Origin of the sequence: Thiocapsa marina 5811, assembly GCF_000223985.1 — a bacterium.
Taxonomy (GTDB): domain Bacteria; phylum Pseudomonadota; class Gammaproteobacteria; order Chromatiales; family Chromatiaceae; genus Thiocapsa; species Thiocapsa marina.
Map to the genome: position 1 here is coordinate 57,043 of NZ_AFWV01000011.1, position 55,763 is coordinate 112,805.

55 protein-coding genes, 2 tRNA genes and 1 pseudogene (2 of these 58 only partly in view) are annotated in these 55,763 nt (G+C 66.0%); 21 read left to right on the top strand and 37 right to left on the bottom strand.

What is annotated here, in order from left to right; genetic code table 11:
- The 12 genes from clpB to THIMADRAFT_RS16360 all read right to left on the bottom strand — a co-directional run.
- Nucleotides 1-1,094, bottom strand: the 5' end (the start) of a protein-coding gene (clpB, locus tag THIMADRAFT_RS16305; RefSeq protein WP_007194178.1) for an ATP-dependent chaperone ClpB. It extends 1,501 nt beyond the left edge of the window; only the first 1,094 of its 2,595 coding nucleotides appear in the window; the start codon lies at nt 1,092-1,094; its stop codon lies beyond the left edge, outside the window.
- A gap of 86 nt (nt 1,095-1,180) precedes the next feature.
- Nucleotides 1,181-1,381, bottom strand: a complete 201-nt coding sequence (locus tag THIMADRAFT_RS27495) for a hypothetical protein (protein WP_040731923.1) — start codon at nt 1,379-1,381, stop codon at nt 1,181-1,183.
- 91 nt (nt 1,382-1,472) lie between these two features.
- Nucleotides 1,473-1,549 (bottom strand) — tRNA-Pro (locus THIMADRAFT_RS16315).
- A 37-nt stretch (nt 1,550-1,586) separates the two neighbouring features.
- Nucleotides 1,587-1,961, bottom strand: coding sequence for a MerR family transcriptional regulator (locus THIMADRAFT_RS16320; RefSeq protein ID WP_007194179.1), 375 nt, complete (start codon nt 1,959-1,961; stop codon nt 1,587-1,589).
- Complete coding sequence (ihfA, locus tag THIMADRAFT_RS16325; protein WP_007194180.1) at nt 1,942-2,241, bottom strand: integration host factor subunit alpha; 300 nt, start codon at nt 2,239-2,241, stop codon at nt 1,942-1,944. The genes THIMADRAFT_RS16320 and ihfA overlap by 20 nt, the downstream gene beginning before the upstream one ends.
- A 4-nt stretch (nt 2,242-2,245) precedes the next feature.
- Nucleotides 2,246-4,624 (bottom strand): phenylalanine--tRNA ligase subunit beta, encoded by a 2,379-nt coding sequence (gene pheT / locus THIMADRAFT_RS16330; protein WP_007194181.1) that lies wholly within the window; start codon nt 4,622-4,624, stop codon nt 2,246-2,248.
- A 172-nt stretch (nt 4,625-4,796) separates the two neighbouring features.
- Nucleotides 4,797-5,828, bottom strand: a complete 1,032-nt coding sequence (gene pheS / locus THIMADRAFT_RS16335) for a phenylalanine--tRNA ligase subunit alpha (RefSeq protein ID WP_007194182.1) — start codon at nt 5,826-5,828, stop codon at nt 4,797-4,799.
- Nucleotides 5,829-5,945: 117 nt separating this feature from the next.
- A complete protein-coding gene (gene rplT, locus THIMADRAFT_RS16340) occupies nt 5,946-6,302 on the bottom strand; it encodes a 50S ribosomal protein L20 (RefSeq protein ID WP_007194183.1) in 357 nt (118 codons plus the stop codon).
- Between the two features lie 36 nt (nt 6,303-6,338).
- Nucleotides 6,339-6,536 (bottom strand): 50S ribosomal protein L35, encoded by a 198-nt coding sequence (rpmI, locus tag THIMADRAFT_RS16345; protein WP_007194184.1) that lies wholly within the window; start codon nt 6,534-6,536, stop codon nt 6,339-6,341.
- Nucleotides 6,537-6,686: 150 nt separating this feature from the next.
- Nucleotides 6,687-7,220: a translation initiation factor IF-3 gene (gene infC / locus THIMADRAFT_RS16350; protein ID WP_040731927.1), complete on the bottom strand. Its 534-nt coding sequence runs from the start codon at nt 7,218-7,220 to the stop codon at nt 6,687-6,689.
- Between the two features lie 58 nt (nt 7,221-7,278).
- On the bottom strand, nt 7,279-9,198 hold the full coding sequence (gene thrS / locus THIMADRAFT_RS16355; RefSeq protein WP_007194186.1) for a threonine--tRNA ligase: 1,920 nt from the start codon (nt 9,196-9,198) through the stop codon (nt 7,279-7,281).
- Nucleotides 9,199-9,321: 123 nt separating this feature from the next.
- Nucleotides 9,322-9,398 (bottom strand) — tRNA-Val (locus THIMADRAFT_RS16360).
- A 229-nt stretch (nt 9,399-9,627) separates the two neighbouring features.
- Between THIMADRAFT_RS16360 and THIMADRAFT_RS16365 the strand changes: the two genes are divergently transcribed.
- The 3 genes from THIMADRAFT_RS16365 (at nt 9,628) to THIMADRAFT_RS16375 (ending at nt 12,557) form a co-directional block, all read left to right on the top strand.
- On the top strand, nt 9,628-9,810 hold the full coding sequence (locus tag THIMADRAFT_RS16365) for a DUF29 family protein (RefSeq protein WP_007194187.1): 183 nt from the start codon (nt 9,628-9,630) through the stop codon (nt 9,808-9,810).
- A 115-nt stretch (nt 9,811-9,925) separates the two neighbouring features.
- Complete coding sequence (locus tag THIMADRAFT_RS16370; protein WP_007194188.1) at nt 9,926-11,449, top strand: fumarate hydratase; 1,524 nt, start codon at nt 9,926-9,928, stop codon at nt 11,447-11,449.
- 97 nt (nt 11,450-11,546) lie between these two features.
- Nucleotides 11,547-12,557: a YhdH/YhfP family quinone oxidoreductase gene (locus THIMADRAFT_RS16375; RefSeq protein ID WP_007194189.1), complete on the top strand. Its 1,011-nt coding sequence runs from the start codon at nt 11,547-11,549 to the stop codon at nt 12,555-12,557.
- 300 nt (nt 12,558-12,857) lie between these two features.
- Here the strand turns inward: THIMADRAFT_RS16375 and THIMADRAFT_RS16380 are convergent, their stop codons facing one another.
- The 4 genes from THIMADRAFT_RS16380 to THIMADRAFT_RS16395 all read right to left on the bottom strand — a co-directional run bounded on the left by THIMADRAFT_RS16380 (nt 12,858) and on the right by THIMADRAFT_RS16395 (nt 18,616).
- Nucleotides 12,858-13,097 (bottom strand): hypothetical protein, encoded by a 240-nt coding sequence (locus tag THIMADRAFT_RS16380; RefSeq protein ID WP_007194190.1) that lies wholly within the window; start codon nt 13,095-13,097, stop codon nt 12,858-12,860.
- 106 nt (nt 13,098-13,203) lie between these two features.
- Nucleotides 13,204-13,446 (bottom strand): BolA family protein, encoded by a 243-nt coding sequence (locus THIMADRAFT_RS16385; RefSeq protein WP_007194191.1) that lies wholly within the window; start codon nt 13,444-13,446, stop codon nt 13,204-13,206.
- A 353-nt stretch (nt 13,447-13,799) separates the two neighbouring features.
- Complete coding sequence (locus tag THIMADRAFT_RS16390; RefSeq protein ID WP_007194192.1) at nt 13,800-17,342, bottom strand: YhaN family protein; 3,543 nt, start codon at nt 17,340-17,342, stop codon at nt 13,800-13,802.
- Nucleotides 17,339-18,616, bottom strand: a complete 1,278-nt coding sequence (locus tag THIMADRAFT_RS16395) for a metallophosphoesterase family protein (protein WP_007194193.1) — start codon at nt 18,614-18,616, stop codon at nt 17,339-17,341. Before THIMADRAFT_RS16395 ends, THIMADRAFT_RS16390 begins: the two co-directional genes overlap by 4 nt.
- A gap of 161 nt (nt 18,617-18,777) precedes the next feature.
- Here THIMADRAFT_RS16395 and THIMADRAFT_RS16400 point away from each other — a divergent pair, with 161 nt between their 5' ends.
- A complete protein-coding gene (locus THIMADRAFT_RS16400; protein ID WP_007194194.1) occupies nt 18,778-19,848 on the top strand; it encodes a RibD family protein in 1,071 nt (356 codons plus the stop codon).
- Between the two features lie 186 nt (nt 19,849-20,034).
- Here the strand turns inward: THIMADRAFT_RS16400 and THIMADRAFT_RS16405 are convergent, their stop codons facing one another.
- From THIMADRAFT_RS16405 to mdoH, 6 genes are all read right to left on the bottom strand, one after another.
- Nucleotides 20,035-20,910: a class I SAM-dependent methyltransferase gene (locus THIMADRAFT_RS16405; RefSeq protein ID WP_007194195.1), complete on the bottom strand. Its 876-nt coding sequence runs from the start codon at nt 20,908-20,910 to the stop codon at nt 20,035-20,037.
- Nucleotides 20,903-21,967 carry a glycosyltransferase family 4 protein gene (locus THIMADRAFT_RS16410; RefSeq protein WP_007194196.1) on the bottom strand — a complete coding sequence of 355 codons (1,065 nt, stop codon included), beginning with the start codon at nt 21,965-21,967 and terminating at the stop codon, nt 20,903-20,905. Before THIMADRAFT_RS16410 ends, THIMADRAFT_RS16405 begins: the two co-directional genes overlap by 8 nt.
- A complete protein-coding gene (locus tag THIMADRAFT_RS16415; protein WP_007194197.1) occupies nt 21,964-22,380 on the bottom strand; it encodes a 6-pyruvoyl trahydropterin synthase family protein in 417 nt (138 codons plus the stop codon). The genes THIMADRAFT_RS16410 and THIMADRAFT_RS16415 overlap by 4 nt, the downstream gene beginning before the upstream one ends.
- Before the next feature lie 150 nt (nt 22,381-22,530).
- Entirely contained in the window at nt 22,531-23,544 is a 1,014-nt protein-coding gene (locus THIMADRAFT_RS16420; protein ID WP_007194198.1) for a zinc-dependent alcohol dehydrogenase, read from the bottom strand.
- A complete protein-coding gene (locus THIMADRAFT_RS16425) occupies nt 23,534-24,304 on the bottom strand; it encodes an FkbM family methyltransferase (RefSeq protein ID WP_007194199.1) in 771 nt (256 codons plus the stop codon). The genes THIMADRAFT_RS16420 and THIMADRAFT_RS16425 overlap by 11 nt, the downstream gene beginning before the upstream one ends.
- On the bottom strand, nt 24,285-26,129 hold the full coding sequence (gene mdoH / locus THIMADRAFT_RS16430) for a glucans biosynthesis glucosyltransferase MdoH (protein WP_007194200.1): 1,845 nt from the start codon (nt 26,127-26,129) through the stop codon (nt 24,285-24,287). Before mdoH ends, THIMADRAFT_RS16425 begins: the two co-directional genes overlap by 20 nt.
- 258 nt (nt 26,130-26,387) lie before the next feature.
- On the opposite strand from mdoH, the gene THIMADRAFT_RS24895 reads away from it, so the two are divergent.
- Entirely contained in the window at nt 26,388-27,809 is a 1,422-nt protein-coding gene (locus THIMADRAFT_RS24895) for a L,D-transpeptidase family protein (RefSeq protein WP_007194201.1), read from the top strand.
- Nucleotides 27,806-28,939 (top strand): aminotransferase class V-fold PLP-dependent enzyme, encoded by a 1,134-nt coding sequence (locus THIMADRAFT_RS16440; protein ID WP_007194202.1) that lies wholly within the window; start codon nt 27,806-27,808, stop codon nt 28,937-28,939. The genes THIMADRAFT_RS24895 and THIMADRAFT_RS16440 overlap by 4 nt, the downstream gene beginning before the upstream one ends.
- On the opposite strand, the gene THIMADRAFT_RS16445 is transcribed toward THIMADRAFT_RS16440, so the two are convergent.
- From THIMADRAFT_RS16445 to THIMADRAFT_RS16455, 3 genes are all read right to left on the bottom strand, one after another.
- Entirely contained in the window at nt 28,936-29,121 is a 186-nt protein-coding gene (locus THIMADRAFT_RS16445; RefSeq protein ID WP_007194203.1) for a hypothetical protein, read from the bottom strand. The two genes, THIMADRAFT_RS16440 and THIMADRAFT_RS16445, sit on opposite strands and share 4 nt — an antisense overlap.
- A 96-nt stretch (nt 29,122-29,217) precedes the next feature.
- On the bottom strand, nt 29,218-29,964 hold the full coding sequence (ubiG, locus tag THIMADRAFT_RS16450) for a bifunctional 2-polyprenyl-6-hydroxyphenol methylase/3-demethylubiquinol 3-O-methyltransferase UbiG (RefSeq protein WP_007194204.1): 747 nt from the start codon (nt 29,962-29,964) through the stop codon (nt 29,218-29,220).
- 233 nt (nt 29,965-30,197) lie between these two features.
- Nucleotides 30,198-31,448, bottom strand: a complete 1,251-nt coding sequence (locus tag THIMADRAFT_RS16455) for a multifunctional CCA addition/repair protein (RefSeq protein WP_007194205.1) — start codon at nt 31,446-31,448, stop codon at nt 30,198-30,200.
- 194 nt (nt 31,449-31,642) lie between these two features.
- Here THIMADRAFT_RS16455 and THIMADRAFT_RS16460 point away from each other — a divergent pair, with 194 nt between their 5' ends.
- Nucleotides 31,643-32,125: a DUF2939 domain-containing protein gene (locus tag THIMADRAFT_RS16460; protein WP_007194206.1), complete on the top strand. Its 483-nt coding sequence runs from the start codon at nt 31,643-31,645 to the stop codon at nt 32,123-32,125.
- A 49-nt stretch (nt 32,126-32,174) separates the two neighbouring features.
- On the opposite strand, the gene THIMADRAFT_RS16465 is transcribed toward THIMADRAFT_RS16460, so the two are convergent.
- On the bottom strand, nt 32,175-32,561 hold the full coding sequence (locus THIMADRAFT_RS16465) for a PF20097 family protein (protein WP_007194207.1): 387 nt from the start codon (nt 32,559-32,561) through the stop codon (nt 32,175-32,177).
- A 184-nt stretch (nt 32,562-32,745) separates the two neighbouring features.
- Entirely contained in the window at nt 32,746-33,387 is a 642-nt protein-coding gene (locus THIMADRAFT_RS16470; protein WP_007194208.1) for a TetR/AcrR family transcriptional regulator, read from the bottom strand.
- Between the two features lie 320 nt (nt 33,388-33,707).
- Between THIMADRAFT_RS16470 and THIMADRAFT_RS16475 the strand changes: the two genes are divergently transcribed.
- The 4 genes and pseudogenes from THIMADRAFT_RS16475 to THIMADRAFT_RS16485 all read left to right on the top strand — a co-directional run bounded on the left by THIMADRAFT_RS16475 (nt 33,708) and on the right by THIMADRAFT_RS16485 (nt 37,787).
- Nucleotides 33,708-35,819: a VIT and vWA domain-containing protein gene (locus THIMADRAFT_RS16475; protein WP_007194209.1), complete on the top strand. Its 2,112-nt coding sequence runs from the start codon at nt 33,708-33,710 to the stop codon at nt 35,817-35,819.
- A gap of 144 nt (nt 35,820-35,963) precedes the next feature.
- Nucleotides 35,964-36,467, top strand: a pseudogene (gene rrtA / locus THIMADRAFT_RS28000) (rhombosortase); the annotation flags it as partial.
- A gap of 69 nt (nt 36,468-36,536) precedes the next feature.
- On the top strand, nt 36,537-36,953 hold the full coding sequence (locus THIMADRAFT_RS28005) for a YajD family HNH nuclease (protein WP_050799604.1): 417 nt from the start codon (nt 36,537-36,539) through the stop codon (nt 36,951-36,953).
- A 363-nt stretch (nt 36,954-37,316) separates the two neighbouring features.
- Complete coding sequence (locus tag THIMADRAFT_RS16485; protein ID WP_007194211.1) at nt 37,317-37,787, top strand: universal stress protein; 471 nt, start codon at nt 37,317-37,319, stop codon at nt 37,785-37,787.
- A gap of 202 nt (nt 37,788-37,989) precedes the next feature.
- On the opposite strand, the gene THIMADRAFT_RS16490 is transcribed toward THIMADRAFT_RS16485, so the two are convergent.
- The 9 genes from THIMADRAFT_RS16490 to glyA form a co-directional block, all read right to left on the bottom strand.
- Nucleotides 37,990-38,478, bottom strand: a complete 489-nt coding sequence (locus THIMADRAFT_RS16490; protein ID WP_007194212.1) for a phosphatidylglycerophosphatase A family protein — start codon at nt 38,476-38,478, stop codon at nt 37,990-37,992.
- A 4-nt stretch (nt 38,479-38,482) separates the two neighbouring features.
- The gene (thiL, locus tag THIMADRAFT_RS16495) at nt 38,483-39,457 is read right to left on the bottom strand and encodes a thiamine-phosphate kinase (RefSeq protein WP_007194213.1); all 975 of its coding nucleotides are present in this window, start codon (nt 39,455-39,457) and stop codon (nt 38,483-38,485) included.
- Between the two features lie 114 nt (nt 39,458-39,571).
- Nucleotides 39,572-40,069: a transcription antitermination factor NusB gene (gene nusB, locus THIMADRAFT_RS16500; RefSeq protein WP_007194214.1), complete on the bottom strand. Its 498-nt coding sequence runs from the start codon at nt 40,067-40,069 to the stop codon at nt 39,572-39,574.
- On the bottom strand, nt 40,069-40,539 hold the full coding sequence (gene ribH / locus THIMADRAFT_RS16505) for a 6,7-dimethyl-8-ribityllumazine synthase (RefSeq protein ID WP_007194215.1): 471 nt from the start codon (nt 40,537-40,539) through the stop codon (nt 40,069-40,071). The genes nusB and ribH overlap by 1 nt, the downstream gene beginning before the upstream one ends.
- Nucleotides 40,540-40,572: 33 nt before the next feature.
- A complete protein-coding gene (gene ribBA / locus THIMADRAFT_RS16510; protein WP_007194216.1) occupies nt 40,573-41,718 on the bottom strand; it encodes a bifunctional 3,4-dihydroxy-2-butanone-4-phosphate synthase/GTP cyclohydrolase II in 1,146 nt (381 codons plus the stop codon).
- Between the two features lie 198 nt (nt 41,719-41,916).
- Nucleotides 41,917-42,594, bottom strand: coding sequence for a riboflavin synthase (locus THIMADRAFT_RS16515; protein ID WP_007194218.1), 678 nt, complete (start codon nt 42,592-42,594; stop codon nt 41,917-41,919).
- A gap of 170 nt (nt 42,595-42,764) precedes the next feature.
- The gene (ribD, locus tag THIMADRAFT_RS16520) at nt 42,765-43,967 is read right to left on the bottom strand and encodes a bifunctional diaminohydroxyphosphoribosylaminopyrimidine deaminase/5-amino-6-(5-phosphoribosylamino)uracil reductase RibD (protein ID WP_007194219.1); all 1,203 of its coding nucleotides are present in this window, start codon (nt 43,965-43,967) and stop codon (nt 42,765-42,767) included.
- On the bottom strand, nt 43,964-44,476 hold the full coding sequence (nrdR, locus tag THIMADRAFT_RS16525) for a transcriptional regulator NrdR (protein WP_007194220.1): 513 nt from the start codon (nt 44,474-44,476) through the stop codon (nt 43,964-43,966). Before nrdR ends, ribD begins: the two co-directional genes overlap by 4 nt.
- Nucleotides 44,477-45,733, bottom strand: a complete 1,257-nt coding sequence (gene glyA / locus THIMADRAFT_RS16530) for a serine hydroxymethyltransferase (protein WP_007194221.1) — start codon at nt 45,731-45,733, stop codon at nt 44,477-44,479. It abuts the gene before it with no gap.
- A 341-nt stretch (nt 45,734-46,074) separates the two neighbouring features.
- Between glyA and THIMADRAFT_RS16535 the strand changes: the two genes are divergently transcribed.
- The 10 genes from THIMADRAFT_RS16535 to THIMADRAFT_RS16590 all read left to right on the top strand — a co-directional run bounded on the left by THIMADRAFT_RS16535 (nt 46,075) and on the right by THIMADRAFT_RS16590 (nt 55,516).
- The gene (locus THIMADRAFT_RS16535; RefSeq protein WP_007194222.1) at nt 46,075-46,524 is read left to right on the top strand and encodes a DUF29 domain-containing protein; all 450 of its coding nucleotides are present in this window, start codon (nt 46,075-46,077) and stop codon (nt 46,522-46,524) included.
- A gap of 96 nt (nt 46,525-46,620) precedes the next feature.
- A complete protein-coding gene (ubiG, locus tag THIMADRAFT_RS16540) occupies nt 46,621-47,340 on the top strand; it encodes a bifunctional 2-polyprenyl-6-hydroxyphenol methylase/3-demethylubiquinol 3-O-methyltransferase UbiG (protein WP_007194223.1) in 720 nt (239 codons plus the stop codon).
- A complete protein-coding gene (locus THIMADRAFT_RS24900) occupies nt 47,340-48,206 on the top strand; it encodes a squalene/phytoene synthase family protein (protein WP_007194224.1) in 867 nt (288 codons plus the stop codon). Before ubiG (THIMADRAFT_RS16540) ends, THIMADRAFT_RS24900 begins: the two co-directional genes overlap by 1 nt.
- Before the next feature lie 231 nt (nt 48,207-48,437).
- Nucleotides 48,438-49,187 (top strand): SDR family NAD(P)-dependent oxidoreductase, encoded by a 750-nt coding sequence (locus THIMADRAFT_RS16555; protein WP_007194225.1) that lies wholly within the window; start codon nt 48,438-48,440, stop codon nt 49,185-49,187.
- A gap of 35 nt (nt 49,188-49,222) precedes the next feature.
- A complete protein-coding gene (gene bioF, locus THIMADRAFT_RS16560) occupies nt 49,223-50,392 on the top strand; it encodes an 8-amino-7-oxononanoate synthase (RefSeq protein ID WP_007194226.1) in 1,170 nt (389 codons plus the stop codon).
- Nucleotides 50,393-50,591: 199 nt separating this feature from the next.
- The gene (bioH, locus tag THIMADRAFT_RS16570; RefSeq protein ID WP_050799599.1) at nt 50,592-51,404 is read left to right on the top strand and encodes a pimeloyl-ACP methyl ester esterase BioH; all 813 of its coding nucleotides are present in this window, start codon (nt 50,592-50,594) and stop codon (nt 51,402-51,404) included.
- Nucleotides 51,401-52,306: a malonyl-ACP O-methyltransferase BioC gene (bioC, locus tag THIMADRAFT_RS16575; RefSeq protein ID WP_007194228.1), complete on the top strand. Its 906-nt coding sequence runs from the start codon at nt 51,401-51,403 to the stop codon at nt 52,304-52,306. Before bioH ends, bioC begins: the two co-directional genes overlap by 4 nt.
- Nucleotides 52,307-52,523: 217 nt before the next feature.
- Nucleotides 52,524-53,291 carry a dethiobiotin synthase gene (gene bioD / locus THIMADRAFT_RS16580; RefSeq protein WP_007194229.1) on the top strand — a complete coding sequence of 256 codons (768 nt, stop codon included), beginning with the start codon at nt 52,524-52,526 and terminating at the stop codon, nt 53,289-53,291.
- 66 nt (nt 53,292-53,357) lie between these two features.
- Nucleotides 53,358-54,605: a D-alanyl-D-alanine carboxypeptidase/D-alanyl-D-alanine-endopeptidase gene (locus THIMADRAFT_RS16585; RefSeq protein ID WP_007194230.1), complete on the top strand. Its 1,248-nt coding sequence runs from the start codon at nt 53,358-53,360 to the stop codon at nt 54,603-54,605.
- A gap of 47 nt (nt 54,606-54,652) precedes the next feature.
- Nucleotides 54,653-55,516: a trypsin-like peptidase domain-containing protein gene (locus tag THIMADRAFT_RS16590; RefSeq protein ID WP_007194231.1), complete on the top strand. Its 864-nt coding sequence runs from the start codon at nt 54,653-54,655 to the stop codon at nt 55,514-55,516.
- Nucleotides 55,517-55,646: 130 nt separating this feature from the next.
- Here the strand turns inward: THIMADRAFT_RS16590 and dnaB are convergent, their stop codons facing one another.
- Nucleotides 55,647-55,763, bottom strand: the 3' end of a protein-coding gene (gene dnaB, locus THIMADRAFT_RS16595) for a replicative DNA helicase (protein WP_007194232.1). It continues 1,278 nt past the right edge of the window; the window shows 117 of its 1,395 coding nt (coding positions 1,279-1,395); the start codon falls outside the window, past its right edge; its stop codon occupies nt 55,647-55,649.

Genomic DNA, 55,763 nt, shown 5'->3' on the forward strand with positions numbered 1-55,763 from the left:
ATCTCGACCGCATGATGGACCTCGTAGCGTTCCTTGAGTCCGCGCAGGATGGCGATGGTGTCCTCGACGTTGGGCTCGTCGACGAGAACCTTCTGGAAACGCCGCTCCAGCGCCGCGTCCTTCTCGACGTACTTGCGGTACTCGTCCAGCGTCGTCGCACCCACGCAATGCAGCTCGCCGCGCGCCAACGCCGGCTTGAGCATGTTGCCCGCGTCCATCGAGCCCTCGGCCTTGCCGGCACCGACCATGGTATGAAGCTCGTCGATGAAGAGGATGATGTTGCCTTCCTGCCGACCGATGTCGTTCAGGACCGCCTTGAGACGCTCCTCGAACTCGCCGCGGAACTTGGCCCCGGCGATCAAGGCGGCCATGTCGAGCGAGAGCAGGCGCCGGCCCTTGAGCCCCTCGGGGACCTCGCCGTTGACGATGCGCTGCGCGAGCCCCTCGACGATGGCGGTCTTGCCCACGCCCGGCTCGCCGATCAGCACCGGGTTGTTCTTGGTGCGGCGCTGCAGGACCTGGATGGTCCGCCGGATCTCGTCGTCGCGCCCGATGACCGGATCGAGCTTGCCCTGCTCGGCACGCTCGGTCATGTCGATCGTGAACTTCTCGAGCGCCTGACGCTGCTCTTCGGCGTTGGGGTCGTTCACGCTCTGGCCGCCGCGCACCCCCTCGATCGCTTTTTCGATCGCGCCCTTGCTCGCGCCCGCCTCGCGCATGGCGGAGCCCAGGGCGCCGCGGTCCTCCAGTGCAGCCAACACGAAGAGCTCGGAGGAGATGTACTGATCGCTGCGCTGCTGCGCCAGCTTGTCGGTTTGGTTCAGGAGCCGATTCAGATCATTGCCGACGTGGACATCGCCACCCGCACCCTCCACGGTCGGCAGTCGGTCGAGCTGCTCACCCAACGCCGAGCGCAACCGATTCACGTTGACGTCGGCGCGCGTCAGCAAATGACGCACCGAGCCGCCCTCCTGATCCAACAGCGCAATCATCAGGTGAAGCGGCTCGATGAACTGGTGATCACGTCCCACGGCCAGACTCTGCGCATCCGCCAAGGCCATCTGAAACTTCGCGGTCAGCTTGTCCATTCTCACGGTGAATGACTCCTGAGTTTTTATAAGGTCATTACGGAGGTGGGGAATCGGCCGGGGGCAATCAAGCAAGTTGCTGCCTCGTGCCGTCAGCCTGAGGATGCCGGCATTTGCTCGATTCGATCAAGCCCTGAAACAGGCCATGGTCCTGCATGGATTTGTCGATGTAGAGATCGATGCGATGCGTCGAAGCCGGTCAGGAGCTTGTCCAGCAGCAAGAGCTTCATGTTGGCCGGCTCTTTGACGAACAGCGTCTTGGCCCGCAGCTCGTCGGTCTCGGTCTTGACCATACCCGGCTTGGTGACAATGTCCTTCAGTGACTTTACGGTGGCCCAAACGAAAACGGCTCAGGTCGTCGATGACCTAAGCCGTTATTTTCATTGGTCGGGGCGAGAGGATTTGAACCTCCGACCACCTGAACCCCATTCAGGTGCGCTACCAGGCTGCGCTACGCCCCGATAAGACGAGTAATAGTAGGTTGAAGCCCTTGTGCTGTCAACGTCGCAGCAACTGAAGGACGTCTTCAAGCTCCGCACGCATCTGGCGCAGGATCTGGTGGGTCTGGCTCAGATCGTTCTTGGCGCCTTCGCCGCTGAGCTGCAGGCGGGCGCCACCGATCGTGAAGCCCTGCTCGTAGAGCAGGTTGCGGATCTGGCGCACCATCAGCACGTCGTGACGCTGGTAATAGCGACGGTTGCCGCGCCGCTTGACCGGTTTGAGCTGAGGGAATTCTTGCTCCCAATAGCGCAGAACGTGGGGCTTGACGCCGCAGAGCTCGCTCACCTCGCCGATGGTGAAGTATCGCTTTCCCGGGATCGGCGGAAGATCGCCGGGGCCGTTGTCCTCGCCCTTATCGGTCGGTTCCAGCATAGGCCTCCACTCGCTGTTTTAGCTTTTGCCCCGGACGAAAGGTGACCACGCGCCGCGCCGTGATCGGGATCTCTTCTCCCGTCTTGGGGTTGCGGCCGGGACGTTCCTTCTTTTCGCGCAGATCGAAGTTGCCGAACCCGGAGAGCTTGACCTGCTCGCCGCGCTCCAACGCCGCGCGAATCTCCTCGAAGAACATCTCGACGATGTCTTTGGCCTCACGCTTGTTCAGGCCGAGCTCATCGAACAGGTGTTCGGCCATATCGGCCTTGGTCAATGCCATGGGGTCAATCCCTCAATCTTGCGCCAAATTCCGAAGCGAGGCGGGCTAGGATCCGCCTCACGGTGTCTTCGATGACACCATCTGTAAGTGTCTGAGAAGAAGCCTGTAAAATCAATCCAAGAGCGAGACTTTTTCTGCCCGATTCAATGTTTTTGCCGGTGTAAAGGTCGAACAGGACCAAATCGCGCAGCAGCTCCGTCTCCGTGGCGCGAATACAGTCCGCAATCGACGCATACGTGACAGCCTCGTCGACGCTGATCGCGATGTCGCGGCGAATGCTCGGGAAACGCGAGATGGATGCGTGCTTGGGCAGGGCGCCGACGCTCAGGGGCGCGATATCCAGCTCGAACAAATAGGCATCGCCCGTGATGTCGAGCTGTGCGGCCAGGCTGGGATGAAGCATTCCGATCAGACCGATGGCTCGACCATCACATTCCACGCTCGCGGTTTGACCGGGGTGCAGCGCCGGATGCGCACCCGGCACGAAGCTGAAACGTCCCGGCGCGCCGGTGAGCGCCAGCAGGGCCTCGACATCGGCCTTCAGATCGAAGAAGTCCGCCGCACGGCTCGTCAGGCCCCACTGCTCCGGATCCGGGCTCCCGACGACGAGTCCCGCGAGACCCTGCGTTTGGCTCAGGCCGTCCGCGCCGATCCGAAAGCGCAGACCGGACTCGAAGATCCGCACCCGGTCCTGTTGTCGCGCCTGGTTGTAGCGCGCGGTTTGGATCAAGCCCGGCCAGAGGCTGGTGCGCATGGTGGAGAGCTCGGCGCTCAGCGGGTTCGCCAGCCGCAGCACTTGCTGCTCGGGGTCGACCAATGCCTGAATCTCGGGGCTCACGAAGCTGTAGGTGATGACCTCGTGGAAACCGCGATCGACCAGCGCGAGACGGGCGCGATCCAGGTCGAAATCCGCCTCCGGGGTCGATCCGGTCACCGAAGCCGAGCTCGCGTGACTGACCGGGATTCGATCGTAACCGTAGATACGACCGATATCGGCGATCAAGTCGACCTCTTGAACCAGGTCGAAGCGGGCACTCGGCGGCGTGACCAGCCATTCTTCGGCGGCCGGCTCGGTGTGCATGCCCAGACGCGTGAGGATGTCGAGGATGGTCTCCTGCGGCAGCGCGAGTCCGAGCACTTGGGCGACACGCGCGGGACGCAGCGTCAATGTCCGAGGCTGGGGTAGATCGGCCTCCGAGACCGCCTCGACCACCGGACCGGGCTCGCCCCCGACGATCGCGGTCAAGAGTCGGGTCGCACGCTCGATCGCGCGGCTCTGGAGGCCGGGATCGACACCGCGCTCGAAACGATGCGACGAATCCGTGTGCAGGCCGTAGGAGCGCGCCTTGCCGCTGACGGCGAGCGGCGCGAAGAAGGCGCTTTCGAGCAGCACGTCGCGGGTCTGAGGACCGACCGCGGTCTCGGACCCGCCCATGATCCCGGCCAGCGCGACGACGCGTCCTGCATCTGCGATCACCAGGGTGTCCGCGCGCAGCGTCGCCTCTTCGCCGTTGAGCAGGGCAATGCACTCGCCCTCCTCCGCCATGCGCACGCGGATCTCGCCGTCGAGCTTGGCGAGATCGAACCCGTGCATCGGCTGGCCGAACTCGAGCAGGACATAGTTGGTCACGTCGACCACCGGGCTGATGGCGCGGATCCCGCCGCGGCGCAGGCGCTCCTGCATCCACCAGGGCGTGGTCGCGCTCGGATCGATGTTGCGGATGACGCGGCACAGGTAGCGCGGGCAGGCCGTCGGGGCCTGGAGCTGGACCGGCATGGACTGCTCGTGCACGGGTGCGACCGGCTGGATCGCGGGCGTCGCGAGCGCCGCGCGGTTGATCACCGCGATCTCTCGGGCAAGACCGGACAGGCTCAGACAATCGCCGCGATCCGGGGTCAGATCCACCTCGATGCAATGATCCTCGAGCGCCATCCAGTCGCGGATGTCCTCGCCCACGGGCGCATCCGCCGGCAACGCCAGGATGCCCTCGGAGGACTCGGCCAGACCCAGCTCCTTGGCCGAGCAGATCATGCCGAAGGACTCGACACCCCGCAGCTTGGCCTTCTTGATCTTAAAGTCGCCGGGGAGCACCGCGCCGACCGTCGCGACCGGAACCTTCATGCCGTCGGCGACGTTGGCGGCGCCGCAGATGATCTGGAGAAGCGCATCCTCGCCGAGATCGACCCGGCAGATCCGCAGCTTCTCGGCATCCGGGTGCGGCGCGACGGACTGCACCCAGCCGATCCGAACGCCGCTGAAGAGCGGAGCTGCGGGCTCGACCGCGTCGACCTCGAGACCCGCCATGCTGAGCTGGTCGGCCAATTGTCGGGTGTCGACCGGGGGGTTCACCCACTCCCGCAACCACGCCTCGCTGAATCGCATCTGCTGCTGCCCTGTACTCTATTAGTGGTTAGTGGTTAGTGGTTAGTGGTTAGTGGTTCGAAACGAGTTCGCGAACAGTTACCTAGAGCGGAAAGTCGAAAAACGGTGTGCATCGGGTAGGGTTCTTGAATCGACGACAATCGGTTCGATTAGAAGAGGTTGGAGCCGAATCTTATGAGAACTGGCGCAGATATCTCAGATCGTTCTCGAAATTCAAACGGATGTCGTCGATCCCGTAACGCAGCATCGCCAAACGCTCCACCCCCATGCCGAAGGCGTATCCCAGGTAGCGATCGGGGTCGATCCCGACATGCCGAAACACCTCCGGATAAACCATGCCGCAGCCGAGCACCTCGAGCCATCCGGTCTGCTTGCAGACCCGACAGCCGCTGCCGCCGCAGATGACACACTGGATGTCGACCTCGGCCGAAGGCTCTGTAAAGGGGAAGTAAGACGGCCGGAAACGCAGCTCCAGATCGCGCTCGAAGAAGTTCCGCAAGAAGTCGTAGAGGACGCCCTTCAGATCGGCGAAGCTCACCTGCTCGTCGACCAGCAGACCCTCGACCTGGTGAAACATGGGCGTATGGGTCAGGTCCGAATCGCAACGATAGACGCGACCGGGCGCGATGATCTTGAGCGGCGGCGCCTGCTCCTCCATGACCCGGATCTGAACCGGGGAGGTGTGGGTGCGCAGCAGAAGCTCGGCATCGAAGTAAAAGGTGTCGTGCATTGCCCGGGCGGGGTGATGCTCGGGGATGTTGAGCGCCTCGAAGTTGTGATAGGCGTCCTCGACCTCCGGCCCCTCCGCCACGGCGAATCCCGCGTTGGCGAACAGACGCTCGATGCGCCGCATGGCGCGCGTCACGGGATGCAGTCCTCCGGGCCGACGCCCGCGTCCGGGCAGACTCACGTCGATACGCTCCGCGGCGAGTCGCGCCGTGAGCACGGCATCGTCCAAAACAACCTTGCGCCGGTCGATGGCGACCTGTACCGCCGCCTTGGCCTGATTGATCTCCTGACCTGCCGCCGGGCGCTCGTCGGCCGGCAGCGTGCCGAGCTGCTTGAGCAGCGCGGTCAGCTCCCCGCTCTTGCCGAGATAGCGCACGCGCACCTGGTCGAGGCTGGCAAGATCGGCCGCGGCCGCGATCGCCTCGAGCGCGGCGGCTTGCAGCGCCGCGAGACCGAGTCCGGTGTGTTCAGCCATAGTCGGGTCTTCCGGCTGGGGTGTCTGGAGCGCCGCGAGGTCGTGAAACGAAAAAGGGAAAGACCGGGGCCTTTCCCTCTTGTATCGCCGTCAAACCCGGGCGAGAAAGGAAACGGCTTAGGCCAGTGCGGTCTTCGCTTGCTCGGCCAGCGCGGCAAAGGCGACGCTGTCGTGGTAAGCGATGTCGGCAAGTACCTTGCGATCGACCTCGACCCCGACCTTCTTCAGCCCGTCGATGAAGCGGCTGTAGGAGAGACCGTTCTCGCGAGCGGCTGCATTGATGCGCGCGATCCAGAGCGCACGGAATTGGCGCTTTTTCTGGCGGCGGTCACGGTAGGCATATTGACCGGCCTTGATGACGGCCTGCTTGGCGACCCGATAGACCTTGCTGCGGGCACCGTAGTAACCCTTGGCCTGATCGAGGACCTTCTTATGACGAGCGTGGGCGGTTACACCCCGTTTAACGCGTGGCATTCTTTGACTCCTGGGATTCGTTCAAGCGCAATGCGATCAGCAGTATGGGATCATCCGCAGCGCGGCCCGCACATCCGCCTTATGGAGCCGCTTGGGCGCACGTAATTGGCGCTTCCGCTTGGTGCTCTTCTTGGTCAGGATATGACGCCGATGAGATGAATTGCACTTGACCGAACCGGAGGCAGTGCGCTTGAAGCGCTTCGCCGCCCCGCGATTTGTTTTCAGCTTGGGCATGGGTTTTGTACTCCGCGATTTGCCGAATGATTGTATTGCGACGCACGTCGAGCCGAGGTTTTTTCGAAGACGACATCGGCCGTATCGACCGATGACCGCCCTCTCGAGACACTCAGTGTGATTCGCCCGCTGGCTTGACGATGCGCGTCGCTATTTCTTTTTGGGGCCCAGCACCATGACCATTTGGCGTCCTTCCATCTGGGGTTGTTGTTCCACGACACTGAGGGCTGCAAGGTCGTTTTCGATCCGCTTCAAAAGCTCTAGACCGAGCTCCCGGTGCGCATGCTCGCGCCCGCGAAACCGCATGGTGACCTTGCCCTTATCCCCTTCGTTGAGGAAACGCGTCAGGCTGCGTAGTTTGACCTGATAGTCTCCTTCGTCCGTTCCCGGACGAAACTTCACTTCCTTGATCTGAACCTGCTTCTGCTTTTTCTTGGCTTCGTTCTTCTTCTTCTTCTGGTCGAAGAGAAATCTGCCGAAGTCCATGAGACGACACACCGGGGGCTCCGACGTCGGAACGATCTCGACGAGATCGAGGCCCGCTTCCGTGGCCATCTCCAATGCCTCGCGCGTATTGACGACTCCGACCTGGTTTCCGTCCGCGCCGATCAGACGTACTTCCGGTACGTTGATCTCCTTGTTGACGCGGTTTCTCTTTGGTGCAGCGATAGCGGGTTCCTCCAAAAGCACTGATAGACACGACACGCACGACGCGCTCGCGGCCCCTTGGTCGGGCCGGGCGTCAGTGGGTCCGGTTCGCGATCTCTTCGCTCAGACGGTCGATAAAGGCATCGAGCTGAAGGATTCCGAGATCCTGGCCCGCACGGTCGCGGACGGCAACGGAGCGGGATTCGACCTCCCGATCACCGACGACGAGCAGGTAAGGTACTCGTTGCAGGGTGTGCTCGCGGATTTTAAAGCCGATCTTCTCGTTTCTCAAGTCCGTCTCGACCCGGAAGCCCTTCCCGCGCAAGGTCTTAGAGACCTCTTTGACATATTCCGCTTGCCGGTCCGTGATATTCATCACGATCGCTTGGGTCGGCGACAGCCAAACCGGCAACTGACCCGCATAGTGTTCGAGCAGAATACCGATAAACCGCTCCACCGAGCCCAGGATCGCACGATGGATCATCACCGGGACCTGCTTGCTGTTGTCCTCGGCGATGTAGTGCGCACCCAAGCGCCCGGGCATCGAGAAGTCCACCTGGATGGTGCCGCACTGCCAGGCGCGACCGATGCTGTCGTGCAGGGTGAATTCGATCTTGGGGCCATAGAAGGCGCCCTCGCCCGGCTGCACCCTGTACTCGAGCCCCTTCGCCTGGAGCGCCTGATCGAGCGCCGCCTCGGCCTTGTCCCAGAGATCGTCGCTGCCGACGCGCTTCTCCGGCCGCAACGACAGGGCCAGCTCGATCTCGGTGAAGCCGAAGTCGCGATAGGTCTCGAAGACCATGTCGATCAGGGTCGCGACCTCGTCCTGAAGCTGCGCCTCGGTGCAGAAGACGTGCGCGTCGTCCTGGGTGAAGCGACGGGCCCGCATCAGACCGTGCAGGGTGCCGGACGGCTCGTTGCGATGCACAACGCCGAATTCCGCAATGCGCAGCGGCAGGTCACGATGACTCTTGAGCCCTTGGTTGAAGAGCTGGATGTGACCGGGACAATTCATCGGCTTGATCGCGTAGTCGCGATCGTCCAGATGGGTCGTAAACATGCCGCCGGCGAACTTATCCCAGTGTCCGGAGCGCTCCCAGAGCGAGCGGTCCAGTACCTGCGGGGTCTCGACCTCTTGATAGCCATACTCGTCGAGCTTCTCGCGCATGTAGCCTTCGGCCAGACGGTAGATCACCCGCCCTTTGGCATGCCAAAAGGCCATGCCCGGCGCTTCGTCCTGGAAGTGGAACAGATCGAGCTGCTTGCCGAGCTTGCGATGATCGCGCTTCTCCGCCTCTTCCAGACGATGCAGATAGGCCGCCAACTCCTTCTTGTCGCGCCACGCGGTGCCGTAGATGCGCTGGAGCATGGGGTTCTTCGAATCGCCGCGCCAGTAGGCGCCCGCGAGCTTCGTCAACTTGAATCCGTTGCCCAGCTTGCCGGTGCTCGGCAGATGCGGCCCACGACAGACATCGAACCAATCGCCCTGACGATAGACGGAGACCGCCTCGCCCTCGGGGATGATGTCCTCGATGATCTCGACCTTGTAGTGCTCGCCGAGCTCCGCGAACACCTGTTTGGCCTGCTCGCGACCCCAAACCTCCCTCACGATCGGCAGATCCCGCTTCACGATCTCGTGCATGCGCGCCTCGATCGCCTCGAGATCCTCGGGCGTGAAGGGCTCGTCGCGAGCGAAGTCGTAATAGAAGCCGTTCTCGATGGCGGGGCCGATGGTCACCTGCGTGCTGGGATAGAGCTCCTGCACCGCTTGCGCCATCACATGCGCAGCGTCGTGACGCAGCAGCTCGAGCGCGGTCTCCTCGTCCTTGTTGGTGACGATCGCCAACGCGGCATCCTGCTCGAGGATGAACGACGTATCGACCAAGACGCCGTCGACCCGACCGGCGAGAGCGGCCTTGGCCAGACCTGCGCCGATCGAGGCCGCGACATCCCGAACGGAGACAGGGGCATCGAATTGACGCTTGGATCCATCGGGAAGGGTGACGAGAGGCATAGCGAAACCTTAAAGCGTCAGTGGTGATCGATACGAGGGATCACATGAAAAAACCGCCAGCCCCAGCACGGTGCCGCCCGACGGAGATCGGGCGGCTGACGGCCGGAGCTGGCGGCTGATGTTTGGTAGGCGCGATTGGACTCGAACCAACGACCCCCACCATGTCAAGGTGGTGCTCTAACCAACTGAGCTACGCGCCTGTCGTTGCGAGCCCGGAATAATACAGGCCCCTACGATCTTTGCCAAGTCCTTTTTCTATCGACCCTGGACTGCCTGTACGGAGGATCGCGGCTATGCTTGACTCGACCAAACCACGAGGCGGTGCCCGAGAGCACTCCGACATGACACGCGCGGCAAAGATCGACGCACCCGCCACCTCGCCCGACACCGATTTTCATGCTTGGGCGCTCCACACGGCCGAGGCCATTCGTGCACGCCGGTCAGAACCCGAGCCTACGTCCACGTCTTCCCGAGATCGTGGCGGACGTCTACGGCAGCGCCCGTGCCATGGCCGAGCGCGACACCGGGATCGACGAATCGACCTTCCCGGTTTCCTGCCCGTGGAGCCCTGGCGAGATCCTGTCGGAATCCTTCTTGCCGGAGCACGACTGAATCATCGGGCGCCTTCTCGTCGCCCCCCCTTTGCCGCCTACCCGACGGCGCTCCGAATCGATCGCGAGTGGCTTGTTATACTGCACGGATGTCCGCAACGAGACGCCGCCGATCCATGACCACCATCCGCGAAACCGATTTTGTCCAAAGCATCGCCGACGCGCTGCAATTCATCTCCTACTATCACCCGCGCGACTACATCCTGGCCCTGACTGCCGCTTACGACATCGAGGAATCGCCGGCCGCAAAGGATGCGATGGCGCAGATCCTGGTCAATTCCCGGATGTGCGCGGAGGGTCACCGCCCGATCTGTCAGGACACCGGCATGGTCGTGGTCTTTCTGAAGATCGGCATGGAGGTGCGCTGGGACGCGACCTCGGGGATTCAGGAGATGGTCGACGCGGGTGTGCGCCGGGCTTACGGCCATCCCGACAATGTGCTGCGCGCATCCATGGTCTCGCCCCCCATCGGTGAGCGCAAGAATACCGGGGACAACACGCCGGCCGTCGTGCATGTCGAGCTGGTTCCCGGCGACCGCGTCGAGGTGCGTCTGGCGGCGAAGGGCGGCGGCTCCGAGAACAAGGCGAAGTTTGCGGTCTTGAACCCGAGCGAAAGCCTGGTCGACTGGGTGCTCAAAACGGTGCCGACCATGGGTGCCGGCTGGTGTCCGCCCGGGATGCTCGCCATCGGCATCGGCGGATCCGCGGAGAAGGCAATGCTGCTCGCCAAGGAATCCCTGATGGAGCACATCGACATCCACGAGATCAAGGCGCGCGGACCTGCGAACCCCATCGAAGCCCTGCGCCTGGAGCTGCACGAGAAGGTCAACGGGCTCGGCATCGGCGCGCAGGGCCTCGGCGGGCTCACCACGGTGCTGGATGTGAAAATCCTGACCTATCCGACCCATGCCGCCTCGCTCCCGGTCGCCATGATCCCGAACTGCGCGGCAACGCGACATCTGGAATTCACGCTCGACGGCACCGGCCCGGTTGCGCTCACGCCGCCGAGCCTGGACGATTGGCCCCCGATCACTTGGGACGCGGCCGCCGGGGCGCGTCGCGTCCATCTCGACGGCCTGACCCGCGAGGACATCGCGACCTGGCAGCCGGGCGAGCGCCTTCTGCTCTCGGGCAAGCTGCTGACCGGCCGGGACGCCGCGCACAAACGCATCGCCGATCTCCTGGACCGCGGCGAGCAACTGCCCGAAGGCGTGGATCTCACCAACCGCTTCATCTATTACGTCGGCCCTGTCGACCCCGTGCGCGACGAGGTCGTGGGTCCGGCCGGGCCGACCACGGCCACACGGATGGACAAATTCACCGACCAACTGCTCGAGCGTACCGGCCTGATCGGGATGATCGGCAAGGCCGAGCGCGGTCCCGCGGCGATCGACGCCATCAAGAGGCACGGAGCGGTCTACTTGATGGCCGTCGGCGGCGCGGCCTTCTTGGTGGCCAAGGCGATCAAGTCGTCTCGACTCATCGCCTTCGAGGATCTTGGAATGGAGGCGATCCGCGAATTCGAGGTCGAGGACATGCCGGTGACCGTCGCCGTCGACAGCCGCGGCGATTCCGTCCATCAAACCGGGCCGGCCAAATGGCGCAGCAGAATCGGGCTGATCCCGGTGGAAGTCATCTAATCCGCGCCAGCTCCGACAGTCGTCGGAGCTGGCGTGTTCAATCCACTTCAATACGTAACGCATACCGCGCAGGGCGCGGTTTAGCGGAGGTGATCGAATGGAAACCTATCGTGCATTCCGGATTCATCAAGACGCGCAGGGCCACCGCGCCGGTTTCGAGGCGCTCCCCAAGCAGGCCCCCGAGACGGGCGAGGTCCTGGTTCGAATCACCCATTCGAGCGTCAATTACAAGGATGCACTCGCCGGCACCGGACGCGGCAAGATCCTGCGCACCTTCCCTCTGGTCGGCGGAGTGGATGCGGCCGGCATCGTCGAGCAGTCCAACGATCCGGCCTACCGTGCAGGCGATGCGGTCCTCGCCACGGGCTGGGGCCTGAGCTTCGACCACGACGGCGGCTATGCCGAATATCTGCGCGTCCCCGCGACCTGGCTGACTCCGATTCCGACCGGGATGGACCCGCGCTCGGCCATGATCCTGGGCACCGCAGGATTCACCGCGGCGCTCGCGATGCACCGAATGCAGGTCAACGGCCAGCAACCCGAGATGGGGCCGATCCTGGTGACGGGCGCAAGCGGCGGGGTCGGCTCCATGGCGATCGCCATCCTGGCCCGACTCGGCTACGAGGCGGTCGCACTCTCGGGCAAACCGGAGCTCGAGGACTGGCTGAAGTCCATCGGCGCCGCGCGCATTATCGGACGCGATGCACTGGCCGAGGCGAAGCGTCCGCTGGAAAAGGCCCTCTGGGGCGGTGCCATCGATAATGTCGGCGGCGAGACCCTGGCGCAGATCACGCGCACCACGGTCCCGAACGGAAACATCGCCAGCATCGGGCTGGCCGGTGGCCATCTGCTCGAGACCACCGTGATGCCCTTTATCCTGCGCGGGGTGAGTCTGCTCGGCTGCAACTCGGTGGACGTCCCGCAGGCGTTGCGCACCGAGCTGTGGCGGCATCTGGCGAGCGACTGGCGACCTGCCGACTTGGACCTGTTGCTCGGGGAGACCGTCGATCTGGATGGACTGCCCGGGATCTTCGAGGCGATGCTCGCAGGGAAGACGCATGGGCGGATCCTGGTGGAGATCGCGCCAACGTCCCGGCGAAAAACGTAGGGTGGACGAGCGAGAGCGAAGTCCACCGAACTCCGCGCCGGCGCTGGTGGACTGCGCTGCGCTTGTCCACCCTACAACGCTTGTCCCTACAACGCGTGTCCAGCCCACAACGCCTGTTCACCCGACGGCGCGGAGTTTTCGACGTGGCCGGCGTGATGAGCACGGTTCAACAGACGGCGCAACTTGCGCCTGCTGTCCTCAGCACAACCTCCGGACTGGATTCGGGAACCGGCAACGCAAAGACGCGAAGGGCTCAACTAAAACGGCCCGAGCATGCGACTCGGGCCGGTCTGCGCCCGATCAGGACGCTTTCTTGTAATAGTGGTGAATCTCGTCGTCGCGATAATGGCTGTCGGTCCAGCAGCGCGGCAGCAACTCGTCCGAGATGAACATCAGCTCGGCCTTCTCGAACGACTCCGGCTCCTGGGCTTCTTCGCCGTAGTGATAACGCCCGACGATCTTCGGGTGCATCGGGTTGAACAGGTCCCGCTGACTCAGGACCTCGATCATCTTGCCGGTAGTGCGATGTTTGAGAAACATGGCTTGACCTCCTGCGCAAGGGATTGACCCGTTATCCTTCAGTTCAAGTATGACACTGCGTCGGCCCTTCGCAAGGTCAGGCCATTCCGGGCCGGACCGGCTGGCATCAGTTGCCTTGATCGGCCGCCTGTGCCGGTGTCAATGTCTTGATCGACAGGGCGTGCAGCTCCCCGCTTGCGATCTGCGGCTTGACGGTGTCCATCACCAGGCGCTGCTTCTTGATCGGCGTGAGGCCCTCGAAGACCTCGCTGACGACGACGGCGTCGAAATGGCTCCCGTCTCCGGAGACCTGGACCTCGGCGCCGGGGATACCCTGGCGGATGAGTTGTGCGACTGCTTCGATTTCCAACGGTAGCTCCTAAACCGCGCCCGGCGCGGTATGCGATGATTCTGGATGGGATTGGTTCCGGCAGACTTGGCGACTGCCGGAGTCGGCGCGGTTTAAGGTCTTCAACAATATATCTTTTTAAACCGCGTCCCCGCGAAGGTCCGTGGACACACCAAAGGTCGATGTCGCTCGAAAGTGAGCATCTCGTTCCGGGCGCGGTTTAATCGCCTTGATTCCTATTGACGATCCGGCGAGCGGGCGCGCTCGCCACCAATCCCGTTAGATGAGGCTTCCCCTGCACGGAGCAAGCATACGAGCTGGCCACGCGGAACGGGCAAGGCTCTTTCCGGCTCGTCAACGGACCCGCACACACACTACCCCAAACGGTGGACCCAGACCCGCTCTTCGCCGGGATCGAGCTTCCTGGCCTGCGCGATGTCGCGGCCGTGGTGCGAAAAAAGGATCACCTGCGTCTTGGCGGAGAGGTCTGCTAGGGTCGCAAGGGTGGCGAGCGCGCGCTCGTCGTCGAATTGAATGAGGATATCGTCGACGACGAACGGCATCGGCTCGGCGGCTTGGAGATACTGCTCCAGGTTGGCGAGGCGCAGCGCCAGATAGAGCTGATCGCGGGTGCCCGTGCTCATCGCCTCCACGCGCAGTCGCTCCCCGCTGTTGCGCAGACCGACCAGGACGGGCTGGTCGGCTTCGTCGAAATCGGTCTCGACCGCGCTGAAGGCGCCGCAGGTCAGGCGCGCGAAATAGCGGCTGGTCCACCCGAGGATCGGGTCGCTGTTTTGGCGTCGGAAGCGTTCGATCTCGTCGCGCAGAATGCGCGCCGCGAGCTTGAGGCGGACATACTGCTCGGCATGGGTGCGGATGCCGGCGAGGAGCTGCTGGGATTCCTCGGCGAGCGCGGCGGCGGTACCCGCCCCGCCCATCGCCTTGAGTGCACGATCGGCATCGGCCTTCTCTTCGATCAGCACTCGGTGCGCGGGACGCAGCTCCTGCTCGAGGCGCGCGTCGATCTCCGCCAGCCGCATGACGACCCGATCCTGATCGACCGCAAACGCCTCGTGAGCGAGCGCCTCGATCCCGAGACCGTCACCGGCCCGCATGAGTGCGCGCTCGACATCCGCAAGCTCGGCGGCCAGTCGTCGTCGATCGCGAACGCGCTCCTCGATCAGCGGCAACTGCTCCGGCGCTTCGCAGGCGGCCTGGCGACACAGCTCGGCGAGGACGCGATCGGCTGCCGCGATTGCCGTCTCCGACTCGCGAATGTCCTCCTCGGCGCGCTCCTCCTGAGTCCGCAGCTCTTCGAGTCGCGTTTTGAGCGCCCGTTGCTCGCCGAGCCGCGCGTACAACGTCAAGATCGCCTCCTCCACCGGACGTCCAAGCAGATCCACCGCGAGCCGACCGAGACAGTCCTGGGTCTGCGCGAAGAAGGCCGCGGCATCCCGATCGATGCCGGCGATGCGCGTTCTCAAGAGCGTCGCGGCCTCGATCTTCGCCACCGCATCCGCGATCGCCTGAAGATCGTCCGAGACCTCGCCGGGACCGGCATCCGGCGCGAGTCCGAGCTCGGACATGAGCGCCGTCCAGTCCGCCTGCCATGCGGCATGCGCCGTCTCGGCGTCCGACAGCTCGCGGCTCAGAAGTCGAGTACGCCCCTGCAGCTCCGCGACCTCGTGCTCCAGCGCAAGGCGCACGCGCGCGCCCTCCTCCGCGGCACGCCGTCGCGCCTCCGCCAACCCGATGAGCCCGCCAAGCTCGGGCACGGCGAGTGCCGGGGATCCAGGGTCGAGGGTCGTGTCAAGGGCGCCGAGAGCGCTCAGGAGCGCCGCGCGGTGCGATGCCCGCAACGCCTCGCGGGTCTCGATGCGTTCGCGCACCTCGTCGGCCTGGCGGATCCGCTCGCGAAGCCGCGTGGCGCGCGCAAGCCACGGCAGCATCTCGGACGGCGGCAGCGGTGTCAGGCCGCAGGGCGACCAGAGCCCATGCCATGCCTCCTCGAAACGGGTGACAGACACGGTCAGATCGGCCAGTGCGCGCTCGGTCTCGTCACGCTCATGCTGCGCGACCTCCAGTCGTGCGCGGGTCGTCGCGCGCTCATGAACACGCCCGGCCTCGCGACGCAACCGATCGGCGACCTCGTCGGCCCCGTTCAACGCGCCCTCGAAGGCATCCGCAAGGGGAGCATCGGTGTCGTACAGCCGCGCCTCGGCGCCGACATCCTCGCCGCCGAGCCATGCCCGTTTCACGAGCGACCAGCCTCGATCGCGATGCGCGCGGGACTGCGTCAGATCCGCCTCGGACGGCACCGAGCCGCTCAGCTCCAGCACACGCAGCGCCTCCTCGCATCGCAGACACTCGGTCAGCGTATCCGAACGCTTCGATTCCAAGGCCTGTCGTTGCTCGTTCAGCGCGCGGGTGTCCTCCGCGAAGCGTCGCAGACTCTCCTCGTCCGGCAGCGGTGCAGCAAGCAGATCGGCCAACCCGCCCGACCACAGACCAAGTGCGGACAGTCCCTGCTCGCACGCCTTGTGTTGCGCCGCCAGCGCCAGACGCTCCTCGATCAGCGTCTGATCCAGGTCTCCCGCGCGTCGCGCCGCATCGAGCGCGGTCTGCAGATCGGTCGAATAAACCTCTCCGGGCAACTCGGCCAGCGCCCCGGTGCGCAGCCCGAGGCGCTCTTGCGTCTCGGCGAGATCGGCGCGTGTCTTGGCGAGCGCGTCGATCACGGCGGCCTTGCGGGCTCCGAGATCGGTCGCACGGCGTCTGCGCGCAAGCAGCGGCGTCAGTCGGGGCGGATCGGCAGACGCCGGATCGCGCGCAAGGTCCGGCCGCACCTGCTGCAACAGCGCGCTCGCCTCGGACTCTCGGCGCGCCAGCTCGGCGAGCAGCTCGGTGCGATCCTGCGCGGCCTTGCGATGGCTGCCGAAGCGCTCGCGCAGGTCGTCGATCGTCTCGGACTCCCGGAGCAGGTCCTCCGACACGGCATTGATCAGCTCGCGAACGAGCACGCGCAACCCGTCGAGCCGGCGTTGTGCATTGGCCCTGGCCTCGTCGGCACGGGCCTGTTTCGCGACCGCCTCCTCGCGGCGCGGCGCGAAATCCTCGGCAAGCACGGGCACGGGTCCGATCCCCTCCAACTGCTCCTGCAGCCGGGCCATGCGCACCAGATCCGGGAGGGTGCGCCGAATGCGTTCGAGCCGGCTGCGCTCGAGCGTCATCTGTGCGATCTCCGCGTCCATCGCCGCCAGCTCGCGAATCGCCCGATCAAGCGACGCCTTGGCCTGCTCCCACTCGCGCACCGAAAGGCTCGCCTCGCGCACACGGCGCTCGGTCTCGCCGAGCTCGCCGATCAGGACGTTGATCCGCGGCTTGGACGCGCGCGGCAGAAAGAGTCCGTTGGCCTCTTGATCGAGTCGATCCAGCACCCGGCGAACCGCGGTGGCGCCGAGCGCGGCCCCGAACAGCGCCTCGGCCTCCCTGCCCCGCTCTTCGAGCAAGGTCTGACCGCCGCCGACCAGGCTCTCGTAATCGATCCCGAAGAGACGCTCGAACAGGCCGTCGTCGACATCGCCCAGGAAGGGCGAGAGCGCATCCTCGCCGATCGCCTTTCCGTCCGGATCGAGCAGGGTGCTTTTGCGGCCCTTGCGTCGGAGGAATGCAAGCTCCTCGCCGTTGCGGTTGCGCAGACGCCCGCCGAGACGCAGCTCCTGCTTGCCGTGTCGGAAGTCATCGCGGGTGCGCTCCTGGATCCCGAAGAGCAAGCCGCGCAGGGCCCGCAGGGCCGAGCTTTTTCCGGCCTCGTTGGGACCGAAGACCAGGTGCAAGCCCTCGCGGCCGCCGCTCAGATCGAGGCGATGGTCCGTGAAGGGGCCGAATGCGCGAAGGTCCAGCTCGAGGATCTTCATCCGGCCTTCTCCTGCGGATCGCCTTGACCGCGCAACCGCTCCGCCAGGAGCGACTTCACGTCCTCGAGACAGCCCGAAAGATACTCGGGTTCCGACGGATCGAACGGGTCATCGCCCCCGCGCAAGGCGGGCGGCAGCTTGAGTGCAAGCGCCTCGAGCTCCGCGCTCAACGCGGCGAGACGCTCGCCGTCGACCTCCAAGGCGTGGATGGAGCGCAGCAAGCCCCCGAAGGCATCCTCGCGCGGGGATTCCGAGAGCGGCGCCGACGGACGCGTCTCAAGGACCAGCTTCTCGATCCAAACATCCGTCAGGCCCGCGGAGAACGCCAGGGCACGGCACTCGTTGACTAGGCGCTCGTGCTCGGCATGGAGGCGCGAATGGATCGGACTGCGCCCGACGAGACGCAGACGCGCGGCGAGAAGACGGCCTTCGGCCGCATCCGAGGCGTCGGCAAGCGCCTGTTCGACCCGCGGGAAGATCTGATCCAGGTTGTGCGCATCGGTCACGTCCACCGGACAGATCGCCCAACGCACGACGTCGAGCGACCGCGGCTCGATCTCGACGACCCCGCCCGCTTCCACCCGCACCAGGGTGCAGCCTTTCGGACCGGTCTCCCGGATATGACGGCCCTGGATGTTCCCGGGGAAGAGGATGTGTGGGTCCTGCGCGATCAGCTCGCGCTGGTGGACATGGCCGAGCGCCCAATACTGGTACCCTTTCGCTCTGAGTCCGTCCGCGGTACAGGGCGCGTAGGGCTCGTGGCCGGGTCGCCCGTCGAGCGAGGTGTGGAGCAACCCGATATTGAAGAGTGCACGATCGCCTTGCGGATAGGCCCGGCTCAGGTCGTCCGTCACCGCGCGGCTCGGAAACCCTTGACCGTGGATGGCCACGCCGAGGTGCTCGAGGACCCACGTCTCGGGCGCGCGCGTGGCGAAGACCGAGAGATTGGGCGGCGCTCGCAACGCCTTGGTGATCTGGCTCGCGGCATCGTGGTTGCCGGCGATCAGGAAGACCGGGATGCCGTGATCGTTGAGACGACCCATCTGGCCCGAGAAGAACAGCCCGGTGTTGTAGTCCCGCCAGTCACCGTCGTAGACATCGCCGGCCAGCAGGACGAAGTCGACCGACTCCTCGATCGCGAGTGCGACCAGATTTTCGAAGGCTCGACGGGTTGCCCCGCGGATCTCCTCGACGGGTGCACCCTCGTAGCGCTCGAGTCCGCGCAGCGGGCTGTCGAGATGCACATCGGCGGCGTGCATGAACTTAAAGGCCATCTACTCGCTCCGTGTGTTTCGGTCCGTGACATCGATGGCGGACTGTGGTGAAGAGACCGACTTGCTCGGCTCGATTTTCGAGGCCGCAGCGCCATATCCGCGTTGTGCATGTGCGGTTCGAATGCGTGCTCAGCGATCAACTCAAACACGAGAGGCCGCCGATGACCCGATCCCGGATGACTCAGCTCGAGAGATCGGAAACGCCGTCGCACGAGCGAGGGATCGACGCCGCGCGCGCCTGGTCGTTGATTTTGAGTGCCGCGCGACTGGCGCGCAACGCCGCCTGGTCTCTCGATCACCCGCTTGCCCTGCGCATCGCGCCCGACGGACGCGTATCGCCCGTCGACCCGGCGCATCGCGCGCAAGCGGATCTGCTGTGGCTGCCGCATGCGGGTTGGCAACCTGTTGCGCACGCCGACGATCGGCATCGCGACGATCAAGCACTCGCCCTCTTCGAGCTCTATCTGCCCTTGTGCCGCCCGCAACCGGGCCCGGCGAACGTCATCGCCCACCTCGGACAGAGCATCGACGGATTCATCGCCACGGCCGACGGGGATGCCCGCTTCGTGACCGGGGAGGCCAATATTCGCCACCTGCACCGCATGCGCGCACTCAGCGATGCCGTGCTGGTCGGGGCCGAGACCGTCGCCGCGGACGATCCGCGCCTGACCACGCGGCTGGTCCCCGGGCCGAATGCAGTCCGGGTGGTTTTGGATCCGCGACGACGCCTGTCCAGCGAGCGTCATCTGTTCAACGACGGCGAGGCCGAGACCCTGCTCTGTTGCGATCTTGCCCGCATCCGGCGCGGAGAGACACGCCACGGCCAGGCCGAGCTGATCGGGGCGCCGGTCGCGTCCGACCGGCTCGATCTGGGCGCGCTCCTGAGCGCACTCGCCGCGCGGGGTCTGCGCAGGGTCTTCATCGAGGGCGGCGGGGCCACGGTCTCGCGGTTCCTCCAGGTCGGATTGCTGTCGCGCCTGCAGATCGCGGTCGCCCCGCTCGTGATCGGCAGCGGTCGGCCGGGGGTGCGATTGCCGCCGACCGAACGCTTGGCGGATGCCTTGCGCCCGGCCACACGCATCTTCCGTATGGGCGAGGATGTGCTCTATGACTTCGATCTGAGCGCGGGAGCGCCTGAGCCTTCCGCCGATGCGATCCCCCAAAATACGATCAACGAAGACACGGTCACCCACGATGTGCTCAGCCGAGCGGAGCTCTCCCGCATCCGCTAAACCCCGTCCAGAGCGACATACTCGTTTTCGAGTGAGCTCAACGTGTGGCGCATCCACGACACTTGACGGGTAAACGGTTTAAAATGATATATGTTTTAGAATCTTAAACCGCACCGGCTCCAGCGGTCATCAAGTCCGACGAGGCCGATCCCATCCAAAAGCATCGCATACCGTTCCGGGCGCGGTTTAAGCCCGCGACGGAATGGCGAGAAGATCGCGATGACCGACGTTGATTCGAGAACAGCCCCGCTCGACGGCAGCGAGCCGAACCGCCTCCCAGTGCGCGATCGCCGCCTGATCCGAGGCGGCTGCCTCCTCGCAGGCCGCCCGGGACCAGCCACGGATCAGAGCCGACTGGAGCTCCCGCTCGGAACGTCGAATCCGCCAGTCGCTCGTTCGAACCTCGACCCAATATCCCTGCGCGGCCGCCAAGATCGCCAGCCGAGCGTTCGCGCCCGGTCCCAGCGCTGGGCCGAAGCCCTTGTCGCGTCTCTGGTGGCGATTCACGGCCTCGATGACCTCGCGATCGCCGCTCAAGGCGGGCTCGAAGGCGACACGCCCGTCGTAGGTCAAGGCCATCAGGATCGGCGCTCGGGCCTTCGCGCACTGCGAGACCAAGCGCGTGAGCCAGGTCTCCGACACCAGGTCGAGCAGCGCCGAGGCCGTGACCAAGCCAATCCCGTCGATCGGAAGCTCGGCCGAATCGGGCGCGAGGTCGAATCGCCGGGTCGTCAGCGTGCAGTCCAGACGAGGCTCCGCCCCGGTGACCCGCCGAGCGGTCGCGTCCCAAGCAAACCCCGATGCCTGCGCCCAGGCTTGGGTCTCGTCCGCCAATCGATCCAAGAGCTCGGCATCCACATCCAGACAGAGCCACGCCTGGGCACCGCCCAAGGCCGGCGCCAGGGCACGCAGGTTGGAGCCGGTGCCGCACCCCAGGTCGAGCACCTTCAACGGCGGTCCCTTCGCGAGATGCGCACGCAACAAGACCGGAAGATCCGCCGCGCGAGCACGCTCATCCGCGGGTCCGCGCAGTCTCAACCAATCGACGTCGAAGTCACCCATCGCACACCTCGTCGAGAACATCCATGAAATCGGCGCTCGCAGCCTCCCATGAGCGGAGCTCGGCGCGCGCCGAGCGTGCGCCCGAGGCAAGCCCGGCGCGCCGCCTCGGGTCGTCGAGGACCTGCGCCAAGGCGGCGCGCAGGGCAGCAGGATCGTTCGGCTCCACCAAGAGCCCCGCATCCCGGGGCATCAGATTCGGGATCGGTCCGACCCGGGTACTGACGATCGGTAGACCGCGCGCCAGTGCCTCCGTCAAAACCATCCCATAACCCTCGAAGCGTGTCGGCAGGACGAAGAGATCGGCCCGATGATAGAGCGCCGCGAGGCGAGACTCGTCGACCTCGCCCGTGAATCGAACGCGCCCGCTCAGGCCCAAGTGCTCGGACAAACGCTGCATGGCCGCGCTCGTCGCGGGGCAGCGGCTCAGGCTCCCGACGCAGTCGAGCCGCCAGGCTCGGTCCGTCAGAGCGGCGAGCGCATGCAGGAGGATGTCGTGACCCTTGCGCGGTGTCACGGCGGCGACGCACAACAGGTTCGGCACGGACGCCCCGGATCCGACTGCAAGAGGCGCGGCATCCGTACCGGGCGCCACCACACGGATCCGGGCCCGCGAGACCCCGTACTCGCCGACGAGTCGATCCGCGGTGGCGCCGCTGGTCGCCACGACCATGCGCGCTGTGGCCAAGGCAGCGCTCTCGCCGCGGCGCAACGCCTCGACGCGCGCCGGGGAGAGGCCCGTTTCCAAGGCGAGAGGGTGATGGACCAGGGCGATCAGGCGTAAGCGGCCTTGATGGCGTGCTGCACTCTCGCTCAGCAACCCGAAGGCCAATCCATCGACGACAACCCCGGTGCCGTCCGGGATCCCGGAGAGACAACGTTCCGCATCCACCAATGCCGCGCCTGTCGGGCGTGGAAAGCTCTCGTCGAGGCGCTCGGTCTTCACCGACCGACCCGCACCGATCAGTCCGTGAATGATCCGTCGATCATAGCGATAACCGCCGGTCGGTGTGCTCGGATCGCCCGGTATCAGGAACGCAAGCGTACCCGCAGCGCTCACGGGCGCGCCGCAGGCGGCAGCTCCGAGGCATAGGCCGCCCAAGCGACGTGCGACTCGCTCAACTGCACGCGCAGGGCCGTGATCGCCCCGGCGCCCTCGCCGAGCGCGCCGGCGCTCAACTGCGCGGCCATGCGATCGAAGATGACGCGCGCGAGGAACTCGGTCGAGGTGTTGCGGCCCTGAAAGGCCGGCTCCTCGTCCAGATTCCGATAATCGAGATCGGCCAAAATCGCTCGCAGCGTCTGACTGGCGAGACCGATGTCGACCACCAGGCCGTCCGCGTCCAGCTCGGGGCGACGGAACTCGACATCCACCACATAGGTGGCCCCGTGCAGTCGCTGTGCCGGTCCGAAGACCTCCCCTCGGAAACTGTGCGCGATCATGATGTGGTCGCGAACGCAAACGCTGTACATGGTGTCTCCTGTCCCGAACGTTGTAGATCCAGAAAAAACGACCGAAACGCATACCCTACCTCGGGCCAGCCGCTCCATCGCGTGGTTGTCGCGCCCGGCCGCGAGAAACGCGCGGTGCTCGGATGCGAGGTCGAGGCCCCGAGCGCCCGATCATGGGTAGCGGATGCGGTGCATCAGGGCATCGCTCGAACCCGTTGCCAGACGTGCCTGTACGGCGGGCAGATCATCGAAGCCATCCTCCCCGCTGATCAGATGATCCAGCGCCGGATCGGCGAGCAGCGACAGCGCAAGAGCCAGGCGCCGTCGATAATCCCAGCGAGCGCGCTGTGCCGTCGCGACCTGGCCGACTTGCGAGGAGCGCAAGGTCAGGCGGCGCCGGTGGAAGGCTGCGCCGAGCGGCAGGGTGACCTGCTTGGTGCCGTACCAGCTCAGCTCGAGGATGGTCGCCTCGAAGCCAGCCAGCTCGAGCGCCTGCTCCAGGCCTGCCGAAGAGCCGCTGGCGTGGATGACGAGATCGGCATCGCCGCGCGCATCCCCCGGCAGAGCAAAGTCGACACCGAGCCGCGCGGCGATCTCGGCACGGCGCGGGTCGATGTCGATCAGCTCGACCCGACAGCCCGGGATCCGCGCCGCCAGCCAGGCGCCGAGCACGCCCACCGACCCGGCGCCGATGACGGCGATGCGATCGCCGATCCGGGGCGCGGCATCCCAGAGCCCGTTGACGGCGGTCTCGAGGTTCGCCGCCAAGATCGCGCGCCCCGGCGGGACCCCGTCGGGAATCCTCTGGAGGGCCTCGATCGGGACGCAATAAGCGCTCTGGTGGGGATAGAGACAGAACACGGTCCGCCCGATCCATTCCGCCGGACCGACCTCGACACGGCCGACGTTGCAATAGCCGTATTTGACGGGCCACGGAAAGTCGCCGGCCTGAAAGGGAGCGCGCATCCCCGTGTATTCGCTCGGCGGAACCTCGCCGCGCAACACCAGCGCCTCGGTCCCCCGACTGATGCCCGAGTAGAGGGTCCGCACGAGTGCCTCGCCCGGACCGGGCGGGGCAAGCGGCTCGTCGCGCAGCTCGCCTTGCAGGCGGCCGGTGACCCAGTAGGCGCGTGCGGACAGCACCGGGGGCGATCGACTCGCGTTCCCACTCGACTCACCGGGCATAAATGTCTCCCGAGTTGGCGGTGTGCGGCAAGGCATCGAGCCAGCGGCCGATCGCCGCGGCGTCGACCCAAGCGTCGTGCGCGAAGACGTAGGACTCTCCGAGCGCGGCGTTGAATCGCGCATAGCCCAGTCTCGAGCACTCTGCCAAGGCACGATGTCCGACGTCCCTTTGGATCGTCGTGAACTCGAACGATAGGGCATCCGCGGGTCGGGTCAATCCGCCGAGCACCTCGGCCTCGTAACCCTCGACATCGATCTTCACGAAGCGCGGCATGCCGTGGCGCTCGATCAGATCGTCCAACCGCGTACAGGCAACCTCGATCGCACCGTCCCAATGCTGCGACTCCCACCCCGACGCACCCCGCGCCGCCGAGATGAAGCCCGTCGAGAGCGTACTCACCGTCGGATTGGCGCGATTCACTTGCAGCTGCGCCCGACCGGACGCGCGTCCGACCGCGCTTGCCTCGATCCGTACCGCCGGGTCGCGTCCGTAGAGCCAACGCAGCGTGCGCACCATCATCGGCTGCGGCTCGACGGCCAACACCCGGGCACCGATGCGACGAAAGGCGCCGATGCGATCGCCGACATGACAGCCGATGTCGAAGGCCAGATCGTCCGGGTCGAGAAAGGCGCGATAGAAGGCGTCCATCCGCGAGCGACGCCGGTGCAGATAGTAGATCCTCAACGACCGCGCGACACCGAGGAGGGCGCGCAGGCCGTCTCTCGGGGCGTTGCCGCGATCAGTCGCCACCGATCGCATCCGCCGCCACCGTCTCCGTGGCCGCAACATAGGCGCGTCGACGGCCGGCCCCGGGAAGCCCGAGCGATTTGATCAATTCCGGCGGATCGACCTCCTCCGGGATCCGCCAGAGTCCAACCCGCGCCAGCCACGCGCCGAGGACCGGCCACGCGGTCAGCACGGCGATGGGCACGGCGAGGAGGGCGCCGAGGATGAAGGGTGACACGAGAACCGCCCCGCCGGCGTCGCTCGAGATCAACCAAAGCATCCCCGCGAACCCGAAGAGGGTTTGTGGCCAGAGTCGACGCAATGCCAGCGTCGGCTTCAATCGATGGGTGTCGCGACGCTGCGGCGACCAGACGATCGCCTTGCCGAAAACGAGCCCGACCATGAAGAGCGTGTGGGCCAAGGCCATGACGGGCGCAAGCAGGGTCGAGAAGAGAATCTCCCCGAAGGCGCCCGCCAACAGGCGCGGACCACCGCCGAAACCCGCGCGGCCCTCCCGGGAGAGCAGCAGACTGCCCAAGGTCGCGAGCTTTGGCGCAAAGACCATCGTCATGACGAGCGCGAAGATCGACCAGCCGAAGATCGGATCGAAGACCGGACCGGACTGCGGCGCGTGTCCGATCTGCAGGGCGGCGAGCGTCATGAAGACGACCCATGCCGGCGAACCGATGAACATGAGGATCGCAAGCACCAGCTGAACCCGCCCGATCGGATGCAGACCCGGCGTCCCGATCAGGCGCAGGTATTGAAGGTTGCCCTGACACCAGCGCAGGTCGCGTCGGATGAACTCGATCAAGGTCGGCGGATTCTCCTCCCAGCTTCCGCGCTCCTCGGGCAGCACCCGCACCTCGTAGCCGGCCCGGCGCATCAGCACCGCCTCGACCTGATCGTGACTCAGGATCCAACCGCCGAGCGGCGGGCAGCCCGGCAGCGGGTCGAGCCGGCAATGTGCACGAAAGGGCTGCACGCGCAGGAGTGCGTTGTGTCCCCAGTAGGGTCCGCTGTCGCCCTGCCACCAGGCGCTGCCGAGCGAATAGGAGCGCATCCCCAGACGCATCCCGAACTGAAAGATCCGCGCAAAGGCACTCGTGGCCGGCAGTCCGACGACAAGACTCTGCAGAATCCCCAGACGCGGGTTGCGCTGCATGATGCCCACCATGCGCAGGATGGTCTCGGGCGCCATCAGGCTATCGGCATCCAAGACCAAGGCGAAATCGAACCCGTCGCCCCCATGGGTCAGAAAATCCCGAATGTTTCCCGCTTTGAAACCGGGGTTGTCCCGGCGGCGCCGATACCGGATGCTCATCTGCCGAGACCAGCGCTCGCGCAGGTGCTCTACCCCGGCCTCTTCGGCCGCGATACATTCGGGCCACGTGGAGTCGCTGAGCACGAAGATCTCGAATGCGTCGGCGTGTCCCGACTCGACGAGTCCCTGGATCATGTGATCCAGGTGACGCACGACCCGCTCGGCATCTTCGTTTCGGATGCAGCTCAGGATGGCGGTCTTGCCGGCGAGGGCGTTCGGCGGGTCACACTCGAGCGGACAGACCACGGCTGCGGGGTCGGGATGACGACGCATCAGAGCGAAGCCGACGACGGCATTCCAAAAGCCGATAACGGTCCAAGGCAGCGTCAACCCGAAGCACAGGGTCAGGACCGCGTCGAGAAGGTCGAAACCGCCGCTCGACAGGGCTGCGATCATAAGGGCGAGGGCAAAAACGACCGTGGTCATCACCGAGAAGAAGAACAACGCGCGGCGGCGCGACATCGTTTCCGCATCGGCGCCAAAGCCGTCCGGTCCGGTGTCGTGCTCAGGGGTCGAGGCGCGATCCGTCAGCATCCGATACTCCGTACAATTTAATGCCACATCGGCGGGCCAAAGGGCCTGAATGATCGGTCTCACGGGTTCGGACCGCGACCGTATGTCGGCTTGGATCGAAAATCTCTTCGCCAGCGAGGTAGTTCGGTGCTAAGACGGGGAAGTCAAGAAAGAGTCGATCGGCGTGCCCTTCGACCTTCATCGCGCTATCCTTTAGACCTAATTGACCGATCGCAATGTTCCGGGCTTGGCCGGGACCCCTGCAAAGAACAAGACGCTATGAGCCAGATGCAACGACGGGGCTTGCCCCACGCCTCATTCCCCTCCGTCAAGGTCCTGGGTGCCTGCGCGATGCTTCTGACCCTTACGGGTTGCACCGAGCTGGCGCGATTCATCGGCAAGGCCGAGCCGAAGCCGGAGGAGCCGGTCGTCGCCGAGCAGCCGACACCTGCGCAGACGGAGGAGCGCGTCGAAGGCCCCGTCGAGAAGCCGAAACCCTCCAAGCTCTACGAGTGGAACGGCGACGGGCGCAAGGTCTCGCGCATCGTCATCGATACGGATAAGCAGCGGGCAAGCTTCTTTGTCGGCGAGGACGAGATCGGCTGGAGCACCATCGCCAGCGGTCTGCCCAAGCATCCGACCCCGACCGGCCGATTCGCCGTCATGGAAAAGGTCGAGAACAAGCGCTCGAACCTCTACGGCAAGGTCGTGAAGAACGGCAAGGTCGTCCGCTCGAACGCCAAGGCGGGCCGCGATCCGATCCCCTCGGGCGCAAGCTTCGAGGGCGCACGCATGCCCTATTTCATGCGCCTGACCTACGACGGGATCGGTCTGCATGCCGGGCCCATACCGCGTCCCGGACAACCCGCCTCGCACGGCTGCATCCGTCTGCCGAGCACGCTCGCCCCGGTGCTTTTCAAACACGTCTCTCATGGAACCGAGGTCACCATCGTCGGATCCGGCCCGAGCTACGGCAACTACGTCGAAAAACAGCGCATCGCCGCCGCGCGCGCCAAACGCGAGGCCGAAAAGCAGCGTATCGCCCAGGCCAATGCGGCGGCCGCGAACCCGGGCGCCGATGCCGCGCCGGCCGCTGCGAGCGCGACGCCGCGCCCGCCAGCCGATTCACGCCCCGCCCAGCAGGCTGCGACGACCGCACCCGACGAGCCGCCAACCGTTTCCGACACAAGTGAGACGGCGACCGATCCGGCGACCGCACCAACGGCGTCGACACCGGAGTCATCGACCGCGGCGGCCGCGCCTCCGAGATCAAGCCCGACGTCCGACGCCACGCCGAGCGAGGTCGCACCGACGGCACCGGTCACTGCCGCACCTACTGCGCCGATTGCGTCGCCCGCGAACGCACCCCGAACCGTCGCGGAGCCGGCTGGAGCACCCGATCAGGCAGAATCACAACCCCGGCCGACTGAACCGCCCGAAACCAAGACAACGACGATTGCGGAAACGGCCGGGCCGGCCGATGACACCGCCCCGCCGTCTCCTTCATCGGCGCCGACAGCGACGCAGACACCGGCAGCCCCCGCGTCGGATCCAGCACCGGCGGCCGAGGCACAGCAGAGTCCGCCCTCGACCGGCAGCGAAGCCTCGCAGGCCCCCGCGCCCGCGGCTGCGCCACCGGCAGCGCCGCCGGCCCAAGCGCAGCAGGCGCCGGCTGCCGCGGCAGAGGGGAGCGAGGGTTGAGTCTCGGTCCGGATGAATTCGACCTCGACCCGACCCTCTGCCACCTGAACCACGCGGCCGTCGGACCTTGGCCGCGGCGCGCCGCCGAAGCAGTATCGCGATTTTCAGAGGAGAACAGTCGCCTCGGATCGCTGCACTATCCACGGTGGCTCGCGACCGAACATCGTCTGCGCGAGCGCCTGGCGAGGCTCGTCGGAGCGGACTCGGCGACGGACATCGCGTTGGCGAAGAATACCTCCGAGGCACTCTCGATCATCGCCTACGGCCTGACATGGCAACCCGGCGACGAGATCGTGGGTATCGCGCAGGAGTTCCCGTCCAACCGGGTCGTCTGGGAGTCTCTGGCGACTCGCGGCGTGGCCTGGAAGGCGCTCGACCTGGATGGATCCGCCGATCCCGAGACCGACCTCTTCGCACTCTGCACCCCGCGCACCCGAATGATCGCAGTGAGTTGGGTGCAATACGCGCGTGGCCTGCGGTTGGACCTGGCGCGTATCGGCGCCTTTTGCCGCGCCAACGGCATCCTCTTCTGTGTCGACGCCATCCAGGGCCTCGGCGCCCTGCCCTTCGACCTCTCGCGCGCCGATGTGGATTTCGTCGTGGCCGACGGACACAAATGGATGCTGGGTCCGGAAGGTCTCGCCCTGCTCTACGTTCGCCCCTCGCTGCGGCACACGCTGGTCCTGCACCAGTTCGGATGGCACATGCTCGAGCACTCGGGGAATTTCGACCGGCGGGACTGGGAGCCCGCCGAGGACGCAAGGCGCTTCGAGTGCGGCAGTCCGAACCTCCTCGGCGTCCATGCGCTCGAGGCGAGTCTCGCGGTGATCGAAGAGGTCGGCATCGAGCAGGTCTGGCGCGAGCTTCAGCTGCGCACCGCACATCTGATCGAGGGAATCGATCGGCACGGGCTCGAGCTCTTGTCCCCTCGCTCGACCGAACGTCGCGCGGGCATCGTCACCTTTCGAGTCCCCGGGAGACCCGCGGCCGAGATCTACCCCGAGCTGATGCAGCGCCGGGTCTTGTGCGCACAACGCGGCGGCGGAATTCGCTTCTCACCGCACTTCTACACCCCCTTCGAGGTCATCGACCGAGCGCTCGGCGAGGTCCTCTCCCTTGCGGCGCACTAGGCCGCGTTCGCCTTGGGTTTGATCTCGGCGGGCGGCAGAAAGACCGTACCCTTGCCGAAGCGGTTGATCGCCGTGTCTCGGACCCATTCCGGAGCATCGGCATAAAACCTGATGTACGTGAAACCGCAGTCGCCGCGCGACATCGATGCGATCCAGCCCTCCAATTCGCCTTCTTCGATCATCGTCCTGCCCTCCAAACCGAACCTTCGACAACCCGACACACCTCGACAACCCTCCTTCGGCACGGTGGCCACGCTCGCGCCTTCGCCCCGACACCCTCAGCGACGCTGCATGAGAAGCATATAGTTCACGCCCATCCAGCGGGTGACGCCAAACCTTCGATTGAACGGATTCACCCGGACACCGGTGCGGTCTTTGACCTGGAAGTCATCACCTAAGAAGGCCTCGACCTCGCCTGGAGGAACCAGCTTGCGATAGTGGTGCGTGCCTTTGGGCAGCCAGCGCAGCACATACTCCGCACCGAAAATCGCCACGATCAAGGCCGCGATCGTTCGATTGATCGAGGCGATAAACATCACCCCGCCCGGTCGAACCAGACGACCGCAGTCGGCAAGAAACTCGGGCAGATGCTCCACATGCTCGATCACCTCCATGTTCAGCACGGCGTCGAACTGCTCGCCGGCGCGCACCAAATCCTCTGCGGTGCCCAGGCGATAATCGATCTCCAGACCGCTCCACTGGGCGTGGATCTGCGCCACCCGAACGTTCTTCTCGGTAATCTCCACGCCCGTGACAGAGGCACCGAGTCGCGCGATCGACTCGCTGAGGATCCCGCCTCCGCATCCGATATCCAGAACCTTCAACCCTTCAAACGGGCGCTCGGCCCGCGGATCCCGCCCGAACGCTGCGGCAAGGTGTCTGCGAATATAGTCGACCCGAAAGGCGTTGAGACGGTGCAAGGGCCAGAACGGACCCTCGGAATCCCACCAACGGTGTGCGAGTCGCTCGAAATAGGCGACCTCCTCCGGATCGATCGTGGGCGCGCTTAAATGCACGACGCTCATTGGCCTGCTCCTGATGATCTGCGGTTCAGGTGCGAGATCGTGGTGAGCGTGCGGGATTCCAACGGCACGCTATCCGCCGCAGCGTTCGGTGACGGCACCGGCAGCGCCGGTTGAAAGGGTTCCAGTACCCCGTTGCAGCCCTTGGAAATAGGATCCACTATTCCCCGCGGCCTGTGCCTTGCCCTGGCGCCTTTGGGTGGCTCTGAGCATGCAAAATAAGGTGGAACGGTGTACTAGGACCCGCGGTCGCTGCGCATCGCCGTCTTCAAGACGGCGATGCGTGCCGCTCGGATGTGCTCCGGGATGAAGCGCGGCTCGCGTGCGGCTCGCGCGACGGCACCGACGTCCACCGCCGCGACGGCGGCCTGCAACCGACGCAGGGTCTCGCCCTGCGGATAATCGCGGTCGGCATAGCCGGTTCGGCCTCGATAATCGGCCTCGCAGGCCGTCAGCATCCGGTGGAAGCGCTCCGGCCGGCGGAAGGCGTCGGCGCCTTCCAGGAGATCGAGGATGGTCGTCGCCCGCAGCTCGTCGACCTTGTGGACGAGGCCGTGGTAGCGCGCCGTGATGCGGGCGAGCTCGCGAAAGCGCACCGGGACACGCAGACGCTCGCACACCGCCTCGAGCAGATCGACACTGCGTTCCTCATGACCTCGGTGGCTCGGCAGGATCTCGGTCGGCGTGGTCCCCTTGCCCAAGTCGTGGCAGAGCGCAGCGAAGCGCACGCCGAGATCGGGGGACAGCCGCGCGGCCATGTCGATCACCAGCATGACGTGCACGCCGGTGTCGACCTCCGGGTGCCATTTGGCCGGTTGGGGTACGCCCCAGAGCCGATCGACCTCGGGAAGCAACCGGACCAGTGCGCCGCAGTCGCGCAAAACCTCGAAGAACCGCGAGGGTCGATCCTCGCAGAGTGCACGCGCCAGCTCCTGCCAGACGCGCTCGGGGACGAGCGCATCGACCTCCCCGGCCGCAACCATCTCGCGCATCAAATCCATGGTCTCGGGCGCGATGCGGAAACCGAGGTCGTCGAAGCGGGCCGCGAAGCGGGCGAGACGCAGGATCCGGACCGGGTCCTCCGCGAAGGCGGGGGAGACATGCCGCAAGACGCGCGCCTGGAGGTCCGCAAGCCCTCCGTAGGGATCGATCAGGACACCGGAGGGATCCTCGGCAAGCGCATTGATGGTGAGATCCCGGCGCTGCAGGTCCTCCTCGAGCGTGATCTCCGGGTCCGCGTGCACCGCAAAGCCATGATAACCGGGCGCGGTCTTGCGCTCGGTGCGCGCCAAGGCGTACTCGTCCTTGGTCTGTGGATGAAGAAAGACCGGGAAGTCCTTGCCGACCTGCTGGAAACCGCGGGACAGAAGCTCATCGGGTGTGGCGCCGACCACGACGAAATCGCGCTCGCTGACCGCGCGCCCGAGCAGACGGTCGCGCACGGCGCCGCCGACCAGATAGGTTCTCAGACCATCGGTTGCGCTCACGGGGAGGATCCGGCGCGCGAGAACGCATCGGCGACGAAGCAAAGGCCCGCCCGGGGGCGGCGCCAGTCTCTAGCGGGAGTCGCGATCGGCATGGAGAGCCTCTTCTCTGCGGTCTGTCCGGTCGCGGGATTATACCGGGCAGAGGCTTGCAGGTAGAATTCACGGACCGTTTCATCACTCGAGACCCGAAGACCATGCGACTGTTTGGATATCTGATCCTGTTCGCGCTGATCGGCTACGGCATCTGGCCCTATTTCACGGTCTTCCGTCTCGACGAGGCGATCAATCAAGAGGGCACGGCTCAGCTCGCCACCATGGTGGATCTGCCGGCGATTCGCGCGAATTACAAGGAACGCGTCACCGCGGACGTGGGCGGCATTCTCCCCTCCGCAGATCCGGACAGCGTCATGGGTTGGATCCGTCAAAACGTCGACCGCCTCGGCGACTCGGCGCTCGAGCAGGCGATCACCCTGCCCTGGGTGCGCGACACGCTGCGCGGCGCGGTCACGCGAGCCACCGGCCAGAGTCCGCCCTACCTGCTCGGCGGAATCGACTTCGCCTTTTTCGAGTCCTACAACCGCTTCCTGATCCGCATCGGCGATTTGGGCCGCTCGCCGACCCATGTTCGGATGACGTTGCAGGGCACGGACTGGAAGATCACCGACATCATCGACTGAGTCGGCGCAGCCGCCTCGTCGGCCGCAATCCGTGGCGGCGGGATCGGTCCTAGACGGTGCCGCCCCGGCCGGCCGGTTTCACGAGCTTGCGGTGGTCGATCAGCAGGAGTCGGCAGCTCGGACATCGCCACGCCATGTTGGCCGCCGGCCGAAGTGACAAGCTGATGGTGTTGGGCAGGGCGCTGCCGATATGCGCGAAGGTTCCGGGCGGTCCCTTCCCGCGCGATGACCAGATCGCACCCTTGCCGAGCATGACCCAGCCGGCCTCCATCGCGGTGCCGCAGTCAGGGCAGGCGTAGCGACGTCCCGACCAGAGCTCGGCGGTTGCGGGGATCTCGAACGCCTTGCCTTGCAGATGGCGTACGATCGCCCAGAGGGCCAGCAAGGCCGCGATGGCGGCGCTTGCGCCGATCAAGATTGCCGAATTTGCCGACATCGCTCGGTCTACCTCATGCCACCCGATTTCACCTGGCGACCGCCCCTCGGCAGCGGCGCGCATCGCTCATTCAAGTCTTTTTTGTAGGATCGGCCGGCGCTGTTGGACAAACGCAGCGCAGTCCATCCGCGCCGGCGCAGGGATTGGTGGACTTCGCTCTCGCTCGTCCACCCTACCCGTCCGATCAGCGCAACGGCGAGGTTGGAGCGCGACCGTGGCTTCGATCGGCGTCGACCATCCCGTCCAGGTAACGCCCGATCAGCTCGGCCGTCAAGACCTCCGCCGGGGCGTCGCCGCCGATCGCGAGCTTGCCGGTCAGCGCCAGAACGGTGATCCCGTGGACCCCGCCCCAGAGCGACTGGGCCGAGCGGCGTACCTCCGCCGGACTCGCCCGCGGATTCAAGGCCGCAATGGACTCCGCGACCTGGAGGAAGAACGCCTCGATCTTGCGCACGAGCGGTTCGGGCAGATCACTGCCGGGCGCGCGGGTGTGCTCGAAGATCAGGCGCCAGCGGGTCGGGTGCGCGGACGCGAACGCCAGGTAGGCCCGTCCCATCGCCAAGAGGGATGCGCGCGGCTCGGAGACCTCGGCAAGCGCCGCGGCGATGTGCTCGCGTAGCTCGTCGAGGGTCCGTTCGTTGACCTGCAGGATCAGGTCCTCGCGATTCCGAAAGACGAAATAGAGGCTGCCGACCGTGTAACCGATACGCCCGGCCACCGCACGGGTCGTCAACCGCTCCGGCCCCTCCTCCTCGAGCAGGGCGACGGCCGCATCGAGCGCCATCGCCGCCAGCTCGTCCTTGGTGTGCTCGCCGCGTCTGCCCATGGGGTTGTCTCCGGTCTTGGTTCGTGGTGTAGGGAGCTTCCTGCCTCCTGCTTCCTGCTTCCTGCCAGCAATCAGCTATCAGTGTGGGCGTCCTCAGATGCAGAGGAACCCAACGCAACAAGGCTATCGCTTATCCCGCTGTTAAGCACTTGAGGCTGGCGGCTGGCGGCTGGCGGCCAACCTAACCCCGAGCGCGAAAAATAATATTTGAACACCGCTTAATTTTCGACTATATAAATAAACGACGTTCAAATAGGTCGGCCGAGCCGGCCTTTTCGAGACGTCTCAATTGAACACTGTTCAGAATTCGGAGGTTTTCCATGTACCGCACATCCCGCCTGTTGAGATCCGTCGGCCGGACGCTGGCCGTCCTCTTGCTCACAACATCGGTCGGTCAGGCCGCGGGGCTCTTGACCCCGAGCGACGGCTCCCTGCCCGCGCTCTCGATCCGCGATCATCAGGTCGACGTCCTGGTGCAGGACGGTTACGCCGTCACAACCGTCGAGCAGGTCTTCCACAACCCGCATGACAGGGACCTCGAGGCGACCTACTCCTTCCCGGTGCCCGAGCACGGCACGGTGGCCGAGCTCACGGTCTGGATCGACGGCAAGCCCGTGAGCGGCGAGGTGCTTGCGAAGGAGCGCGCCGAGGAGGTCTACCAAAGCGAGCGCGCCGCCGGACGAGACGCGGGCATCGCCGTCAAGGACGCCTACCGGACCTTCGATATCCGTGTCGCCCCGGTGCGGGCCGTTCAGGACACACGTGTGCGCTTCGTCTATCTGCAACCGATCGGGATCGATCACGGGATCGGGCGCTATGTCTATCCGCTCGAAGAAGGCGGTGTGGACGAGGCCAAGCTCGCCTTCTGGACGGCGAGCACCGAGGTGCAGGATCGCTTCCGCTTCGATCTGCGCCTGCGCTCGGGCTATCCGGTCGAGGCGGTGCGGATGCCGAACGCAAGCAATGCACGGATCGAGAAGCTCGACGCGCAGCGCTGGGACCTGCGCCTGAGCAACGCCGTCCTGGATGCCGTGACCGAACCGGCCGATCCCGGCGAGCCGACTGCGGAGAACGAACCCGGCACGCCCGGCGCAGCCACCCAGCCCTATCGCCTGGACAAAGACTTGGTCGTTTACTGGCGCCTCGCACAGGATCTTCCCGGCAGCCTCGATCTCGTGACCTACAAACCGGACCCCGCCGGCCGCGGCACCTTCCTGCTGACCCTCACCCCGGGCGATGACCTTCAGCCGATCAGTCAAGGCACGGATTGGGTCTTCGTGCTCGATCTCTCCGGCTCGATGCAGGGCAAGTACGGAACCCTTGCCGAAGGGATCAGGCAGGCGCTCGGCAAGCTCCGGCCCGAGGACCGCTTTCGCATCGTCACATTCAACAACAGCGCACGCGAGCTGACCCGCGGCTATGTCCCCGCAACGGCCGAGGGCGTGCTCGAATGGGCGGATCGGGTCGCCGCCGAACAGCCGAACGGCGGCACCGATCTCTACTCCGGCCTCCAGCTCGGTCTGGATCGGGTCGACGCCGACCGCACGAGCGGCATCATCCTGGTGACCGACGGTGTCGCGAACGTCGGCGAGACCGAGCAGCGCAGCTTCCTCCGCCTGATCGAGCAGAAGGACGTGCGGCTCTTCACCTTCATCATGGGCAACAGCGCCAACCGGCCGCTCTTGGAGGCACTCACGCAGGCGTCCGACGGCTTCGCCCGCTCCGTCTCCAACGCCGACGACATCGTCGGCGAGATCCTCGCCGCATCGAGCAAGCTGACCCATGCCGCCCTGCACGGCATCCGAGTCGAGATCGACGGGGTGCGCACGACGGATCTCACCCCGAGCAAGCCCGGATCCCTCTATCGCGGCCAGCAGTTGATGTTGCTCGGCCATTATTGGGGCGACGGCGAGGCCACACTGACCCTGAGCGGTCGCCTCTCGGGCGCCGAGACCCAATACCGCGGGCGCTTCGCCTTCCCGGCCCGGTCGACCGCAAACCCGGAGCTGGAGCGCCTCTGGGCCTATGACCGAATCCGCGAGATGGAGCACGAGATCGAGACCTTCGGCCCGGACGCCGACATGGAGGACGCCGTCCGCGACCTGGGCGTCGCCTACGGACTGGTCACCGACCGCACCAGCATGGTGGTCCTGCGCGAAGAGGTCTTCGAGCAGCTCGGCATCGAGCGCCTGAACGCGACCCGCAGCGATCTGGAGCGAGCCGCTCGCGAGCAGCGCACCCATCAGGTTCCGACAAGCCCGCGGGTCGACCAGACCGAGCCCATGTTCACGGGCAATCGCGCGACCCATGCCGGCGGCGGATCGGGAGGCGGTGCCGGCGCACTCTCCCCGTGGGAGGTCGCGTTCATGCTCCTCGGTGTCGCCGCGATCCTCCTGATCCGCGCTCGAACCGGTCGGCGCGTCGCCCCGTAGGTCGGATAAGCGCAGCGCAATCCGACATCCCCCGTGCAACGTCGGGTTGCGACGCGCGTCAGGCCATTGCGCCAAAGGAAAGCGCCGTGCCACGCGCGCCCAACCCGACCTACGGAGCCTCGGAGCCGTTCCATGACGACCAACATGCCCTGGACACTCGCCCTCGCCCTCGCGGCGGCCGGCGTCTATCTGATCCTCGGACCGGTTCCGGACGAACTGATCCTCGACCGATCGATACCGCTCGCGACCGAGCCCTGGCGTGCCTTCTCGGCCCATCTCGCGCACAGCGACCCGTCTCATCTCATCCTGGATGTCGCCGGTCTACTGCTGGTTGGCTGGCTTTACGAGCCGGCACTGCGAGGCCGGATGACCGCGCTCCTGTTGCTCGGCATGCCGAGCATCCTCGGAGCGGTCATGCTGCTGGAGCCCCGCGTCGTCGCCTATTGCGGTCTCTCCGGCATCGTCAATCTGATCGTGGGGGCCGGCTTGGCTGCGGCCTGGAGGGCCGAGCCGCGCGACCCGCTCCCGATCCTCTTCGCCCTCGCGGTCGCGGCCAAGATCCTGCTGGAGTCTCTCACGGGTCAGGCCGTCTTCAGCGACACCGTCTGGACGCCGGTGCACAGTGCCCATGCGGCCGGCTTTCTGATCGGGGTCATGTTTGAAACGGCCAGAACGACTAAGATTGGCGGCATCGCCAATCCACAAGGGGACACCTCGATGACGTCGAGCAGCGGTCCGCGTCACGCCAAGACCGGCAAGCCCATCGACAGTGCCAAGCTCGACCGCGTCGTCGCCGATGCCCGCAAGGCCAGCGACGAGCGCGCCGCCGGCTACCGGGAGCAAGCACTGAAACTCTACGACTGGGTCTGCGGGCGTTGCGCACGCACCTTCACCCGCGAGAACCTGCGCGAGCTCACCGTCCATCACAAGGACATGAATCACGACAACAACCCGCCCGACGGCAGCAACTGGGAGCTGCTCTGCGTCTACTGTCACGACAACGAGCATCAGAAGTACGAAGAGCACCTCGCCGCGCTCGCCGGCGGCCGAGTCGCCAAGCCGGGCGTCGCCGGAAAGCAGACGACACACAACCCCTTCGAAGGGCTGGCCGATCTCCTGAAGAAAGACAGCTGAACCGCGTCATGCGTGATCCGTGAGGTCTCGGGCGAGAGCGAAGTCAGCGAAACCGGCGAGCGCAGGAGCGGACGCGGTTTAGGTTTTTCATTGATCGATCGTGTCGGCGTGCGTATGCGCAGGTCGCTATACCGATGCCAAGCGCGCCGCTCGCTCGAAGGCACGCGTGATCGAGAACCCCTGTTCGACGGCGACGAGCTGGTGACATCTCGAAAGCCGATTACACTTGAAGAGTGTCTTCAATGACCTAAACCGCGTCGACTCCGACGCGCCCCCATGCGCGCCGGACCGGCCAAAAAGCTGCGCCGGCCCACGCCACTCCGGGACGCGGTTTAGGTTTAGCTACAGCCAGCGAGGTTTGCGATGGACACCCACGACTATCAACGCCTGTTGCTCGCGGTGGATTTCGAGAAGGAAAGCGAGCCGGTCGTCGCACGCGCGCAGCAGCTCAAGGGGTTGCTGGGGGCACGGCTTTTCCTGTTGCATGTCGTCGAGCACATTCCGCCGACGATGGAGTATATGCCGGTCGGTTATGCCGGCGACGTCGCTGTCCCGGAGAACCTGGAACTGGAAGAAGAGCTGCTGGCGATCGCCCGGCGCGAGATCGATGCGCTGGGCGAGCGCATGGATGTACCGATCGCGGACCGGCTGGTTCGGGTCGGTCCGACCGGGCGCACCATCGACGAGGTTGCCGGCGAGCTCGATATCGACCTCGTCGTTATCGGCAGCCGCGGACGGCATGGGTTCTTGGGGCTCTTCGGCTCCACGGCGCGCTCGGTTCTGCGCAACCCGACCTGCGACGTGCTGTGCGTGAAGATCGACGAGGCCGACTAAACCGCGGCCCCGGGGGTCTTCGTGATTGCCTTGGGTGAGTCGGGCCTCGGGCGAGACCTGCGCCCTCGGCGCCGCCGCGGTTTAGGAGTCGGGGAGATTCAGACGCGTCGACAAGCTACCGGACTCCGGGCGGTTCGCCCCTCGGTCCTCGGTGTTGAGGTCGGGGAGATGATTGCCCCTGCGATTGTTTGAACGGCTCCCTTCAGGTCGGCATCCACGCGGCGGCGAGTGCCATGAGGACGCCGGCCATCGCTCCGGCGATCAGGTCGTCGAGCATAATCCCGAGCCCGCCGGGCACCTGACGGTCAGCCACACTCACCGGCCAGGGTTTCCAGATATCGAAGAGTCGAAAGAGGACAAAGCCGGCGAGGATCCAGAGCCATCCGGCCGGTGCGGCGACCATGGTCAGGAGGAAGCCGACCCACTCGTCCCAAACGATCGCAGAGGGGTCTTTGGAGCCCAGCTCGCGTGCCGTGCGCTCGCAGGCCCAGATCCCGATGACGCTGAAAATGACCAGCAGGCCGACATAGAGCGGCCAGGCGAGCGGACTCAGGAGCAAATACAGCGGGATCGCGGCAAGCGTGCCCGCTGTTCCGGGCGCACGCGGCGCCAATCCCGATCCGAAACCGAAGGCGATCCAATGATGGATGCGCCGCGGATTAAAGCCGGACTTGAACCGGCTTTGGGGCATGCCGTCAGGTGTTGTTCGCGAAGTGGTCATAGCCGGTTCTCGACAAGCGCATCGGGGCACCGTCCGGCCCCTTCAGGATCAACCCCGGCTCTGCGTGGATGCGCCCGACAGCGGTCAGGGCGCAGCCAAGCCCAGCCGCCATCGATGCGATCAGCCCCGACCGCTCGGACGGCGCGCAGAAGCAGAGCTCGTAGTCGTCTCCGCTCGACAGCGGGAGCGACCAATCGCCATCGGATGCGATCCGGCTCGCCACGGCGGGAGACAGGGGCAGGGACGTAAACTCGAGCTCGGCGCCGACACCGGAAGCCGCGAGGATGTGGCCGAGGTCCGCGGCCAGACCGTCCGAAAGGTCGATCATGGCCGTGGCGATCCCGCGCAATGCCGAGCCGAGCTCGACGCGCGGGACGGGGCGTTCCAGCCGTGTCCGCAATGCCGGATCGACCGGGCGCCCCTCGCGTATGAGTCCGAGCGCGAGCCCGGCATCGCCCAGCGTCCCGCTGACCCACAGGATGTCGCCGGGGCGGGCACCGTCGCGCCGCACGGCCGCTCCGGCGCGCACCAGACCATGGACCTGGACGGTCACGCTCAGGGGACCGCGGGTGGTATCGCCGCCCACCAAACGCATCCCGTAGGTTCGAGCCAGGTCGCCGAAGCCGCGCGCGAATGCAGCGAGCCACGCGTCGTCGCGCTCGGGCAGGGTCAGGGCCAGCGTCGCCCAAGCGGGTGCCGCGCCCATCGCCGCCAGGTCGCTGAGCCCGACGGCCAGGGATTTGTGTCCGAGGCCCTCCGCATCGCAGTCGTGAAAGAAATGGGTCCCGGCAACCAGGGTGTCGATGCTGACCGCCATGGCGACATCGGCAGGGATCTCGAGCAAGGCACAGTCGTCGCCGACGCCGAGCAGGACATCGGCACGGGACGCGCCGAGATCGGCGAAGAAGCGGCCGATCAGATCGAACTCGGATCGCGATCCTTTAGCCATCGGCAGACTCCGCGGGTCCGGCCGGCGCGGCCTCGCCCGACGGTGCTCGACACACGATCGGATCAGCCTGCAAATCCGCTCGCGACCCCGAGAAGCCCTGCGTCGCCACGCGCCCTAGACCGGCCGACCCGATATCGCCGCGTGCGCACGCGCGACCTTGTCGAGCACGCCGTTGACGTACTTGTGCCCTTCGTGGGCGCCGAGCAGCTTGGTCAGCTCGACCGCCTCGTTGATGGCGACACGATCGGGGATGGAGTCGGAGAAGAGGATCTCGAAGGCACCCAGACGCAGGATCGCGAGCTCCACCGGGTCGACCTGGCTGATGGGTCGGTCGAGGACGCGGTCAAGCTCGGTATCGATCTCCGTGACATGGATCGGAACGCCGGTGAGCAGTTGATCCAACAGCTCCATGTTGAAGTTGAAGCGCTCTTTGGCATCGGGCGGTGCGGCGTCGTCCTCGGCGCCGTTCAACGACCCGGCGACGGCATCGAGCCACTCGGGGTCATCGAGGAGATGACGCTTGATCTCCATCGGGTCTTCGCCGGTCAGCCGCCATTGATAGAGCGCCAAGGCGGCGTAGCGGCGTGACTGGCTGCGCGGATTGATCGTCATCAATCGATCTGCCGCAAGAGGTCGACCATCTCGATGGCGGACATGGCGGCCTCGGCACCCTTGTTGCCGGCCTTGGTGCCCGCGCGCTCGATCGCCTGCTCGATGGTGTCGACGGTCAGGACGCCGAAGGCCACCGGAACGGCATATTTAAGGCTGACCTGCGCCATGCCCTTGACGCATTCGCCTGCGACATACTCGAAGTGCGGCGTGCCGCCGCGGATCACGGCACCGAGCGCCAGGATGGCGTCGAAGTTGCCTTTCGCGGCGATGCGCTCGATGGTCACGGGCATCTCGAAGGCGCCGGGCACACGTACGATCGTCAGCGCCTCATCCGTTGCGCCGTGGCGCTTGAGGGTGTCCAAGGCGCCTTTTTCGAGCGCCTCCACCACGAAACTGTTCCAGCGCGACACCACCAGGCAGAAGCGCGCATTGTCGGCGCGCATGGCGCCCTCGATCGTCTTGATACTCATGGGTTGGCTCGTCTCGATTCAAACCGCAAAGGTTCAGGTTGCTGGACCGCTCGCCGACTTCCCGCCGGTATACTCCACGACCTCCAGATCGAAGCCCGAGATGGCATGCATCGCCTTGGGCGCACTCATGACACGCATCTTGCGCACACCGATATCCGAGAGGATCTGGGCGCCGATCCCGTAGGTCCGCAGGGCATTGCGATCCTGGCGGCGTGCGGGCACCACGTCGTCTTCGTCGTGAAGCTGAAAGTCCTTCAGACGCGCCAGCAGGTCGGCGGCGCTGTCGCGGTTGCGCAGCACCACGATCACGCCCTCGCCCTCGGCCGCGACCTGTCGCATGACGTCCTGCAGAGGCCAGCCGCAGGCGTTGTGACGCGTGCCGAAGAGGTCGCAAAGGGTATTTTGAAGGTGCACCCGGACCAGGGTCGGGCGTTCCGGACTGATCTCGCCGAGGGTCAAGGCGAGATGGATCTCGTTGTCGATACTATCCCTGTAGGCCACCAGGCGGAAGATCCCGTGATCCGTGCGCAGCTCGCACTCGCACTCGCGCAGGACCGCCTTCTCGTGGCGAACCCGATAGTGGATGAGGTCCGCGATGGTGCCGATCTTCAGCCCGTGGATCTCGGCAAAGGCCTCGAGATCCGGACGACGCGCCATCGAGCCGTCCTCGTTGAGGATCTCGACGATCACCGCGGCGGGACTGTAGCCGGCAAGCCGGGCCAGATCGCATCCGGCCTCGGTATGACCGGCACGCACCAAGACCCCGCCGGGTTGGGCCATGAGCGGGAAGATGTGTCCGGGTTGGACCAGATCCTTCGGCTGCGCATCCGGCGCGACCGCGGCTTGGATGGTCGTGGCCCGGTCGGCTGCCGAGATGCCGGTCGTCACGCCGCGCGCCGCCTCGATGGAGACGGTGAAGGCGGTCGAGTGGGCGGCCTGGTTATCGCTCACCATCATGGGCAGGCGCAGACGCTCGCAGTGCTCCTTGCTGAGGGTCAGACAGATGAGACCACGCCCGTATTTGGCCATGAAGTTCACGGCCTCCGGGGTCACGCGATCGGCCGCCATGAGCAGATCGCCCTCGTTCTCGCGATCCTCGTCGTCCATGATCACGACCATCCGCCCCGCACGGAGCTCCTCGATGATCTCTTCGGTACTGTGGAGGCCTGAATTACCCATGGCTCAAATATCGTCCGAGCGAAAGCCCGCTAGTTTAACAAAGTCGGATCTAAACCGCGTCCGGAGCGATATGCGTCGTTTTCATTGTGCGTTTGGCTTCGGAGATATCCTCGATCCCGGTGCGACGCGGTTTAGAGAAGCGGTCGACGCCCCCCTCTCGGTCAGGGTTCGGACCCTGAGGCCGCTTTCGAAGGGCGATCATCCATCGCCGGGGCTCGCAAAACCATGCTGCGCGAGAAACCCCATGGTGAGTCCAGACTTCGCCCGAGCACTCTCGGCGGCGGCATCGCCCAGCAACAACCGCTCCAGATAGCGCGCGATCAGGTCCACCTCGAGGTTGACCGGGGTGCCGCTGCGGTAGCCGCCGATAATGGTCTCCTCGAGCGTATGAGGCACGATGTTGAGCTCGAAGACGGCGCCGTCCACCTGATTGACCGTCAGGCTGGTGCCGTCCACGCAGATGGAGCCCTTCGGCGCGATATAGCGGGCCAGCTCCGCCGGGGCCTGGATACGCAGCCGCCAGGATCGCGCATCCTCGCGCTGCTCGATGATCTGCCCGACACCGTCGACATGACCGCTGACCAGGTGCCCCCCGAGCGGGGTCGCCAAGGTGAGGGCCGGCTCCAAATTGACCCGGCTGCCGGGCGTGAGTGTGCCGAGCGTCGTGAGGGACAGGGTCTCGCGCGAGACATCCGCGGAGAAGCCGTGCGCATGGAGCTCGACGGCGGTCAGACAGACGCCGCTGACCGCGATGCTGTCACCGAGCGCCGCGTGCGAAAGATCGAGCTTCCCGGCATCGATCGACAGGCGCACGTCGCCGCCGCGCGGCTCGAGCCGCTGGATGCGGCCGATGGATTGGATGATTCCGGTGAACATGGTGAGTGGTACGTGGTGAGTGGTGAGTGGTGAGTGGTGAGTGGTGAGTGGTGAGTGGTGAGTGGTGAGTGGTGAGGCTAAGCAACCGCGTCACTAACAAGTGATCCATCTTAGCCCCTCTCCCCTCGCGGGAGAGGGGTTGGGGAGAGGGGGAGAATGAACCGGAATGGCTAAAGTTGTTTCTGAGCCGTTACTAACCCGTTTCGCGCGCTTTCGGTCGGCTCGGGGCGCGCCGTGATGCGAAGATCTCGACCGACGGAGCGGACGTCGACGATCGCGAGCGGGATGCGATCGCGCATCCGATCGAGTCCGGGCAGGCTGAACAGGCCCCGTCCTGAATCGCCCATGAGGTGCGGGGCCAGATAGACCAGGATCTCGTCGACCAGACCCGCCGAGACGGCGGCCCCGGCAAGGGTCGGCCCGGTCTCCAGGAGCACCTCGTTGATCTCGCGCCGGCCCAGCTCCTTCAGAAGCGCATCGAGATCGACCTGCGCCGAGTCCCCGGGGCACAGATAGAGCTCGGCACCCGCGCTCCGCAGCTCGGCCATCCGCCCGAGGTCGTCGACCGCACCCACGATCAGGGTCGTCCCGGGCAGGGTCAGGATGCGGGCGCCGGGCGGCGTGCGCCAGCGGCTGTCGAGGACGACTCGCAGGGGCTGGCGAATCACCTCGCCGGGACCCATCCCGGGCAAATCCTCCGCACCGATACGGACATTCAGACTCGGATCGTCAGCCAGCAGGGTGCCGATCCCGGTGAGGATCGCGGAGCTGCCTGCGCGCAGACGCTGCACGTCGCGGCGCGCCGCCTCGCCGGTGATCCACTGACTCTCGCCGCTCGCCATCGCGGTCCGCCCGTCCAGGCTCGCCGCAAGCTTACAGCGCACATAAGGGCGGCCCTGCTCCATCCGGGTGATGAAACCCGGATTGAGCGCACGCGCCGCGGTCTCGAGCAGCCCGGTCTCGACCGTCACGCCGGCCTCGGCCAACAGTCGCAAACCACGCCCGGCGACCAGCGGATTCGGGTCGACCATCGCGCAGACGACCCGCGCGACCCCCGCCTCCAGCAGACCGTCCGTGCAGGGCGGCGTGCGGCCCTGATGGCAACAGGGCTCGAGCGTCACGTAGGCGGTCGCGCCGCGGGCACGCTCGCCGGCCTCGGTGAGCGCATGTCGCTCGGCGTGCGGCTCGCCGGCGCGCCGGTGCCAGCCCTCTCCGACGATGTGGCCGTCGCGAACGATCACGCAGCCGACACGTGGGTTGGGGTCGGTCGTGAAACGCCCGAGCTCGGCGAGCTGAACGGCGCGCGCCATGTAGGCATGATCGGAGCGCGGCGCCGGGGCGCCGCCGGGCTCGGCCCGGGACCGGGACGTCAAGGCTTGAGCTCCAGCTCCTGGAGCAGATCCAACTGCTGACGCTTCGCCTCGGGCGTGGGCTGCTGCTCGAGCCGCTCGATCTCTTCACGGAAGGCGGCAACGTCCTCGAACTTGCGGTATACCGAGGCGAAGCGCACGTAGGCGACCTGATCGAGCTGGCGCAGCTCCTCCATCACCAGCTCGCCGATGCGCAGGGCCGGGACCTCGCTCTCGCCGCTGGACATCAGCTTACGCTGGATCCGCCACATGGCGCTGTCGATCTCGTCCGTGCTCACCGGCCGCTTCTCGAGCGCCCGCATCATCCCGGAGCGCAGCTTGCGCCCGTCGAAGGGCGCACGGCTGCCGTCGCGTTTCACGACCCGGGGTAGATTCAGCTCGGCCGTCTCGAAGGTCGTGAAGCGCTCGTGACAGACCACACACTTGCGCCGCCGCCGCACCTGATCACCCTCACCGGAAAGACGCGAGTCCACCACCTTGGTGTCTTGGGCGCCGCAGAAGGGGCAGCGCATTCAACGCTCGTAGACGGGAAAGCGTTTGCAGAGCGCCAGCACCTTGGTCTTGACCGCATCGATGGTGGCTTGATCGCCGCGCGCATCGATCAGATCGCACATCCAGCCGGCCAGATCGCGCGCCTCGTCGGTCCCGAAACCGCGCGTCGTGATCGCCGGGGTGCCGACACGGATGCCGCTGGTGACGAAGGGCGATTGCGGATCGTTGGGCACTGCGTTCTTATTGACCGTGATGTTGGCCGCGCCCAGCCAGGCGTCGACGTCCTTGCCGGTCAGACCCTGCTCGATAAAGCTGACCAGGAACAGATGATCGTTCGTGCCGCCCGAGACCACATCGTAGCCGCGCGAGAGAAAGACCTCGGCCATCGTCTGGGCGTTCAACAGGACCTGCTGCTGGTAGGCCTTGAAGCCGGGCTCCAACGCCTCCTTGAAGGCCACCGCCTTCGCGGCGATCACGTGCATCAGGGGGCCGCCCTGGGTACCCGGGAAGACCAGCGAGTTGAACTTCTTTTCAAGCTCCGGGTTGGCCTTCGCGAGGATCAAGCCGCCGCGCGGACCCCTCAGGGTCTTGTGGGTGGTGGTCGTGGTGACGTCGGCGATCTGCACCGGGCTCGGGTAGACGCCGGCGGCGACCAGACCGGCCACGTGTGCCATGTCGACCATCAGGTAGGCACCCACGGCATCGGCGATGGTGCGAAACCGCGCCCAGTCGACGATCCGCGAATAGGCCGAGAAGCCGGCGATGATCATCTTCGGGCGGTGCTCCCGGGCCAGACGCTCGACCTCGGCGTAATCGATCTCGCCCGTCGCGGGATCCAGCCCGTACTGGACCGCGTTGTAGATCTTGCCCGAGAAGTTCGGCTTGGCACCGTGGGTGAGGTGGCCGCCGTGCGCAAGGCTCATGCCGAGGACCGTGTCGCCGGGCTCGCACAGGGCCATGAAGACCGCCGCGTTGGCCTGCGAGCCGGAATGCGGCTGGACGTTGGCATAGTCGGCACCGAACAGCTGCTTGGCGCGATCGATCGCCAACCGCTCGGCCACGTCGACATGCTCGCAACCGCCGTAGTAGCGCTTGCCGGGATAACCCTCGGCATATTTGTTGGTCAGGACGCTGCCCTGAGCCGCCATCACGCGCGGGCTGGCGTAGTTCTCCGAGGCGATGAGCTCGACGTGCTCTTCCTGACGACGCTCCTCGTCCTGGATTGCACCCCAGAGCTCAGGATCATAGTCGCTGATCTGCATGCTTTTCTCGAACATCGTTCATTCCCCCGGCGGCGCAAAGCCGCACAGTGTATCGAGTTTTCGGTGTCGCGTCGCTATCCGAACCGCCCAGATCCGTTGAAATGAGGGATGTCGTGAGGATCGGCAATCCCGCGGACGGTCGGATTCGAACGGAATCGGTCTCGCTCCGAGCAAAAACCGTTGCCGATCGAGATAAGGCGGAACCTGTGCCCCTCAAAGATGGCATGACTATAGATACGTCAAGTGAGGGCGGCAAATCCCACCGGGCCCGGAAGGGATCCCGGCCGCCGCGTCGGCTGGACGAACCATGCCCGGCATGCGAGATTTCGACAGTCTGACCCACGGGAGGATACGCGATGACGCCCGATGCCGATTACGACCGAGATTTTTATGCCTGGATCGCACGCAATGTGGCGCTGCTGCGCGCAGGCCGCGTCGCGGAGGTCGACGCGGAACATATTGCCGAGGAGCTCGAAAGCATGGGAAAGCGTGACCTGAGGCAGTTGCGGAGTCGCTTGCAGGTGCTGACCATGCACCTGCTGAAATGGCAATTCCAACCGGACCTTCGGAGTAAAAGCTGGCTCGCAACCATCGATCACCAGCGCGACGAGATCGAGTCGTTGCTGCTGGACAGCCCGAGCTTACGTTCGTCCTTGGACGATGCGCTGACAATGATCTATCCCAAGGCCGTCCGCGATGCCTCCCGCGAGTCCGGTCTGCACGAAACGGCCTTTCCGAACACCTGCCCCTACACGCTCGAAGAGATCCTTTCGCCCGGTTTTCTGCCCGAGAGCGGCCCAAGCTGATCCGACCGGGGGGCTTCGCGGTGTAGAATTGCCGCCCGATCAGACCGACATGGCGATCATAGACATGTCGACAGCACACCGCCGGGGCCGCAGACGATGACCGAAACCATCCACAACGTCGATCACGCCGAGATCAGCAAGTTCGAGGAGCTCGCCTCGCGCTGGTGGGATCCGCACAGCGAGTTCAAGGCGCTGCACGAGATCAACCCGTTGCGCCTGGACTATATCGAGCGCGCGGCGGGCGGACTGGACGGCAAGCGTGTCCTGGACGTCGGCTGCGGAGGCGGCATCCTCTCCGAGTCCATGGCGCTGCGCGGCGCCGAGGTGACCGGAATCGACATGGGCGCCATGCCGCTGCGCGTCGCCGAGCTTCACACGCTCGAAAGCGGCGTGGAGGTCAGCTACCGGCGCGTGCCGGTCGAGGTGCTCGCGGAGGAGCAGCCGGACAGCTTCGACCTGGTCACCTGCATGGAGATGCTCGAGCACGTCCCCAGCCCGGCCTCGATCGTCGATGCCTGCGCGCGTCTGGTGCGCCCGGGCGGGACGGTGGTCTTCTCGACCCTCAACCGCAACCCTAAGTCCTATCTCTTCGCCATCCTGGGCGCCGAGTACGTCATGGGACTCCTGCCCAAAGGCACGCACGACTACGCCCGCTTCATCCGTCCCTCCGAGCTACACGCCTGGATCCGCCCCACCGACCTGCGCACGACCGACATGACGGGCATGACCTACAACCCGCTCACCCAAACCTATCGACTCGACCCCGATGATCTCGACGTCAACTATCTCGTGACCTGCGTGCGCGATTCCGATTGATGCCCGGCTCGCAGGCGGCGACCGAGTGGGCCTTCCCGAATCCCGCGACCCCGCCCGGCTCGTCCGCGTATTACAGCGTGCGCTTTGCACCGGCCGGACTGCGCGATGATCTGGCCGTGTTGCTCGGCTGGCGTCATCTGGTGCGATCCGTCTTCGATGAGGTGTCGGACCGCGGTGTGGCGACACGCAAGCTCGAATGGTGGAGCAACGAGCTCGAGCGCATCGTCGCGGGCACGGGTCGGCATCCGCTGGGATTGCCGCTCGGTCGGCTGATCGCGCGGGCCGAGCTGCCGCGACAACCCTTCCTCGACATCATCCGGGGGACGGAGGCACTCCTGGCCGATCGGCGGGTGGAGGACGTCGCCGGACTCGCGGCCCTCGGCGACCTGGATCTCGGGGCGCTCTGCGAGCTGATCGCCCGCGTCCACGCCGCGTCCGCGCCGGCCGGTCTGAGCGCTGCCCGACGCGCCGGGAGCTATTGCGCACTGGTCGAGCTCGTTCGGGACAGCGGCCGCATGCTCCGCCGGGACCGCTGCGGCTTCCTGCCGGAGGATCGATTGCAGCGCAACGGGATAAGTCACACCGGACATGAACCGACCGAGATCCGCAAGCACCTCTCCCCGCTGCTCGCCGATCTCGCCGAGGATCTGGATCGCCATCGTGCCGACCTAAGCCATGACCTCCCTCGCCTGCCCGCCACGATCCGGATCCGCGTCCGTCTTGCGGATCGCCTGCTCGCCGAGCTCGCGGCCAGCGACTTCGAGGTTGCCGACCAGCGTATCGCCCTGACCCCGATCCGCAAGCTCTGGAACGCTTGGCGCGAGAGCCGGCTAAACCGCGCCCCGCGCGGTAAATCCTGTTTTTGATCGGGATCGGCCCCGGCGGACTTGACGACAGTCGGAGCCGGCGCGGTTTAGGAGACCCCAAAAAAGATTGATTTAAACCGCGTCCCCGCAAACATTTTTAGATGCACCGAACGTCGGGCTCACGCGACAACGCGCACATCGCTCAGGACGCGGTTTAATCGTCAATGCCGCTTCGCGCGATCGCGGCGATAATCCCGAATCTTTAAAATCGAGCAAGAGGCATTTCAACCCATGGACCAAGGACAACCCGACGCCGATCGACTGGACGGGCGTGTGATTCTGGTGACAGGCGCAGCCGAGGGCATCGGACGCGCCGTCGCGCTTGCCTGTGCCGCTGCCGGGGCGACCGTCGTCTTGTCGCAATCGAAGGAGTCGGATCTCGCCGAGGTCTACGACCGCATCGAAGCGGACGGCGGGCCCGAGCCGGCGATCCTGCCGCTCAACCCGGAGACCTCGACCGAGGACGACTTCCTCGCCGCCGCCACCGTCCTCGGCGACGCCTTCGGGCGTCTCGACGGACTCGCCCATTGCGCCTCCTACGCACCCTTCCTCAGCCGCATCGACGACTATGACGCGAGCGAATGGGATCGCGTGATCCGCATCAATCTCACCACGCCCTTCCTGCTCACGCAGGCCTGCATGCCCTTGCTGCGCGCCTCCGAGGACGCCTCGGTGGTCTTTACCTCCGACCGCGTCGGCCGTCAGGGATTGGCCTATTGGGGCGCATACGCCGCGGCCAAGTTCGGCATCGAGGGACTCATGCAGGTCCTGGCCGCGGAGATGCGCGAGAACGGGAAGATCCGGGCCAACAGCATCGACCCCGGCATCGTGCGAACCGCCTTGCGCGCCCGCTTGTATCCCGGCGAGAACTCGCTCAACAACCCCTTGCCCGAGACCATTACCGGGATCTACGTCCGCCTGCTCGGCCCGGGCGGACGGGGAACCAACGGGGCGGCGCTTCAGGCGCAAGCACCGGTTTGAGGCTCGCGTGCCCGAACGCCGCCGATGCGTAAGCCATGACCGCTGACCTGGATCAAGCCCTCGAACGGCTTCAGGCCGCCGGGCTGTACCGACGCCGCCGCGTGCAGGACCGCCCGCAGCAACCGGAGGCCCTCGTGGACGGCCGTCCCATGCTGAGCTTCTGCAGCAACGACTATCTGGGCCTCGCCAATCACCCCGAGGTCATCGCGGCATTGCAACGAGGCGCGGAACATTGGGGCGTCGGCAGCGGTGCCGCCCACCTGGTGAACGGACACAGCGCCGCCCATCATGCCTTGGAAGAGGAGCTGGCCGACTTCACAAGGCGACCCCGCGCGCTCCTCTTCTCGACCGGCTACATGGCGAACCTCGGGATCATCTCGGCGCTGACCGGGCGCGGCGACACACTCTGGCAGGACCGGCTCAACCACGCCTCGCTGCTCGACGGCGCCCTCCTCTCGCGCGCCGCGTTACGCCGCTATCCGCATGCCGATGCGGCCGAGCTCGGCCGCCTGATCGGCGAGCAAGACACGCGCATGATCGCCACCGACGGCGTCTTCAGCATGGACGGCGATCTCGCGCCCCTGCCTGCGCTCGCCTTGATTGCTCGACACGCGGGCGCCTGGCTCCTGGTCGACGATGCCCACGGGCTCGGGGTGCTTGGCCGCGAAGGACGCGGAACACTCGATCATTTCGGGCTCGACGCCGAGCAGGTACCGATTCTAATGGGCACGCTGGGCAAGGCGTTCGGCACCTTCGGCGCCTTCGTGGCCGGCTCCGAGACCCTGATCGAGACCCTGATCCAGCGTGCGAGAAGCTACATCTACACCACGGCGACGCCCCCGGCCCTTGCCGAGGCGACGCGCACGAGCCTCGCGCTGGCACGCCGCGAGGACTGGCGACGCGAGCACCTGCAGGCCCTGATCGCCCGATTCCGTGCGGGAGCGAACCAGCTCGGCCTTCCGTTGTCCGAATCGCCGACGCCCATTCAGCCTCTGATCGCCGGAAGCAGCCACCAGGCACTGGCCTGGGCGGCAGAACTGGAGACCCGGGGGATCCTCGTCGGCGCCATCCGCCCGCCGACCGTCCCCGAGGGGAGCGCACGTCTGCGGGTCTGTCTTTCGGCCGCCCACACAGAGACCATGGTCGACCGGCTGCTCGACGCCCTCGGAGCCCTGAGACCCGAGACGCCGAATGCATCACCCTGAGAAGAGCGGTTGAACCGCAAAGGTGCGCGAACCCATCGCTCGGACGAGCGTCGCGAGATCCGACATTCGGCCTCGCGGGGGAAACGCCGGCGCCGGGCTGCCGCCGCCGCGGAGCCAATAGGTTAGAATCGAGCGCCGAGCCGCGCGATCCGGAAAGACCGACGCGCCCCCCAATTTCGGACGGACGACCAAGCACCGAATGACCGACGCCACACACGCACATCACACTGACCGCCACTTGGTTCTGCTCCATGGATGGGGGATGAACAGCGCAGTCTGGGACGGTCCGGCCGGCGATCTCCCGCCCGGCATCATCCCCTGCCCCGTCGACCTGCCCGGTCACGGCAATCGACCCTTCTCGCCGCGACTCGGAGACCTCTGGTCCTGGGCCGAGGCATGTCTGGAGGCCGCCCCGGAGCGCGCGACCTGGCTCGGCTGGTCGCTCGGCGCACTGGTCGCCTTGGCGGCTGCGGTGCGAGCGCCCAAGCGGGTCGAAGGCTTGATCCTCATGACCGGGACCCCGCGTTTCGTGCGTGCCGCAGACTGGACGCCGGCGATGCTGCCCGAGACGCTCGAGCAGTTCCATGCCGGTCTGCTCGCCGATCCCGCCGAGACACTCGCGCGCTTTCTCGCACTCCAGGTGCGCGGCAGCGACGACGCACGCGAGACCCTGCGGAGCCTGCGACGACGCATCGCCGAGCGGCCGCAGCCGAACACGGATGCGCTCTCGGTCGGCCTGGACATCCTTCGGGACGAAGACATGCGCGGCCGGCTTCCGGACATCCACTGTCCGGCGCTTTGGATCTTCGGCACCCATGACGCCCTCGTGCCGTCGGCCGTCGCCGAGCGTGTCGAGATCCTGATGCCCGGCGCGCGCACCGCCGTCGTTCAGGGTGCCGCCCACGCGCCCCATCTTTCGCACCCGGATCGCACCGGCGAGATCATTCGGAGCTTCCTGACCCACATCGAAGATCCCGATGTCGGCGCGAGCGCGGCTCGCCCCACGCCATGAATCCCCTCGACCACAGGATCGACAAAGGTCGGGCCCGACGCAATTTCGAGCAGGCCGCCGAGCGCTACGACAGTGTCGCCGTGCTCCAACGCGAGATCGCCGACCGACTGCTGGAACGCCTGGACTACGTGCGCCTCGAGCCCGAGCGCGTGCTCGACCTCGGGGCCGGCACCGGCTATGCCGTCGATGCCCTGCACCGCCGTTATCGCAAGGCGCGGGTTATCGCGCTGGACTTCGCACACGCGATGCTGTTGCACGCGCGCCGACGCGGTCGTTGGCTCAGGCGTCCGCTCTGTCTCTGCGCGGATGCCGAATCGCTCCCGCTTGCCGACGGTGCGGTCGATCTCATCGTCTCCAACGCCACCTTTCAATGGTGCAACGGCCTGGATCGGACCTTCGCCGAGTGTCTGCGTGTCCTGCGTCCGGGCGGACTCCTGATGTTCACTACCTTCGGACCCGACACGCTGAAGGAGCTGCGCCACGCCTGGGCACGGGTCGACGGCGCTTCCCACGTGAGCCCCTTCCTCGACATGCACGACGTCGGCGACGCCCTGGTGCGCGCCCGCTTCGCAGACCCGGTCATGGACACCGAGCGGATGACCCTGACCTACCCGGCCGTTCGCGAGTTGATGCAGGACCTCAAGATCCTGGGCGCCGGCAACGCAACCGCCGCTCGCCCGCGTGGTCTCACGGGACGTACCCGGCTTGCGGCCTTGGACGCGGCCTACGAGAGCCACCGCAGCAACGGTCGACTGCCGGCCAGCTACGAGGTCGTCTACGGCCACGCCTGGGTGCCCGAGCAGAAACCCGCGCAGGGCGGAATCGCCGTCCCCGTAAGCGCCATCGGACGCCGCAGCCGCGAGATCTCGCCCGCGAATCGCGCCGTGGAGAGCGGGGACTGACCCCACCTAAACCGCGTCCAGAGCGAGATGCTAACTTTCAAGTGAGTTCGACGTTTGGTGCATCCACGTCCGTTAACGTGGACGCGGTTTAGAATAATTTATTCTCTAATGTCTTAAACCGCTCCGGTACCGGCGGTCGTCACGTCCGCCGCAGCCGATCCATTCAAAAACATCGCATACCGCGCCGGGCGCGGCTCAAGGGAGGATTTGCATCGCAATGCACGGACTCTTCGTGACAGGAACGGATACCGGCTGCGGCAAGACCGAGATCAGTCTCGGACTGATGGCGGCGATGCAGGCGTCGGGGCCAAGCGTCCTCGGGATGAAGCCGGTTGCCTCCGGTTGCGCACACGGCCCCGACGGGTTGCGCAACGACGATGCGATGCGCTTGCGCGCACAGGGCAGTACCGAGGCGCCTTACGGCTTGGTCAATCCTTACGCCTTCGCGCCCCCCGTCGCACCGCACATCGCGGCCGGAGAGGCCGGCGTCGAGATCCGTCTTCCGGCCATCGAGCAGGCGTATCGCACGCTCGCCGGGGAGGCCGACCGGGTGATCGTCGAAGGTGTCGGCGGCTGGCGTGTGCCCTTAGGCCCGAAGCTTTTCGTCAGCGACATCCCCAAGGCGCTCGGCCTGCCGGTGATCCTGGTGGTCGGCCTAAAGCTCGGATGCATCAACCACGCCCTGCTGACGGTGGAGAGTATCCAGTGCACGGGGGGCGTCCTGGTCGGCTGGGTCGCCAATCAGCTCGACCCGACGATGCTCTCTCGCGACGCCAACCTCGCCACCCTCGCCGCCCTCGTCGATGCGCCTTGTCTCGGCGTCCTGCCCTGGCTGGAGGCGCCGACCCCGAGCGAGCTGGCCGGATACCTCCACCCCGAGCTGATCGATCTGCAGCCGCGGCATACCGCCAAGCTCGCCACGGCCCAAACGCGGACAGAGACCCGGCCGGGGGCGGGAACGCGGACGATAAAGCGACGCGCATAGCCGGGCGTTGTCGGCTATTCTTTGGCCTCGACGCCTCGCATCCCCCTCACCTTGATCGGATCCGGAATGATCGCCTTCTCGATACCACCTCAAAGCCGCACTCGGCCCCCGTCGACGCCCCTGGGTCTAGTCAGGCTCGGGCTCACCTTCAGGCTCGCCCTCGTGCTCGCCGCCGTCCTGGCCGCACCGACGGCGCTCGCGGATCCGGTGGCGCAAGTCCGGGCCCTTCCGCAAGCAAGCCTGCTCCTTCAAGAGAACGGCCGTGATCTGATCGCGACCCGTGCCGATACACCGCGCATCCCGGCCTCGACCATGAAGGTGCTGACCGCCTTCGCCGCGCTCGAGACCTGGGGACGCAACCACCGCTTCGAGACCGACTTCTACACCGACGACGCCGGCTGGCTCTGGGTCAAAGGTTATGCCGACCCCTATCTGGTCTCCGAGGAGCTCGACAAGGTGGTGAGCGCGCTCTCGGCCAAGGGCCTGCGCCGGATCACCGGCATCGGTCTGGACGACAGCTTCTTTAGCCCGGACGTCGAGATCGCAGGACGCTCCTCGACCGACAATCCCTACGACGCGCCGGTCACCGCCTTGGCAGCCAACTTCAACACCCTGAACCTGATTCGCACCGGCGACAGCATCAAGAGCGCCGAGCCGCAGACTCCGCTGACCGACTCGGCCCGGCGCTTCGGCATGGCCGGCGCCGCCGGCAAGCAGCGCGTGAATCTGCGCGAGCGCGACAAGGCGCTGCGCTACTTCGGCGAGCTGCTCGCCGCCAAGCTCGAAGGCGCCGGCATCCAGGCCGGCGAACAACAACGTATCGCGCCCATGCCGCGCAACGCCAAGCGCATCTACCGCCACGCCAACAGCCGCACCCTCGCCGAGATGGTGTCGCCGATGCTTAAGTATTCCAACAACTTCATCGCCAATGCGCTCTTCTTGCGGCTGGCCGATCCGAAGGGCACCGGGCAGGTCACCATGGGCGGCGCGAAACGCGCCATGACCGACTTCTCGCGCAAGCGCTTCGGGTGGCGTGATTTCACCATCGACGACGGCGCCGGTCTCTCGCGCGCCAATCGGCTCAGCGCCCGCCAACTCGTGGAGCTGCTCGACGCCTTCGTGCCCTATCGGGATCTGATGCCCCAGCAGGACGGAAACCCCGCCGTGCGCGCCAAGACGGGAACCTTGCGCGGCGTCAGCACCTATGCCGGCTATGTCCGCCGCGGCGGGAGCTGGGAACCCTTCGCCCTGATGATCAACGAGCCGGTCGACGGCGCCATCAGACAGCGCGTCGCGAGCAGCTTGGCGCGGTGACTGTCCGACCGGACCCAGTGTACCGCGTCGGCCATCGGGAGCTTGCCGTGAAGAGTTCGACAGCTGCGACCCTGCCCCGGCGCAAAACCGGCTTGATCGCAACCTCGGCGTTCATCGCACTGCTCGCGACGGGTTGCGCAATCTCGCCGAATACCGACCGCGAGTCGGGCCTACCGACCACGATCGCTGGCGCCCCGGTCCTCGGCACCGCCTCCGGCTTCCCGTCGCTCGCGCCCCTGATGCGGCGTGTGACCCCCGCGGTGGTGAACATCTCGGTGAAGTCCGAGGTTCCGATGGAGGACCATCCCTTCCTGCGCGATCCGGAGTTCCGCGCTTTTCTCGATCGCTTCGGTCTACCCGCGCCAGAGGAGGGCGAGATCGAGCAGCGCCAGAGCGTGGGCTCGGGGATCATCGTCGATGCGGCACGCGGCTATGTGATGACGAACGATCATCTGTTGCGCAATGCGACCGAGATCCGGGTCACCCTCAAGGACAGGCGCAGCTTTCGCGCACGACGACTGGGTTCGGACGGCGCCTCCGACATCGCCATCCTCGAGATTCCGCCGGTGGACGTGCGCCCGCTCAAGCTCGGCGACTCCGATCGGCTCGAGGTCGGGGACTTCGTCATCGCCATCGGCAATCCGTTCGGCTTGGGCCAGACCGTCACCTCCGGCATCGTCAGCGCGGTCGGACGCAGCGGGATCGCCGGCAACCGTCTCGGCGAGCTGATCCAGACCGACGCCTCCATCAATCCCGGCAACTCGGGCGGCCCGTTGATCAACCTCGCGGGCGAGGTCGTCGGTATCAACACCGCCCTTATCGGGCCGAACGGCGGCAACGTCGGGATCGGGTTCGCGGTGCCGAGCAACCGCGCCCGGGTCGCCTTGGATCACGTGATGCGCGGGCGATGACCCTGCGGCTTTGCGGTCGGCCGCCCGGTGCATGTTCAAGGCGCCGCCTCGGGATAAGGACAGGACATGTCCGCTAAAACCGGTGCACCTTGACATCGTGCAAGCAGCCGAGCGTCTGGCTCCCGCGGGCTCAGTCGCCGCCCTCGCCGTAATAGTTGCCGATATAGTTCTCGAACTTGGTGTATTTGCCGAGAAAGGTCAGGCGGGTGGTCCCGATGGGTCCGTTGCGCTGCTTGGCGATGATGAT

Coding starts and splice junctions, on each gene's coding strand:
- THIMADRAFT_RS27495 (WP_040731923.1), bottom strand. CDS start 1,381: ATGGTCAAGACCGAGACCGACGAGCTGCGGGCCAAGACGCTGTTCGTC.
- THIMADRAFT_RS16320 (WP_007194179.1), bottom strand. CDS start 1,961: ATGCTGGAACCGACCGATAAGGGCGAGGACAACGGCCCCGGCGATCTT.
- ihfA (WP_007194180.1), bottom strand. CDS start 2,241: ATGGCATTGACCAAGGCCGATATGGCCGAACACCTGTTCGATGAGCTC.
- pheT (WP_007194181.1), bottom strand. CDS start 4,624: ATGCGATTCAGCGAGGCGTGGTTGCGGGAGTGGGTGAACCCCCCGGTC.
- pheS (WP_007194182.1), bottom strand. CDS start 5,828: ATGGCTGAACACACCGGACTCGGTCTCGCGGCGCTGCAAGCCGCCGCG.
- rplT (WP_007194183.1), bottom strand. CDS start 6,302: ATGCCACGCGTTAAACGGGGTGTAACCGCCCACGCTCGTCATAAGAAG.
- rpmI (WP_007194184.1), bottom strand. CDS start 6,536: ATGCCCAAGCTGAAAACAAATCGCGGGGCGGCGAAGCGCTTCAAGCGC.
- thrS (WP_007194186.1), bottom strand. CDS start 9,198: ATGCCTCTCGTCACCCTTCCCGATGGATCCAAGCGTCAATTCGATGCC.
- THIMADRAFT_RS16370 (WP_007194188.1), top strand. CDS start 9,926: ATGACCACCATCCGCGAAACCGATTTTGTCCAAAGCATCGCCGACGCG.
- THIMADRAFT_RS16375 (WP_007194189.1), top strand. CDS start 11,547: ATGGAAACCTATCGTGCATTCCGGATTCATCAAGACGCGCAGGGCCAC.
- THIMADRAFT_RS16380 (WP_007194190.1), bottom strand. CDS start 13,097: ATGTTTCTCAAACATCGCACTACCGGCAAGATGATCGAGGTCCTGAGT.
- THIMADRAFT_RS16390 (WP_007194192.1), bottom strand. CDS start 17,342: ATGAAGATCCTCGAGCTGGACCTTCGCGCATTCGGCCCCTTCACGGAC.
- THIMADRAFT_RS16395 (WP_007194193.1), bottom strand. CDS start 18,616: ATGGCCTTTAAGTTCATGCACGCCGCCGATGTGCATCTCGACAGCCCG.
- THIMADRAFT_RS16400 (WP_007194194.1), top strand. CDS start 18,778: ATGACCCGATCCCGGATGACTCAGCTCGAGAGATCGGAAACGCCGTCG.
- THIMADRAFT_RS16405 (WP_007194195.1), bottom strand. CDS start 20,910: ATGGGTGACTTCGACGTCGATTGGTTGAGACTGCGCGGACCCGCGGAT.
- THIMADRAFT_RS16415 (WP_007194197.1), bottom strand. CDS start 22,380: ATGTACAGCGTTTGCGTTCGCGACCACATCATGATCGCGCACAGTTTC.
- THIMADRAFT_RS16420 (WP_007194198.1), bottom strand. CDS start 23,544: ATGCCCGGTGAGTCGAGTGGGAACGCGAGTCGATCGCCCCCGGTGCTG.
- THIMADRAFT_RS16425 (WP_007194199.1), bottom strand. CDS start 24,304: ATGCGATCGGTGGCGACTGATCGCGGCAACGCCCCGAGAGACGGCCTG.
- mdoH (WP_007194200.1), bottom strand. CDS start 26,129: ATGCTGACGGATCGCGCCTCGACCCCTGAGCACGACACCGGACCGGAC.
- THIMADRAFT_RS24895 (WP_007194201.1), top strand. CDS start 26,388: ATGAGCCAGATGCAACGACGGGGCTTGCCCCACGCCTCATTCCCCTCC.
- THIMADRAFT_RS16445 (WP_007194203.1), bottom strand. CDS start 29,121: ATGATCGAAGAAGGCGAATTGGAGGGCTGGATCGCATCGATGTCGCGC.
- ubiG (WP_007194204.1), bottom strand. CDS start 29,964: ATGAGCGTCGTGCATTTAAGCGCGCCCACGATCGATCCGGAGGAGGTC.
- THIMADRAFT_RS16460 (WP_007194206.1), top strand. CDS start 31,643: ATGCGACTGTTTGGATATCTGATCCTGTTCGCGCTGATCGGCTACGGC.
- THIMADRAFT_RS16465 (WP_007194207.1), bottom strand. CDS start 32,561: ATGTCGGCAAATTCGGCAATCTTGATCGGCGCAAGCGCCGCCATCGCG.
- THIMADRAFT_RS16470 (WP_007194208.1), bottom strand. CDS start 33,387: ATGGGCAGACGCGGCGAGCACACCAAGGACGAGCTGGCGGCGATGGCG.
- THIMADRAFT_RS16475 (WP_007194209.1), top strand. CDS start 33,708: ATGTACCGCACATCCCGCCTGTTGAGATCCGTCGGCCGGACGCTGGCC.
- THIMADRAFT_RS28005 (WP_050799604.1), top strand. CDS start 36,537: ATGACGTCGAGCAGCGGTCCGCGTCACGCCAAGACCGGCAAGCCCATC.
- THIMADRAFT_RS16485 (WP_007194211.1), top strand. CDS start 37,317: ATGGACACCCACGACTATCAACGCCTGTTGCTCGCGGTGGATTTCGAG.
- THIMADRAFT_RS16490 (WP_007194212.1), bottom strand. CDS start 38,478: ATGCCCCAAAGCCGGTTCAAGTCCGGCTTTAATCCGCGGCGCATCCAT.
- thiL (WP_007194213.1), bottom strand. CDS start 39,457: ATGGCTAAAGGATCGCGATCCGAGTTCGATCTGATCGGCCGCTTCTTC.
- nusB (WP_007194214.1), bottom strand. CDS start 40,069: ATGACGATCAATCCGCGCAGCCAGTCACGCCGCTACGCCGCCTTGGCG.
- ribH (WP_007194215.1), bottom strand. CDS start 40,539: ATGAGTATCAAGACGATCGAGGGCGCCATGCGCGCCGACAATGCGCGC.
- ribBA (WP_007194216.1), bottom strand. CDS start 41,718: ATGGGTAATTCAGGCCTCCACAGTACCGAAGAGATCATCGAGGAGCTC.
- THIMADRAFT_RS16515 (WP_007194218.1), bottom strand. CDS start 42,594: ATGTTCACCGGAATCATCCAATCCATCGGCCGCATCCAGCGGCTCGAG.
- nrdR (WP_007194220.1), bottom strand. CDS start 44,476: ATGCGCTGCCCCTTCTGCGGCGCCCAAGACACCAAGGTGGTGGACTCG.
- glyA (WP_007194221.1), bottom strand. CDS start 45,733: ATGTTCGAGAAAAGCATGCAGATCAGCGACTATGATCCTGAGCTCTGG.
- THIMADRAFT_RS16535 (WP_007194222.1), top strand. CDS start 46,075: ATGACGCCCGATGCCGATTACGACCGAGATTTTTATGCCTGGATCGCA.
- ubiG (WP_007194223.1), top strand. CDS start 46,621: ATGACCGAAACCATCCACAACGTCGATCACGCCGAGATCAGCAAGTTC.
- THIMADRAFT_RS24900 (WP_007194224.1), top strand. CDS start 47,340: ATGCCCGGCTCGCAGGCGGCGACCGAGTGGGCCTTCCCGAATCCCGCG.
- THIMADRAFT_RS16555 (WP_007194225.1), top strand. CDS start 48,438: ATGGACCAAGGACAACCCGACGCCGATCGACTGGACGGGCGTGTGATT.
- bioF (WP_007194226.1), top strand. CDS start 49,223: ATGACCGCTGACCTGGATCAAGCCCTCGAACGGCTTCAGGCCGCCGGG.
- bioH (WP_050799599.1), top strand. CDS start 50,592: ATGACCGACGCCACACACGCACATCACACTGACCGCCACTTGGTTCTG.
- bioC (WP_007194228.1), top strand. CDS start 51,401: ATGAATCCCCTCGACCACAGGATCGACAAAGGTCGGGCCCGACGCAAT.
- bioD (WP_007194229.1), top strand. CDS start 52,524: ATGCACGGACTCTTCGTGACAGGAACGGATACCGGCTGCGGCAAGACC.
- THIMADRAFT_RS16585 (WP_007194230.1), top strand. CDS start 53,358: ATGATCGCCTTCTCGATACCACCTCAAAGCCGCACTCGGCCCCCGTCG.